At 60.0% G+C, this 55733-nt stretch carries 57 protein-coding genes and 1 tRNA gene (1 of these 58 running past the window's edge); 38 read left to right on the forward strand and 20 right to left on the reverse strand.

Features of this window, described 5'->3' with window-relative positions:
- The 9 genes from ACTIEN_RS12305 to ACTIEN_RS12345 form a co-directional block, all read left to right on the forward strand.
- Positions 1-556: SufD family Fe-S cluster assembly protein (locus ACTIEN_RS12305; protein ID WP_439523437.1), on the forward strand; the 556-nt coding region annotated here is incomplete at its 5' end.
- A gap of 97 nt (positions 557-653) precedes the next feature.
- Positions 654-974: a heavy metal-binding domain-containing protein gene (locus ACTIEN_RS12310; RefSeq protein ID WP_439523438.1), complete on the forward strand. Its 321-nt coding sequence runs from the start codon at positions 654-656 to the stop codon at positions 972-974.
- A 66-nt stretch (positions 975-1040) separates the two neighbouring features.
- Positions 1041-1796: a Fe-S cluster assembly ATPase SufC gene (sufC, locus tag ACTIEN_RS12315; RefSeq protein WP_439523514.1), complete on the forward strand. Its 756-nt coding sequence runs from the start codon at positions 1041-1043 to the stop codon at positions 1794-1796.
- The gene (locus tag ACTIEN_RS12320; RefSeq protein ID WP_439523439.1) at positions 1796-3073 is read left to right on the forward strand and encodes a SufB/SufD family protein; all 1278 of its coding nucleotides are present in this window, start codon (positions 1796-1798) and stop codon (positions 3071-3073) included. Before sufC ends, ACTIEN_RS12320 begins: the two co-directional genes overlap by 1 nt.
- A 7-nt stretch (positions 3074-3080) precedes the next feature.
- Positions 3081-3569, forward strand: coding sequence for a YIP1 family protein (locus ACTIEN_RS12325; protein WP_439523440.1), 489 nt, complete (start codon positions 3081-3083; stop codon positions 3567-3569).
- On the forward strand, positions 3566-4156 hold the full coding sequence (locus tag ACTIEN_RS12330; protein ID WP_439523441.1) for a YIP1 family protein: 591 nt from the start codon (positions 3566-3568) through the stop codon (positions 4154-4156). Before ACTIEN_RS12325 ends, ACTIEN_RS12330 begins: the two co-directional genes overlap by 4 nt.
- Positions 4149-5369, forward strand: a complete 1221-nt coding sequence (locus ACTIEN_RS12335) for a cysteine desulfurase (RefSeq protein ID WP_439523442.1) — start codon at positions 4149-4151, stop codon at positions 5367-5369. Before ACTIEN_RS12330 ends, ACTIEN_RS12335 begins: the two co-directional genes overlap by 8 nt.
- Before the next feature lie 13 nt (positions 5370-5382).
- Positions 5383-5811: a GlcG/HbpS family heme-binding protein gene (locus ACTIEN_RS12340; protein WP_439523443.1), complete on the forward strand. Its 429-nt coding sequence runs from the start codon at positions 5383-5385 to the stop codon at positions 5809-5811.
- A gap of 12 nt (positions 5812-5823) precedes the next feature.
- Positions 5824-6609, forward strand: a complete 786-nt coding sequence (locus ACTIEN_RS12345; protein WP_439523444.1) for a gamma-glutamyl-gamma-aminobutyrate hydrolase family protein — start codon at positions 5824-5826, stop codon at positions 6607-6609.
- A 27-nt stretch (positions 6610-6636) separates the two neighbouring features.
- On the opposite strand, the gene kynU is transcribed toward ACTIEN_RS12345, so the two are convergent.
- Genes kynU through ACTIEN_RS12360 form a run of 3 tightly spaced genes read right to left on the reverse strand, consistent with a single transcriptional unit; the run spans position 6637 to position 9435 of the window.
- Positions 6637-7830 carry a kynureninase gene (kynU, locus tag ACTIEN_RS12350; RefSeq protein WP_439523445.1) on the reverse strand — a complete coding sequence of 398 codons (1194 nt, stop codon included), beginning with the start codon at positions 7828-7830 and terminating at the stop codon, positions 6637-6639.
- Positions 7831-7849: 19 nt separating this feature from the next.
- Complete coding sequence (kynA, locus tag ACTIEN_RS12355) at positions 7850-8683, reverse strand: tryptophan 2,3-dioxygenase (protein ID WP_439523446.1); 834 nt, start codon at positions 8681-8683, stop codon at positions 7850-7852.
- Positions 8680-9435: an SDR family NAD(P)-dependent oxidoreductase gene (locus ACTIEN_RS12360; protein ID WP_439523447.1), complete on the reverse strand. Its 756-nt coding sequence runs from the start codon at positions 9433-9435 to the stop codon at positions 8680-8682. Before ACTIEN_RS12360 ends, kynA begins: the two co-directional genes overlap by 4 nt.
- A 125-nt stretch (positions 9436-9560) precedes the next feature.
- Here ACTIEN_RS12360 and ACTIEN_RS12365 point away from each other — a divergent pair, with 125 nt between their 5' ends.
- The 4 genes from ACTIEN_RS12365 (at position 9561) to ACTIEN_RS12380 (ending at position 13207) form a co-directional block, all read left to right on the forward strand.
- Positions 9561-10508: an MBL fold metallo-hydrolase gene (locus ACTIEN_RS12365; RefSeq protein WP_439523448.1), complete on the forward strand. Its 948-nt coding sequence runs from the start codon at positions 9561-9563 to the stop codon at positions 10506-10508.
- A 76-nt stretch (positions 10509-10584) separates the two neighbouring features.
- Positions 10585-12090 (forward strand): choline-sulfatase, encoded by a 1506-nt coding sequence (gene betC / locus ACTIEN_RS12370; protein WP_439523449.1) that lies wholly within the window; start codon positions 10585-10587, stop codon positions 12088-12090.
- A gap of 58 nt (positions 12091-12148) precedes the next feature.
- Entirely contained in the window at positions 12149-12889 is a 741-nt protein-coding gene (locus tag ACTIEN_RS12375; protein ID WP_439523450.1) for a thermonuclease family protein, read from the forward strand.
- Between the two features lie 81 nt (positions 12890-12970).
- Complete coding sequence (locus ACTIEN_RS12380; protein ID WP_439523451.1) at positions 12971-13207, forward strand: YdcH family protein; 237 nt, start codon at positions 12971-12973, stop codon at positions 13205-13207.
- Here ACTIEN_RS12380 and ACTIEN_RS12385 read toward each other — a convergent pair whose 3' ends face one another.
- Complete coding sequence (locus ACTIEN_RS12385) at positions 13208-13726, reverse strand: glutathione peroxidase (protein WP_439523452.1); 519 nt, start codon at positions 13724-13726, stop codon at positions 13208-13210.
- A gap of 51 nt (positions 13727-13777) precedes the next feature.
- Complete coding sequence (locus tag ACTIEN_RS12390; protein WP_439523453.1) at positions 13778-14398, reverse strand: class I SAM-dependent DNA methyltransferase; 621 nt, start codon at positions 14396-14398, stop codon at positions 13778-13780.
- A 121-nt stretch (positions 14399-14519) separates the two neighbouring features.
- On the opposite strand from ACTIEN_RS12390, the gene ACTIEN_RS12395 reads away from it, so the two are divergent.
- On the forward strand, positions 14520-14789 hold the full coding sequence (locus ACTIEN_RS12395; RefSeq protein ID WP_439523454.1) for a DksA/TraR family C4-type zinc finger protein: 270 nt from the start codon (positions 14520-14522) through the stop codon (positions 14787-14789).
- A gap of 213 nt (positions 14790-15002) precedes the next feature.
- Here the strand turns inward: ACTIEN_RS12395 and ACTIEN_RS12400 are convergent, their stop codons facing one another.
- From ACTIEN_RS12400 to ACTIEN_RS12410, 3 genes are all read right to left on the reverse strand, one after another.
- Positions 15003-16823 (reverse strand): M3 family oligoendopeptidase, encoded by a 1821-nt coding sequence (locus tag ACTIEN_RS12400; protein ID WP_439523455.1) that lies wholly within the window; start codon positions 16821-16823, stop codon positions 15003-15005.
- Positions 16824-16906: 83 nt separating this feature from the next.
- The gene (locus ACTIEN_RS12405; protein WP_439523456.1) at positions 16907-18502 is read right to left on the reverse strand and encodes an ATP-dependent DNA ligase; all 1596 of its coding nucleotides are present in this window, start codon (positions 18500-18502) and stop codon (positions 16907-16909) included.
- Entirely contained in the window at positions 18499-19506 is a 1008-nt protein-coding gene (locus ACTIEN_RS12410; protein WP_439523457.1) for a ligase-associated DNA damage response exonuclease, read from the reverse strand. Before ACTIEN_RS12410 ends, ACTIEN_RS12405 begins: the two co-directional genes overlap by 4 nt.
- Before the next feature lie 98 nt (positions 19507-19604).
- Here ACTIEN_RS12410 and ACTIEN_RS12415 point away from each other — a divergent pair, with 98 nt between their 5' ends.
- A complete protein-coding gene (locus ACTIEN_RS12415) occupies positions 19605-20375 on the forward strand; it encodes an HpcH/HpaI aldolase family protein (RefSeq protein WP_439523458.1) in 771 nt (256 codons plus the stop codon).
- Here ACTIEN_RS12415 and ACTIEN_RS12420 read toward each other — a convergent pair.
- Together ACTIEN_RS12420 and ACTIEN_RS12425 are read right to left on the reverse strand one after the other, a co-directional pair.
- Entirely contained in the window at positions 20372-21310 is a 939-nt protein-coding gene (locus ACTIEN_RS12420; RefSeq protein WP_439523459.1) for an alpha/beta fold hydrolase, read from the reverse strand. The two genes, ACTIEN_RS12415 and ACTIEN_RS12420, sit on opposite strands and share 4 nt — an antisense overlap.
- Positions 21310-21600 carry an SCP2 sterol-binding domain-containing protein gene (locus tag ACTIEN_RS12425; RefSeq protein WP_439523460.1) on the reverse strand — a complete coding sequence of 97 codons (291 nt, stop codon included), beginning with the start codon at positions 21598-21600 and terminating at the stop codon, positions 21310-21312. Before ACTIEN_RS12425 ends, ACTIEN_RS12420 begins: the two co-directional genes overlap by 1 nt.
- A gap of 90 nt (positions 21601-21690) precedes the next feature.
- Here ACTIEN_RS12425 and ACTIEN_RS12430 point away from each other — a divergent pair, with 90 nt between their 5' ends.
- The 5 genes from ACTIEN_RS12430 to ACTIEN_RS12450 all read left to right on the forward strand — a co-directional run bounded on the left by ACTIEN_RS12430 (position 21691) and on the right by ACTIEN_RS12450 (position 26802).
- Positions 21691-22245: a tetratricopeptide repeat protein gene (locus ACTIEN_RS12430; RefSeq protein WP_439523461.1), complete on the forward strand. Its 555-nt coding sequence runs from the start codon at positions 21691-21693 to the stop codon at positions 22243-22245.
- Between the two features lie 40 nt (positions 22246-22285).
- Complete coding sequence (locus ACTIEN_RS12435) at positions 22286-25240, forward strand: helicase-related protein (RefSeq protein WP_439523462.1); 2955 nt, start codon at positions 22286-22288, stop codon at positions 25238-25240.
- A gap of 1 nt (position 25241) precedes the next feature.
- The gene (locus tag ACTIEN_RS12440; protein WP_439523463.1) at positions 25242-25622 is read left to right on the forward strand and encodes an RNA-binding S4 domain-containing protein; all 381 of its coding nucleotides are present in this window, start codon (positions 25242-25244) and stop codon (positions 25620-25622) included.
- A gap of 49 nt (positions 25623-25671) precedes the next feature.
- On the forward strand, positions 25672-26010 hold the full coding sequence (gene fdxA / locus ACTIEN_RS12445) for a ferredoxin FdxA (protein WP_439523464.1): 339 nt from the start codon (positions 25672-25674) through the stop codon (positions 26008-26010).
- Between the two features lie 273 nt (positions 26011-26283).
- Entirely contained in the window at positions 26284-26802 is a 519-nt protein-coding gene (locus ACTIEN_RS12450) for a CarD family transcriptional regulator (RefSeq protein ID WP_439523465.1), read from the forward strand.
- A gap of 60 nt (positions 26803-26862) precedes the next feature.
- On the opposite strand, the gene ACTIEN_RS12455 is transcribed toward ACTIEN_RS12450, so the two are convergent.
- Positions 26863-28743 (reverse strand): monovalent cation:proton antiporter-2 (CPA2) family protein, encoded by a 1881-nt coding sequence (locus ACTIEN_RS12455; protein ID WP_439523466.1) that lies wholly within the window; start codon positions 28741-28743, stop codon positions 26863-26865.
- Positions 28744-28876: 133 nt separating this feature from the next.
- Complete coding sequence (locus ACTIEN_RS12460) at positions 28877-31387, reverse strand: hypothetical protein (protein WP_439523467.1); 2511 nt, start codon at positions 31385-31387, stop codon at positions 28877-28879.
- A 156-nt stretch (positions 31388-31543) separates the two neighbouring features.
- Between ACTIEN_RS12460 and ACTIEN_RS12465 the strand changes: the two genes are divergently transcribed.
- The 9 genes from ACTIEN_RS12465 (at position 31544) to ACTIEN_RS12505 (ending at position 42061) form a co-directional block, all read left to right on the forward strand.
- A complete protein-coding gene (locus ACTIEN_RS12465; protein ID WP_439523468.1) occupies positions 31544-32242 on the forward strand; it encodes an SIMPL domain-containing protein in 699 nt (232 codons plus the stop codon).
- Between the two features lie 74 nt (positions 32243-32316).
- A complete protein-coding gene (locus tag ACTIEN_RS12470) occupies positions 32317-33321 on the forward strand; it encodes a hypothetical protein (protein ID WP_439523469.1) in 1005 nt (334 codons plus the stop codon).
- Positions 33322-33480: 159 nt separating this feature from the next.
- Positions 33481-35352, forward strand: coding sequence for a DUF4214 domain-containing protein (locus ACTIEN_RS12475; RefSeq protein ID WP_439523470.1), 1872 nt, complete (start codon positions 33481-33483; stop codon positions 35350-35352).
- Between the two features lie 79 nt (positions 35353-35431).
- A complete protein-coding gene (locus tag ACTIEN_RS12480; RefSeq protein ID WP_439523471.1) occupies positions 35432-36097 on the forward strand; it encodes a Crp/Fnr family transcriptional regulator in 666 nt (221 codons plus the stop codon).
- 134 nt (positions 36098-36231) lie between these two features.
- Positions 36232-36444 carry a YgaP family membrane protein gene (locus ACTIEN_RS12485; RefSeq protein ID WP_439523472.1) on the forward strand — a complete coding sequence of 71 codons (213 nt, stop codon included), beginning with the start codon at positions 36232-36234 and terminating at the stop codon, positions 36442-36444.
- A 104-nt stretch (positions 36445-36548) separates the two neighbouring features.
- On the forward strand, positions 36549-37433 hold the full coding sequence (locus ACTIEN_RS12490) for an MBL fold metallo-hydrolase (protein ID WP_439523473.1): 885 nt from the start codon (positions 36549-36551) through the stop codon (positions 37431-37433).
- Positions 37434-37511: 78 nt separating this feature from the next.
- Positions 37512-39191 carry a TIGR01244 family sulfur transferase gene (locus ACTIEN_RS12495; RefSeq protein WP_439523474.1) on the forward strand — a complete coding sequence of 560 codons (1680 nt, stop codon included), beginning with the start codon at positions 37512-37514 and terminating at the stop codon, positions 39189-39191.
- A gap of 87 nt (positions 39192-39278) precedes the next feature.
- Positions 39279-41018, forward strand: a complete 1740-nt coding sequence (locus ACTIEN_RS12500) for a SulP family inorganic anion transporter (RefSeq protein WP_439523475.1) — start codon at positions 39279-39281, stop codon at positions 41016-41018.
- Between the two features lie 71 nt (positions 41019-41089).
- Positions 41090-42061, forward strand: coding sequence for an SLAC1 anion channel family protein (locus ACTIEN_RS12505; protein ID WP_439523476.1), 972 nt, complete (start codon positions 41090-41092; stop codon positions 42059-42061).
- 10 nt (positions 42062-42071) lie between these two features.
- On the opposite strand, the gene ACTIEN_RS12510 is transcribed toward ACTIEN_RS12505, so the two are convergent.
- Positions 42072-42392: a c-type cytochrome gene (locus ACTIEN_RS12510; protein WP_439523477.1), complete on the reverse strand. Its 321-nt coding sequence runs from the start codon at positions 42390-42392 to the stop codon at positions 42072-42074.
- Between the two features lie 316 nt (positions 42393-42708).
- Here ACTIEN_RS12510 and ACTIEN_RS12515 point away from each other — a divergent pair, with 316 nt between their 5' ends.
- Positions 42709-43230: a winged helix DNA-binding protein gene (locus tag ACTIEN_RS12515; protein WP_439523515.1), complete on the forward strand. Its 522-nt coding sequence runs from the start codon at positions 42709-42711 to the stop codon at positions 43228-43230.
- Here the strand turns inward: ACTIEN_RS12515 and ACTIEN_RS12520 are convergent.
- The 5 genes from ACTIEN_RS12520 to ACTIEN_RS12540 form a co-directional block, all read right to left on the reverse strand.
- Positions 43227-44528, reverse strand: coding sequence for a TRAP transporter large permease (locus ACTIEN_RS12520; protein ID WP_439523478.1), 1302 nt, complete (start codon positions 44526-44528; stop codon positions 43227-43229). The two genes, ACTIEN_RS12515 and ACTIEN_RS12520, sit on opposite strands and share 4 nt — an antisense overlap.
- A gap of 2 nt (positions 44529-44530) precedes the next feature.
- Complete coding sequence (locus ACTIEN_RS12525) at positions 44531-45055, reverse strand: TRAP transporter small permease (protein ID WP_439523479.1); 525 nt, start codon at positions 45053-45055, stop codon at positions 44531-44533.
- A gap of 66 nt (positions 45056-45121) precedes the next feature.
- Positions 45122-46084, reverse strand: coding sequence for a TRAP transporter substrate-binding protein (locus tag ACTIEN_RS12530; protein ID WP_439523480.1), 963 nt, complete (start codon positions 46082-46084; stop codon positions 45122-45124).
- Positions 46085-46313: 229 nt separating this feature from the next.
- Positions 46314-46496 (reverse strand): hypothetical protein, encoded by a 183-nt coding sequence (locus ACTIEN_RS12535; RefSeq protein ID WP_439523481.1) that lies wholly within the window; start codon positions 46494-46496, stop codon positions 46314-46316.
- 411 nt (positions 46497-46907) lie between these two features.
- Positions 46908-46997, reverse strand: a tRNA-Ser gene (locus tag ACTIEN_RS12540).
- Between the two features lie 148 nt (positions 46998-47145).
- On the opposite strand from ACTIEN_RS12540, the gene ACTIEN_RS12545 reads away from it, so the two are divergent.
- The 8 genes from ACTIEN_RS12545 to ACTIEN_RS12580 all read left to right on the forward strand — a co-directional run bounded on the left by ACTIEN_RS12545 (position 47146) and on the right by ACTIEN_RS12580 (position 54430).
- A complete protein-coding gene (locus ACTIEN_RS12545) occupies positions 47146-47967 on the forward strand; it encodes a DUF2059 domain-containing protein (RefSeq protein WP_439523482.1) in 822 nt (273 codons plus the stop codon).
- 189 nt (positions 47968-48156) lie between these two features.
- Entirely contained in the window at positions 48157-48807 is a 651-nt protein-coding gene (locus ACTIEN_RS12550) for a 50S ribosomal protein L21 (protein ID WP_439523483.1), read from the forward strand.
- A 13-nt stretch (positions 48808-48820) separates the two neighbouring features.
- On the forward strand, positions 48821-49090 hold the full coding sequence (rpmA, locus tag ACTIEN_RS12555) for a 50S ribosomal protein L27 (protein ID WP_439523484.1): 270 nt from the start codon (positions 48821-48823) through the stop codon (positions 49088-49090).
- A gap of 111 nt (positions 49091-49201) precedes the next feature.
- On the forward strand, positions 49202-49744 hold the full coding sequence (locus tag ACTIEN_RS12560) for a GNAT family N-acetyltransferase (protein ID WP_439523485.1): 543 nt from the start codon (positions 49202-49204) through the stop codon (positions 49742-49744).
- Positions 49745-49797: 53 nt separating this feature from the next.
- Positions 49798-50832: a GTPase ObgE gene (obgE, locus tag ACTIEN_RS12565; protein WP_439523486.1), complete on the forward strand. Its 1035-nt coding sequence runs from the start codon at positions 49798-49800 to the stop codon at positions 50830-50832.
- Positions 50820-51926, forward strand: coding sequence for a glutamate 5-kinase (proB, locus tag ACTIEN_RS12570; protein ID WP_439523487.1), 1107 nt, complete (start codon positions 50820-50822; stop codon positions 51924-51926). Before obgE ends, proB begins: the two co-directional genes overlap by 13 nt.
- A 54-nt stretch (positions 51927-51980) precedes the next feature.
- Positions 51981-53246, forward strand: coding sequence for a glutamate-5-semialdehyde dehydrogenase (locus tag ACTIEN_RS12575; protein ID WP_439523488.1), 1266 nt, complete (start codon positions 51981-51983; stop codon positions 53244-53246).
- Positions 53247-53326: 80 nt separating this feature from the next.
- Positions 53327-54430 (forward strand): ABC transporter ATP-binding protein, encoded by a 1104-nt coding sequence (locus ACTIEN_RS12580; protein ID WP_439523489.1) that lies wholly within the window; start codon positions 53327-53329, stop codon positions 54428-54430.
- On the opposite strand, the gene ACTIEN_RS12585 is transcribed toward ACTIEN_RS12580, so the two are convergent.
- On the reverse strand, positions 54427-55482 hold the full coding sequence (locus ACTIEN_RS12585; RefSeq protein ID WP_439523490.1) for a flagellar motor switch protein FliG: 1056 nt from the start codon (positions 55480-55482) through the stop codon (positions 54427-54429). The genes ACTIEN_RS12580 and ACTIEN_RS12585 overlap by 4 nt on opposite strands.
- 220 nt (positions 55483-55702) lie before the next feature.
- A protein-coding gene (locus tag ACTIEN_RS12590) for a chitin-binding domain-containing protein (protein WP_439523491.1) crosses the window boundary here: on the reverse strand, positions 55703-55733 show its final stretch. The gene runs 131 nt beyond the window's last position; the window shows 31 of its 162 coding nt (coding positions 132-162); its start codon lies off the right edge, out of view; it ends in the stop codon at positions 55703-55705.

The following is a 55733-nucleotide window of genomic DNA, read 5'->3' on the forward strand; positions in this document are numbered from 1 at the left end:
GGCCAAGGTGATGTGGACGCAGGTCGAGACCGGATCGGCGGTGACGTGGAAATACCCGTCCTGCATCCTGCGCGGCGATGACAGCCAGGGCGAGTTCTATTCCATCGCCATCGCCAACAACTACCAGCAGGCCGATACCGGCACCAAGATGGTGCATCTGGGCAAGAATACCAAGTCGCGCATCGTGTCCAAGGGCATCAGCGCGGGGCATGCGCAGAACACCTATCGCGGGCTGGTGTCGATGCATCCGAAGGCGAAGAATTCGCGCAACTATACCCAGTGCGACAGCCTTCTGATCGGCGGATTGTGCGGGGCGCACACGGTGCCCTATATCGAGGTCAAGAACAACTCGAGCCGCGTCGAACACGAGGCGACGACCTCCAAGGTGGATGACGATCAGCTGTTCTATTGCCGCCAGCGTGGCATGGACGAGGAAGAGGCCGTGGCGCTTGTCGTCAATGGATTCTGCCGCGACGTGCTTCAGGCGCTGCCGATGGAGTTCGCCATGGAGGCGCAGCAGTTGGTTGCAATCTCGCTTGAGGGCAGCGTCGGCTGATGTGACTGGGCGCCGTCAGAGCTTTTGTCGCGGCGCTGGACTTTGTCGCGATCCTGTCGGCTTGGCTCCTGCTTTACCTGATGAAGAAGAAACACAGATGATTATCACGACAACCAACTCGATCGAAGGCCACAAGATCCTTGAATACAAGGGGATTGTCGTGGGCGAAGCCATCATGGGGGCCAATGTGTTCCGCGATGTGTTTGCGTCGATCACCGATATCGTCGGGGGCCGGTCGGGCGCCTATGAGGCCAAGTTGCAGGACGCGCGCGATGTGGCGATGCGCGAACTGGAACAACGCGCGGTGGCCCTCGGGGGCAACGCGGTGGTCGGCGTTGATCTGGATTACGAGGTTGTGGGCAATTCGATGCTGATGGTGTCGGCCAGCGGCACAGCGGTGCTGACGGATCGCGGCTGACAGCCGGACTGACGAAACAGATTTGGCCCGCAGGGGCGGGCAATGCGAATGGAAAAGGGCAAGGAAATGTTGGAAATCAAGAACCTGCACGTCTCTCTTCAGGAAGAAGACAAGCAAATCCTCAAGGGTGTGGACCTGACCGTCGAGGCGGGCAAGGTGCATGCGATCATGGGGCCGAACGGATCCGGGAAATCGACGTTGTCCTATGTTCTGTCGGGCAAGGACGGTTACGACGTTACCGAAGGGTCGGCCACGCTGGAGGGGGTCGACATACTGGACATGGAGCCGGAAGATCGTGCTGCGGCGGGTATTTTCCTGGCGTTCCAGTATCCGGTGGAAATTCCCGGTGTCGGGAACATGACCTTCCTGCGCACCGCCGTAAACGCACAGCGCAAGGCGCGTGGACAGGATGAGATGTCGGCGACGGAATTTCTCAAGGTGATCCGGGCACGGGCCAAGGAATTGCAGATCGACGCGGAGATGCTCAAACGTCCGGTCAATGTCGGTTTCTCGGGTGGTGAGAAAAAGCGTAACGAAATCCTGCAGATGGCGATGCTCGAGCCGAAGATGTGCATTCTTGACGAGACCGATTCAGGTCTGGACGTGGATGCGATGAAGCTGGTGGCCGAGGGCGTGAACGCGCTGCGCGACGAAGGCCGGGGGTTCCTGGTGATCACGCACTACCAGCGCTTGTTGGATCACATCAAACCGGACGTGGTACACATCATGTCGGATGGTCGCATCATCAAGACCGGCGGGCCGGAACTGGCGCTTGAGGTCGAGCACAACGGCTACGCGGATATCATGGCGGAGGTGGCGTAATGGCCCTGCCGCAGATCAAACAGGATGCAACAGACGCGCGATTGGCGGCTTTGGACATGCCCAAGGGTGGCTGGTCGGAGACGGCCCGGCAGGACGCGTTGAACCGGTTGCGCGCGATGGGCATGCCCGGTGCGCGGGACGAATATTGGAAATATACCCGGCCTGATACGCTGGTGCAGCCCGAAGCGCCGAAAGCGGCCACGTTCGAGAGCGACGAGATGCCGGTCTTCGAAGACGTGGATCGACTGAAGATCGTGTTTGTAGACGGCGTCTTTGATGCCGATGCCTCGGATGATCTGGCGATGGAACATGTCACCATTGACCGTCTTGCCACCGGGCAGGACATTCATTGGGCCAAGGATCTCTATGGTGTTCTGGAAGCGCGGGGGCAGACGCCTGTGCACCGGCCTTTGGCGGCGTTGAACACTGCCTTTTCCACGGATGGCCTGCTGATCCATGTGACGGGTAAGGTGCCGAAGCCAATCAGCCTGATTTATCGTCATGAATCAGAGGTTTCCGATGCGATCCTGCACCATGTTGTGAAGATCGACAGCGGGGCCGAACTGACCCTGCTGGAGAACGGTCCGGCAGCGGCGCGGTTCAACAAGTGTCTGGAGGTCGAGATCGCGGATGGTGGGATCTTCCACCACGTTCGCGCGCAGGGGCGCGACCATGAACGCCGCGCGGCGACCGCGATCTTCACCCGGTTGGGTGAGGAATCGGTGTTCAAGTCGTTCACGCTGACCGCCAATGGCGTGCTGACGCGCAACGAATGTGTGATCGAACTGACCGGCGACAATGCGGTTGCGCATGTGGCCGGTGCCTGTGTCGGGGATGGTGATTTCCATCATGACGACACGGTGTTCATCACCCATGACGCGCTGAATTGCGAAAGCCGTCAGGTGTTCAAGAAAGTGCTGCGCAACGGCGCGACCGGCGTGTTCCAAGGCAAGATCCTTGTCAAGGCAGGCGCGCAGAAGACCGATGGCTATCAGATCAGCCAGTCGCTTCTGCTGGACGAGGACAGCCAGTTCCTTGCCAAGCCCGAGCTTGAGATCTACGCCGATGACGTGGCCTGTTCGCATGGCTCCACCTCTGGTGCGATCGACGAAGAGGGGCTGTTTTACCTGCGCTCGCGCGGGATCGACGAGGGGCCGGCGACGGATCTTCTGACCATCGCGTTTCTGGCCGAAGCGGTGATGGAGATCGAGGACGAAGCGTTGCAGGACGAGATCAACAGCCGCGTTGAGGCCTGGCTGACGCGTCGGCGCGGCTAGGGAACCCGTGCCGTTTTCGCAGGATATCGCGGCCACCTATCGAAGGCCGGGCAAGGTTGTGCGCCGATTGGCCGCCGCCGGGCCGCGCGAAGACCGTGCACTGGCCATCCTGATGGGCGCGTGCATCATGCTGTTTGTGGCGCGCTGGCCTGCGTTGGCGCGGCAAGCCCATCTTGAGGGTGTCGAGCTGAACATGCTGCTGAGCGGGACGCTCATGGCGACGATTTTTCTGGCGCCGTTGATGTTTTATGTGCTCGCCCTTGTTGCGCATCTTGTGGCGCGGGTGGTTGGCGGCATCGGCCCATCCTACAATGCGCGGCTGGCGCTGTTCTGGAGCCTTCTGGCGGCGTCTCCACTGGTCTTGCTGAACGGGTTGGTGGCAGGTTATATCGGGGCAGGCATTCAGTTGACGGTTGTTGGACTGATCTGGTTCTGCGTCTTCATGTGGTTCTGGATCGCAAGCATGTTGGCTTTGTATCGCAGGGCAGACGCGTGACGATCGCGGGTTTTCTCAGGCTCGCCCTTAACACGGTGACCGCCCCGCGCGACGTGGCGCGGCTGTTGTTGGCGATGAATTTGCCGTCACAGGTGTTGTGGCTGAGTTTTGCGCTGGTCATCGTGCTCAACACGCTGACGTTTTCGCTTTCGATGATGCTGCTGCCCGGAGACGACGTGATGGGGCCGGTCCTTGGCAGCCCAACGGTGTTTGGCGCGATGCTGGCCGTGTCGGTGGGGGCCTTGATCGTGGCGGTGACGCTTTGTGGTCGCCCGCTTGGAGGGCGCGCGACCTACGGGCAGATCGCCGTCCTCGTGATCTGGTTGCAGGCGTTGCGCGTGTTGATGCAGGCGGTGGTGGCCGTGATCGGACCGATCAGCCTGTTCCTGTCGGGGATGGTGATCAGTGCTGCGACAGTTCTGGGCATCTGGATCTTCGTGAACTTTATTGATGTGGCCCACGAGATGGGAAGCCTGCTGCGCGCAGGTTTGGTCTTGCTGTTGGCCTTTGTGGGCATGATGCTGGGGCTGAGTGTGATCTTCAGTCTTCTTGGCGTTCAGACCGGAGGAATTCCTGGATATGTATGACGTCACCGAAATCCGCCGCGATTTTCCGATCCTGTCGCGCGAGGTGAATGGCAAGCCGCTGGTCTATCTGGACAACGGGGCCAGTGCGCAGAAGCCGCAGGTTGTGATCGACGCGATCACGAGGGCGTATGCCGAGGAATACGCCAACGTGCATCGCGGGCTGCACTACCTGTCGAACCTCGCCACCGAAAAGTACGAGAGCACGCGCGGCGTGATCGCGAAATTCCTTGGTGTGAAAGACGAAGACGAAATCGTGATGAACACCGGCACCACCATGGGGATCAACACCGTGGCCTATGGCTGGGCGATGCCGAACCTCAAGGCCGGGGACGAGATCATCCTGTCGGTGATGGAGCATCATGCCAACATCGTGCCCTGGCATTTCCTGCGTGAACGGCAGGGGGTGGTGATCAAGTGGGTGGATGTGGACAGCACCGGCTATCTGGACCCGCAGGCGGTGATTGACGCAATGGGGCCGAAGACCAGGCTGGTCGCGGTTACGCATCTTTCCAACGTGTTGGGGACCGTTGTTGATGTGAAGACCATTTGCGATGCGGCGCGCGAACGGGGCATTGCCACGCTCATCGACGGGTCGCAGGCGGCGGTGCACATGCCGGTGAATGTCGAGGCGATCGGCTGCGATTTCTACGTCATCACCGGGCACAAGCTTTATGGACCCTCCGGGTCGGGTGCGATCCACATGAAGAAGGCGCGGATGGCAGAGATGCAGCCCTTCCTTGGCGGCGGCGACATGATCCGCGAGGTCCACAAGGACGAGATCACCTGGAACGACGCGCCGATGACCTTCGAGGCGGGCACTCCGGGTATCGTGCAGCAGATCGGCCTTGGTGTGGCGCTCGACTACATGATGGGTTTGGGGATGGAGAACATCGCCGCCCACGAGGCGCGGTTGCGCGACTATGTGCGGACGCGTCTGGATGGCCTGAATTGGGTGCAAGTGCAGGGAACAACGCCCGACAAGGCGGCAATCTTCAGTTTCACGCTGGATGGCGCGGCCCATGCGCATGACATCTCTACCATCCTTGATAAGAAGGGCGTCGCGGTTCGGGCGGGCCAGCATTGCACCGGGCCGCTGATGGACCATCTGGGGCTGACTGCAACGTGCCGTGCGTCTTTTGGCTTGTACAATACCGAAGAAGAAGTGGACACTTTGATCGACGCGCTTGAACTGGCGCATGATCTTTTTGCCTGAATTGGGGGACTGAATGGCTAACCTATCGCTGCGCCGTGCGCGCACCATCATCCGAAAGACGCTTGAAGCGGGGCGCGCGGCAGAGATGAAACCACTGTCCGTGATCGTTCTTGACGCGGGCGGCAATGTGCAGGCGTTCGAACGCGAGGACGGGGCCAGCCCCGGTCGTTTCCAGATTGCCCATGCCAAGGCCTATGGATCGGTGATGCTGGGCATGGCGGGGACGGCACAGAAAAAACGCGCCGAAGAACAGGGCTATTTCATCACTGCCGCCGGCGCGGCGCTTGGCGGGCAGATGGTGCCGGTGCCCGGTGGCGTGCTTGTGCGGGATGCCAAGGGCAACGTGCTGGGCGCGATAGGTGTGACCGGCGATACGTCGGACAACGATGCGGCGGCGGCCAAGGCCGGGATCGAAGCGGTTGGATTGACAGCCGAGATATAGGGAACACGGATTATGGCGCGGCCTGTCATCGGAATTATCGGAAATCATCACCTGATCAATGATCAGTACCCCGCGCATTCTGGCGGGTCGATGAACTCCGAAGCCGTGGCCAAGGTGGCGGACTGCATTCCGTTGGTGGTGCCCGCCGATCCGCGTTTTGTCTCGGTCGGGGAATTGCTGGAAGTGTGTGACGGGTTCCTGCTGACCGGCGGTCGCCCCAACGTACATCCAGAGGAATATGGCGAGTCCGAGACCGAGGCCCATGGCGCCTTCGACCGGGCGCGTGATGCGATCGCCCTGCCGTTGGTGCGCGCCTGTGTCGAGCGCGGCCAGCCGTTTCTGGGCATTTGCCGAGGCTTTCAGGAGGTGAACGTGGCGATGGGGGGCACGCTGTATCCCGAGATTCGCGACCTGCCGGGGAGAATGAACCACCGGATGCCGCCCGACGGCACGCTGGAGGAAAAGTTTGCCCTGCGTCATGTGGTGAGTTTGCAGGAAGGCGGCGTGTTTCATCGCCTGTTCGGGTCAAACGAGGTGATGACCAACACGTTGCACGGGCAGGGGATCAAGACCCCGGGCGCGCGCATCGTGATCGAGGGTCACGCGCCCGACGGTACACCCGAGGCGGCCTATGTCCGCGATGCGCCGGGGTTCACCCTGTCGGTGCAATGGCATCCGGAATGGGACGCGGCCAATGATCCGGTGTCCCGCCCGCTGTTTCAGGCGTTTGGCGATGCGGTGCGGGCCTGGGCGCAAGGCCAGCCCACGGGCGCGCCAAAACGCGTCAAAGCGTTTTAGGAAATCCTTCGAAGGATTTCCCCGCGCTTATGTCACCGCCTTGCGCTGTTTGAAGTCCGGCGTGTCCCAGAGTCGGTCGCGCATGATCCGTGCGAGGATCTCCACCGAAGCGTCGATGTCCTGTTCATTCAGGTATAGCGGAGTGAATCCGAAACGCATGATGTCTGGCGCGCGGAAATCCCCGATCACCTTATGCGCGATCAGTGCCTGAATGGCGGCGTAGCCTTCGTCGAATTTGAAACTGACCTGCGATCCGCGCTGTGTCGCGTCGCGGGGGCTGGCCAGTGTCAGATCGGGGCAGGTGGCCTCGACCCCGGCGATGAACCGTTCGGAAAGTTCGATGGACCGGGTGCGCAGGTCTTGCAGATCGACCTCGTCCCACACATCCAGCGCCGCCTCGAGCGCGGCCATCTGCACGATGGGTGGCGTGCCGACCCGCATCCGGGAAATGCCTGCGCCCGCCTTGTAGCCCAGATCAAACGCGAACGGGCTGTCATGGCCCAGCCAGCCCGAAAGCGCAGGCAATGCCATGTCGGCATGGCGCGGTGCCACATAGATGAAGGCAGGCGCGCCGGGGCCGCCATTGAGGTACTTGTAGGTACAACCGACGGCAATATCGGCCTGTGCGCCTGCCAGATCGACCGGTAGCGCGCCTGCGGAATGGGCCAGATCCCAGACCGTGACCACGCCGTTGGCATGGGCCTTGGCGGTTAGGGCTGCCATGTCGTGCTTGCGCCCGGTGCGGTAATCGACCTCGGTGATCAGCGTTACGGCTATCTCGTCGGTGATGGCGGCTTCGACCTCTTCAGGGGCGACGAGGCGCAGTTCATAGTCCGGCCCCAACAGAGAGATCAGCCCTTCGGCCATGTAAAGGTCAGACGGGAAGTTGCCGGTGTCCGACAGGATCACCCGCCGGTCCGGGTTCAGCTTGATCGCGGCGGCCAGCGCCTGAAACACCTTGACCGACAATGTGTCACCGACAACCACATGGCCACGTTCGGCTCCGATCAGCCGCCCGATCCGGTCGCCCAACCGCGCGGGCATGTCCATCCAGCCGCAGGCGTTCCAGCCTGTGATCAGGTGATCGCCCCATTCGGCGGTCATGGTCTGTGCGACGCGCCCAGCCGCCGCCTTGGGAAGCGGGCCAAGCGAATTCCCGTCGAGATAGATCATCCCCTCGGGCAGGTGAAACGCGGCGCGGGTGGCGGTGAAATCGGTCATGTCGTCCCTTTCCGGGGTCTTAGAGTTTGGTCCGCAGGTGCCAGAGATCGGGGAAAAGCTCAACCTCGAGCATGCGTTTGAGATAGGACACGCCGCCGGTGCCCCCGGTGCCGCGTTTCAGACCGATCACCCGTTCGACCGTGGTGACATGGTTGAAGCGCCAGCGCCGGAAGTAATCTTCGAGATCGACCAGCTTTTCCGCCAGTTCGTAGAGATCCCAGTACGTCGCCGGGTCGCGGTAGACCTTGGCCCATGCCGCCTGCACGGTCTCGTCGGGCTGGTGCGGTTTGGTCCGGTCGCGGGTCAGTGCGGCTTCGGGCAGGGGAACGGCCTGCGCGAGCCGCTGCAACGCACAATCGTAAAGCGATGGTTTCTCCATCTCGGCGGTCAGGCGGGCTGTCAGGTCGGCCCGGTGCGCATGGGGTTTGAGCATCGCCGGGTTGCGATTGCCCAACAGGAATTCGATCTCGCGGTACTGGGCCGACTGAAAGCCAGAGCTTTGTCCAAGGGTTTCGCGGAAGGTGGTGTAGTCGCTGGGCGTCATGGTGCGCAGCACGTCCCATCCGGAATTGAGTTGTTCGAAGATGCGTGACACGCGGGATAGCAGCTTGAAGGCGGGGCGGATGTCCTGCGCTTGCAGCGTGTCGCGTGCGGCGTGCAATTCGTGCAGGGCAAGCCGCATCCAGAGTTCCGAGGTCTGGTGCTGGACGATGAACAGCAACTCGTCATGCGCGGTACTCAGCGGGTGCTGGGCATCGAGCACGGCATCAAGGCCAAGGTAATCGGTATAGGACATGCGCCCGTCGAACGACATCTGCGCGCCATCGCGGGCTGGATTGTAGGGATCGCTCAAAACTCACCCCCGGCGATCTGAATGGCCTGACCGTTGACGCTGCCGGATTGCGGCGAACAGAGCCAGAGCGCGGCTTCGGCCACTTCCTCGGGGGTGATCAACCGACCGTGCGGGTTGGCGCCGACCATGACGGCGCGGGCGTCGTCTTCGCTCATGCCGGTGCGGGCCATGATCCGGTCGATGTTCTGCGGCACGATCTCGGTGTCCACATAGGCGGGGCAAATGGCGTTGAACGTGTAGGGCTTGCCCAGATAGTCAGCGGCCAACCCGCGGATCAGCCCGATCACCGCGTGTTTCGACGCGCTGTAACAGGGCGCGCCCTTGAGGCCCCGCAGCCCAGCGATAGAGCTGATGGCAATGACCCGGCCCCAATCGGTCTGGTGCATGGATTTGAGGCTTTCGCGGATCGTCAGGAACGTGCCGTCGATATTAGTCGCCATCATGTTGCGCCAGAATGCCATGTCCGTCTTGTGCAGCGCGCGTCCTTCGGCAAGGCCCGCGTTGGGCACGCAGATCTGGACTGGGCCATGTGCTGTGACTGCGCTTGCGATGCCATCCACAACCGACGTTTCGTCTTGCACATCCATCACTTGCGGGTTCAGGTCATGTGCCTTGGCGGCGGTCTCAAGAACCTCTGCGCGACGCCCCGTGATGGTCACGGTTGCGCCCGCCCCGCGCAGCGCAACTGCGATGGCAAGACCGATCCCGGTGCCGCCCCCGGTGATCAGCGCGTGTTTGCCTGCCAGTGTCATGTCGTCCTCCCGGTCCTTTTGGCGTGACCGTACCCGAGTGGCGGCCAGTGGCAAGATGGCTCACCGGAAAGGGATTGCTTTTCTTATTCGCATTCATGAATGTGTGCCCAACAGGAGGAGACCCCATGCGACTGACCACCCTTATCGCCGCCGTCTTGACCGCCGGTTCCGCCAGCGCAAGCGAAGACATTGCCGACAAATATCCGCAATCCGAACTTTACGACAAGCCGGTCGAGGTGATCCCGCATGTCTTCTCGGCCATCGGGGCGACCGCGCCGCCGACCTACGAAAACGCAGGGCACAACAACAACCTCAGTTTTGTTGTCACCGGGGACGGCGTTGTGGTGATCAATGGCGGCGCATCCGCCCGCCTTGCCGCGGCGTTGCATGAAGAGATCAAGGCGGTGACGGATCAGCCGGTGAAGCTGGTCATCAACGAGAACGGGCAGGGGCATGCGATGCTTGGCAACTCGTACTGGGCAGGGCTTGGCGTCGATATTCTGGCGCATGAGGATGCGATTGCGGTGGTCGAAGCGGATGGCGATTTTATCCTCCAAGGGATGCAACGCTACAATCGGGACAAGGCCGAAGGCACCACCGTTGCGGGCGCCAACCTGAGCTTTTCCGACCGATATGTCGTAGAGATGGGCGATGTGACCCTTGAAGTCCTGCATCTTGGCCCGGCGCATGATCCGGGCGACGCACAGGTCTGGATTCCGCAATGGGGAATCGTGATTGCGGGCGATATCGCGTTTCACGAACGTATGCCGCCGATCTTTGCCGAAACCGACACCGATGCCTGGATCGAGACCTTCGATGGGCCGTTCACTGATCTGGGGGCCACTTATGTCATTCCGGGGCATGGCCACCCGACCAACATGGCGCAGGTGACGCGGTATACCAGCGATTACATCAAGGATCTGCGCGCCAAGATCGGGGCGCATATCGACGAGGGTGGAGACCTTGCCGGTGCCTATTATGTCGATCAGTCGAACTGGGCGCATCTTGACACGTTCGAGGAACTGGCGACCAAGAACGCGGGCCGCGTCTATGAAGAGATGGAATGGGAGTGATCCCACGAACACTGATTATTGACTGGTGAGTCAATAACCTCCAGTGTCGCGCAAATTGCACGGCACTGGGGGTTTTATGCAGCCGAATATCCTGATTCTGATGGTGGACCAGCTGAACGGGACGCTGTTTCCCGATGGCCCCGCCGATTGGCTGCACGCGCCCAACCTCAAGAAACTCGCGGCCCGTTCGACCCGGTTCCGCAACGCCTATACCGCCAGCCCGCTTTGCGCGCCGGGGCGGGCGGCGTTCATGTCGGGCCAGTTGCCCTCGGCCAACGGGGTCTATGACAATGCCGCCGAATTCCCGTCCTCGATCCCCACTTATGCGCATCACCTGCGCCGGGCGGGGTATTACACCGCGCTGTCGGGCAAGATGCATTTTGTCGGCCCTGACCAGATGCACGGGTTCGAGGCGCGGCTGACCACCGACATCTACCCGGCCGATTTCGGCTGGACGCCGGATTACCGCAAACCAGGCGAACGGATCGACTGGTGGTATCACAATATGGGGTCGGTGACGGGGGCGGGGGTGGCGGAGATCACCAACCAGCTCGAATATGACGACGAGGTCGCCTATCAGGCGAAGCTGGCGTTGTATGAACTTGCGCGCGGCAAGGATGACCGCCCGTGGTGCCTCACAGCGAGCTTTACCCATCCGCATGACCCCTATGTGGCGCGGCGTAAGTATTGGGACTTGTACGAGGATTGCGAGCATCTTCTGCCCGAAATCCCGGCGATGGACTATGACGACCACGACCCCCATGCCAAACGGATCTTCGATGCCAATGACTGGCGGAACTTCGACATCACCGAAGACGACATCCGCACATCCCGCCGCGCCTATTTTGCCAACATTTCTTATCTCGACGACAAGATCGGAGAGATCCTGCAAGTGCTCGAAGACACGCGGCAGGAGGCGATCATCCTCTTCGTGTCGGATCACGGCGACATGCTGGGTGAGCGTGGTTTGTGGTTCAAGATGTGCTTTTACGATGGCTCGGCGCGGGTGCCGTTGATGATCGCCGCCCCCGACATGGAACCTGGGTTGGTGAGCGATCCCGTCTCGACCATCGATGTCTGCCCGACGCTCTGCGCCTTGGCGGGGGTGAGCATGGAGGAGGTGATGCCCTGGACAACAGGCGAATCGCTGGTGCCGCTAGGGCAGGGTGGCGCGCGCACCAGCCCGGTGGCGATGGAATACGCGGCCGAGGCATCTTATGCGCCGCTGGTGTCGCTGCGCTATGGCAAGTGGAAGTACAACCGTTGTGCGCTCGATCCGGATCAACTGTTCGACCTTGAGGCCGACCCGCATGAATTGACCAATCTTGCCGATCGCCCGGACCATCAGGGCACGCTGCAATCGCTGCGGGCCAAGTCCGAGGCCCGCTGGGATCTGGCGCGGTTCGACGCGGATGTGCGCGCGTCACAGGCCAAACGCTGGGTGGTCTACGAGGCACTGCGGCAGGGTGGGTATTACCCGTGGGATTATCAGCCGCTGCGCGATGCGTCCGAGCGGTTCATGCGCAACCACATGGATTTGAACGTTCTGGAAGAGAGCAAACGCTATCCGCGCGGAGAATGATTAACCTTTCTTAACGCTTTCCATTGTTTTGCCCATTTTGCAGGGCAATATTCATGGAATGTTAAGGATTTTATTTTTCGTTGCCGCCGTGGCGTCGGGCTCGATGGCCCATGCCGCCCCGAATGGACCCATCCACGTTGTCGATGGTGACACATTCAAGGTGAACGGCACCACCGTGCGCCTGCACGCCATAGACGCGCCCGAGATCGAGCAGATGTGCGGCGACGCCAACAGTCCGGTCTGGGCCTGTGGCGCGTGGGTGCGCGACAAGACCCGCGAAATGTTCGAGGGGCGGCACGCCCGCTGTACCGCGACGGACACCGACAGGTATGGCCGCACCGTCGCCAAATGTACGGTGGACGGTCAGGATGTCGGCGAACGGCTTGTCAGCGGCGGGCTGGCCTTTGCCTACCGTCAATACGGGATGGATTACGATCTGGCGGAAAAAGGCGCCGCCGTGACGTCGCGTGGTCTGCACGGCACCGGCATCATGTCGCCCGCCGCGTTCCGGTCGGCGCAACGGGCCAAGACCCAATCAAACAGCTCGCGCAGCTCCACCGGGGCCAAGACAGTGACTGTCAATCGCTCTACGCCGCAAGAGCGCAGCTGGCTGCCCAACGCGATCAACCCCGCCTGCAAGATCAAGGGCAATATCAGCATGAACAACGGGCAACGAATCTACCATGTGCCTGGTCAGCCCTATTACACCAAGACACGCATCTCGCTGACAAAGGGTGAACGCTGGTTCTGTTCGGAATCCGAGGCGCGGGCGGCGGGGTGGAGAAAGGCACGAAACTGATCGGCACTTGATCCCGGTCAAGGTGCACCATGTACTGCTCTGACATCTTGGGTCCGAACATATCAGGAGAGGAGCGCATACATGTCGCACACACCACATGAACTGGCCGAAGAATTCCCCGAATACGTCGAAAAGATGAGCGCTCTCAAGCAGTCAGACGCGCATTTTGCCAAGCTGTTTGAGACCTATCACGACCTCAACCGCACGGTTCACCGCGCAGAAACCAATGTCGAGCCGATGGGCTCGTTGGCCGAGACCGATCTGCGCAAACGGCGCGGTGCTCTCAAGGATGAAATCTGGAGCTACCTTCAGAAGTGATCAACGCAGCAGGCCGGTGATCGCAGAGGTCACCGGCCGGGACATCGGCCGCGCGTTCGATCCGAATGTCGCGGCCACGCTGCCGTCCGGGGCGATCAGGACCTTGTTGAAGTTCCAGCCCGGCGTAAAGCCCGCCTCGGCCTCAAGCCATTTGTAAAACGGATGCGCCGCGTCGCCGCGGATCGAGGTGATTGTGGTCATCGGAAAAGTCAGACCGAAATTCACCTCGCAGAAATCCTGGACGTCTGCGTTTGACGCCAGTTCCTGCCGGAAATCGTTGGACGGAATGGCCAGCACAACCAGCCCCTGATCGCGATAGGTGTCGTAAAGCGCCTGAAGCCCGTCATATTGCGGCGTATACCCGCATCGGGACGCCGTGTTGACCAACAGAACCGGCTGCCCGCGCCAGTCCGCCAAGTCGATCTCGCCGCCGTCCATGGACGCAAAGGAAAAGTCCGCCGGGGCCGCGTGGGCCAATGTGGCCATCCAGACAAACAGGGATGCAAGCAACAGACGCATATCAAGGCTCCTCACATGGCAAGTTAGCTGGAGGTGGTCCAAAGGAAAGGATCAGAGTTTGCGAAACACCATGACAAGCCCGCGATCCCTGGCGTGATCATGATCGGCATTTTCGTAGATCGCGAAGTCGTGGAAATCGACCGGGCTGATCATCTTGTGCGCGACGAGCAGGGCAAGGCGTGACCCAAATCCGGTGCCATCGAAAACCGGCGGAATCACACCGCACACAAACAGCGCGCCGGGTTTGGCGACACGCAACAGTTCGGGAAACACGTCCGGGCCGACATGACCATGGGTGAACGTCCCGCTCGAGACGAAGCCGCCATAGGTCGCATCCGCCATCGGCAGGGTTTGCGTCAGGTCTGCACAAATCCGGGCGCGGTACAGCCCTTTGGCAGCCGCCTGATCCAGCATGCCCTGCGAGATGTCGATACCATCGACGACGCGGTCGGGCAGGTGTTCCGCCAGAAGCCCGGTTCCCGCGCCAATGTCGAGCACGGGTGTGGAGTCATCGCCGTATGACAGGAAGATCCGGGCAACTTCGCGTGGTGCGACATAGCCATGCGCCGCGCCAAAGCCACTGTCATATGTCGTGGCCCAAGTGTCATAAAGCGCCCTGGCGTCGGCCGCGCCGTCGATCTTGTAGGCATTTTCTAGGGTATGGTCAGACATCCGCGTCTCCCGGTGTGGCTTTGCATCAGGATGCCTGCGTGACGGTTCCGCGACAAGTGCCTTGCACGGCTTTGCGTGCAGGCCCATATTTCCAGGGATCGAACAGCAAGAGGTTTGGGACATGGCAGGCGGATGGGCCCGCGACGGCGCGGTGCAGGAACAGATCGACGCGTCGATCAACGATGAACTGGCCCGACTCAAGGCGCGGCGGTCTCCGGTTGGGGAAAGCCTGAGCCATTGTGCCGATTGCGAAGACCCCATCCCGGAAAAACGCCGTCAGGCCATACCGGGTGTCAAACTGTGTATCGAGTGCCAGCAAGAGCGCGACGGCAGTTACAAGGCGCGTGGCGGGATCAACCGACGTGGATCGAAGGATTCCCAGTTGAAGTAAAGTGTGCGGGCTAGCGCCCGCGCAGGTTTTCTCGCCTGCGGCTCGGATTGGCGCTTGTTGAGACCGCGGCGATTTAATCTGTCGTTAAGGTTAATCCGCCGCCAGTCGCAGGCATATTTTTCAAAAAGAAGAAGCAGGGGACCATACACGCCCCTGCTTCTTCTTTTTCCAAATATGCAAACGCGACGCCGACATATGCGGCACGTCCGAGGATCAGCCCTCCATCGCCTCCAATTCGTCGATGAAGCCAGAGATCATGCTGAGACCCTTGTCCCAGAATTTGGGATCACTGGCATCAAGGCCAAATGGGGCCAGCAATTCCTTGTGGTGCTTCGATCCACCCGCCTTGAGCATGTCGAAATACTTGTCCTGAAACCCCTCGGGGTTTTCCTCGTAGACGGCATAGAGCGCATTCACCAGCCCGTCGCCGAAGGCATAGGCGTAGACGTAGAAGGGTGAATGCACGAAATGCGGAATGTAGGCCCAGAAGGTCTCGTAGCCGTCCATGAATTCAAACGCGGGTCCAAGGGATTCCGCCTGCACCGACATCCAGAGAGCGTTGATGTCGTCGGGGGTGAGTTCGCCGCCGCGCCGCGCGTCGTGCAGTTTGCATTCGAAATCGTAGAAGGCGATCTGGCGCACAACCGTGTTGATCATGTCCTCGACCTTGCCGGCCAGCAGCACCTTCTTCTCGGCATCGTCCTTGGCGTTGTCGAGCATGCGGCGGAAAGTGAGCATCTCGCCGAACACGGACGCTGTTTCGGCCAGGGTCAGCGGTGTCGACGAGAGCATTTCCCCCTGATCGGCGGCAAGCACCTGATGTACGCCGTGACCCAGTTCATGCGCCAGCGTCATCACGTCGCGCGGTTTGCCAAGGTAGTTGAGCATGACGTAAGGATGCACATCCGTCACTGTGGGATGCGCAAATGCGCCTGGTGCCTTGCCCGGCTTCACGGCGGCGTCGATCCAGCCCTTGGTGAAGAACGGCTTGGCGATCTCACCCATGCGAGGGTCGAATTCGGTATAGGCGTTCATCACGGTCTCTTCGGCCTCGGTCCAGCCGACAGTGCGGGTCGCTTCCATCGGCAGCGGCGCGTTGCGATCCCAGACCTGCATTGTGTCCAGACCCAGCCATTTGCGCTTGAGTTCGTAATAGCGGTGGCTGAGCTTGGGATAGGCGGCGACCACGGCATTGCGCAGTGCCTCGACCACTTCGGCTTCGACATCGTTGCTGAGGTGCCTCCCGGTCTGCGGTGTCGACATGCCGCGCCAGCGGTCCATCACCTCTTTTTCCTTGGCCTGCGTGTTGTGGACGCGGGCGAAGATCTTGATGTTGTCGGCAAAGACGGCGGCCAGTTCGCGCGCAGCGGCTTCGCGGGTGCTGCGGTCCTGTTCGGTGAGCAGGTTCAGCGTGCCTTCGATATTGAGCGGTTCGCCATCCACTTCGAATTCCAGCCCGGCGATGGTTTCATCGAACAGCCGTTCCCAAGCATCGCCGACGACACCGAGATCGTGCAGGAACTTCTCCATCTCGTCCGACAGTTGGTAGGGCTTCATCGCACGGATGCGGCGGATTGCGGGTTTGTAGCGGGCCAGATCGGCATTGGCGTCGAACAGCGCGTCCACCGTCGCGTCGTCGATCCGGTTCAGTTCCAGCGTGAAGAAGACCAGCGGCGTGGTGTAGATGGTGATCTTTTCCTGGTGGTCGGACAGGAACTTGGCGCGCTGGGCGTCGGTGGTCAGCTGGTAATACCGCAGCCCGGCGTAGGACATGATGCGTCCTGCGATGTTCTCGATCTTTTCGTGGCGGTGGATCGCGGTCAGGAAGTCTTCGGCGCTGAGGTCGGCCAGTTTGTCCTGGTAGTCGGCGGCAAAGCTGCGGCAGGAGTCTTCCAGCCAGTCGAGATCGCGCTTGAGTTCGGCGGCGTCATCCGATGGATAGAGATCGGTCAGATCCCACTCAGGCAGATCCCCGAATTCCTTGGCCCCGCGCGGGGCATTGGCGTCAAAGGTGGGTTCGGGATGGCACGGCATGGATCGACTCCTGTTCTTCGGTCACTGGGAACCTGTGCCGGGCGCGTCCGAGGTTCAAGGGGCAACATGCCGCCATGCGTCGTTCACGCCCCATACATCTTGAGCATGTCCTTCAGATCGTCCAGCGTGTTGGCCTCTTGCAGCGGTTTGTCCTTCCGCCAGCGGGACATCCGCGGAAAGCGCAGCGCGATACCAGATTTGTGGCGGGGCGAGGCGTGGATGCCTTCGAAGGCGATCTCGAACACATGGTGCGGTGTGACTTGCCGCACCGGGCCGAAGCGTTGCTGTGTATTCTTGCGCACCCAGGCGGTGATTTTGCGGAACTCGTCATCGGTCAGGCCGGAATACGCCTTGGTGAAGGGGACCAGATCGTTGCCGTCCCAGACCGCGAAGGTGAAATCGGTGAACAGGTTGGCGCGGCGACCGTGGCCCTGCTGGGCATAGATCATCACCGCATCGACCGTCAGCGGATCAAGCTTCCATTTCCACCAATCGCCCTTCTTGCGACCCGCCAGGTAGGGGCTTTCCTTGCGTTTGAGCATCAGCCCCTCGGCGCGGTGGTCGCGGGCGGTGGCGCGGATTTGAGCCAGCGCGTCCCATGTGTCGAAAGGCAGGGGCGGTGCGGCTTTGACGGGTGCGTCATGCGGCAGGTTATGCAACATCCCTTCCATGCGGGTGCGGCGGTCGTTCAGGGGTTTGTCGCGCAGGTCCTGGCCGTTTTCTTCGAGAAGGTCATACGCCAGCAGGATCACCGGCGCGTCTTTGAGCAGTTTCTTCGGCACGGTCTTGCGCCCGATCCGCGCCTGAAGCGTGTTGAAGGGAAAAGGCTGGTTTCCGTCCCACGCGACAATCTCGCCGTCCAGAACGATGCCATCGGGAAGGAAATCAACCAGACGGGCGAATTCGGGGAAGCGGTCGGTCATCAACTCCTCGCCGCGCGACCAGACGTGGTGGGTGCCGTTTCGCAGGATGACCTGACCGCGGATGCCGTCCCATTTCCATTCGGCCTGCCAGTCTTTCGGCGCGCCGAGGATTTCGGGTGCGCCATCAAGTTGATAGGCGAGGTAGAAGGGATAGGGACGACTTTCATCCGCTTCGGTGTCCTCGGCTTCGATCAGGTCGTGATAACTCGTAGTCTCGGGCGTCCAGCCGCCCATGAGCCGGTGCGCAAGGCTTGGCTCGTCCTGCCCGGTGGCTTGCGCCAAGGCGCGGGTCATGAGTTTCTGACTGACGCCGATGCGAAAACCGCCTGTGATCAGCTTGTTGAAGAGAAACCGTTCTATCGGGTCGAGTTGGTCCCAAGCGTCGAGGATTTGCGCCTTGCGCTGGTCGATGTCGAGCGCCGCCAGCGATTTCAACTCGGTGATCCAATGGGTCAGCGGCAGATCGCTTTCCCGATTGGGTGGGGGCAGGGTCAGTGCGATGGTCTCGGCCAGATCCCCGACGATGGGATAGCTTTCTTCGAGCAGCCAAAGCGGGATACCGCCCACTTCGGCTGCCCATTCACGCAACTGGGTGGTGGTCACGGCGCGTTTCGGACGGCGTCCGGAAAAAAGCGCGATGGTCCAGAGTTTGTCGTCGTCTCTGGCGGTCATGAAGAACTCGGCCAGCGCCTTGGTCTTGAGGCTGGTTTTGGTGGTCTGGTCGACGGTGGTGAACAGATTGGCGAAGTCTTTCATGCAGCGTCGGCCTCGTCATCCTCACCGCCGAATTCGGTTGGAACGACCTGCGCGTTATAGCCTTGCGTGTTCAGCCATCGCGCGAATATATCCGTGTAACCATGTGTTGTATATATGTTTTCAGATTGTGTTTCCTTGATGGCGAACATCAGCCCGTCCCAGTCTGCATGGTCGGAAATCACGAAACCCCGGTCGGCGGCGCGGCGGCGGCGGACCCCGCGCAGGCGCATCCAGCCTGACGCAAACGCGGTGGAGGACGGACCGAACCGGCGCGCCCATTGCGACCCCAGGGCAGATGGCGGAGCAATGACCAATGCGCCGGGATAGTCCTTGGCGTTCAGGTCGGGTGTGACGTGGACCGTGTCGGGCAAGCGATAGCCCTGATTTCGCAGCACATCGTTGGTGTTCTCAACCGCGCCGTGGGTGAGGATCGGGGCGATTTCGGGGTCGACCATCGCCAGCAACCGCTGTGCCTTTCCCAGCGAATAGGCTCCGAGGATGGACGCTTTTCCGTCAGTCGCGTTGCGGGCCCACCAGGCGTTGAGGTCCTTGGCGACTTCGGTCTGGTTGTCCCATTTGAACACGGGTAGGCCAAATGTGCACTCGGTGATGAAGCTGTGGCATGTAACCGGTTCGAAAGGTTCCGAAATCCCGTCCGGAATGACCTTGTAATCGCCCGAGGCGACCCAGACTTCTCCAGCCACGTCGACTCTGATCTGGGCTGATCCCGGCAGGTGACCTGCGGGGTGGAACGATACCGCAGCGTCGCCAATTTGACGGACCTCGCCGAATTTAACGGTTTCTATAGAAATGTCCCCCAACCTGTGCCGCATGACCGGGGCGCAGGCGTCGGTACAGAGGTAGCGTTGGTGCCCCGGTCGTGCGTGGTCGGCATGGCCATGGGTGATCAACGCGCGATCCACGGGGCGCCATGGGTCGATGTAGAAATCACCGGCGGGGCAATAGATTCCACGGTCGGTAAAGGTGAGAACTGGGTTGGCCATGATGTTGAGTATAGGAGAGGAGCGGGACATCGCCAGAGGGTTGCCAAGCAGCGCATGCCGCGTAGGGTGTGCGGCAACAGATTATCGGGAGGCCTTCCATGCAAATCGCCGGATTTCGACAACGCCTTTTGTCGCGTGTTCCCTTGGCGGGAACGTTTCTGAAAACCCCGGCCTACCAGATGATCGAAGTGCTGTCGCAATCCGAACTTGATTTTGTCTGTCTGGATGCAGAACACGCGCCGTTCGATCGCGGCGCCATAGATGCCTGCTGTGCCATGGGGCGTGCGTTGGATTTCCCGGTCCTGGTTCGGGTTGGAGACAGTTCCGCTCGCGAAATCCTTCAGGCTCTGGATTGCGGCGCCGTCGGCATTGTGGTGCCGCATGTGGACAGTGCTGCCAAAGCCGCCGATGTCGCGCGTTCGGCCAGGTTTGGAAGGGGTGGCCGGGGCTATGCGGGATCAACCCGCTGGGCCGGCTTTGCGAGCCAATCCATGCCGGATTTGTTGAAGAAATCGCAGGAGGAGACGGTGGTCATGGTCCAGATCGAGGAACCCGATGGCGTTGCCGACTGCGAGGCAATTGCGGCAACCAACGGGATTGATGCGGTTTTTCTTGGGCCTGCGGATTTGTCCGTCGGGTATGGTCACGACCATCAGACTTCGGAAGACCTTTTCGCTGCAATCGAACGAGTGGGAAACGCGGCCGCGGCGTCAGGCAAAGCCTATGTGTCCTGGGTCGCCAATGCGCAAAAGGCGCAGGAATGGTCGGCCTATGGAATGAGCTGTTTTTTCATCTCATCCGAACATTCGTGGATGCGCGCCGGGGCAACAGCCGAAGCGCGCGGCGTGCATGAGATCGGAAAACCCTAGGTGGTGAAGCTGGAAAACAGGGAAATCCCGGCACCTGTGACCTGACGGCGGGTGTTGGCCTTTTCCATCAGCACTTCGTGTTCCGCCCCATCCACCAAGAGCAGTTTGCCCCCGGGCCAGTTGGTCATGCGTTCGCGGATGCGGGTGGTGTCCACGATCCGTTCGTTTGATCCGATGAAACAAAGCGCCGGAATCGCCGGGGACGGCAATCTGGCAAGCGCTGCGCATTCCTGCAAGGCCGATTTTAGCCAGGTGTAGGACGGGCCTCCCAGGCCGAAATGCGGTTCTTCGGCAACATGGCGGCGCATGTAGTCGAACATCTCCGGGTCCGAGGTCAGCATGTTTTGCTCGAACGGCTCTGACGCCGGATAGCTTTTGATGGACGTGCCGGGCGCAAGCCGGTGCCCCTGACCAAGCGCAATCGCCAGCTGCGGCAGGATCCACGCAAGCGGGCGCAGATACCCCGACATGCGGATACCCCACATCGGGCCGGTGAACATGACCGATTTCATCTCCGTCCCCGAGATCAGGGCCCGCAACCCGATACAGCCACCCATGGAGTGGGCGACCATGTGCCACGGGCGCGGCAGATCGCGTTTGCGCGCAAAGGCGCAGACGGCATCCCAGTCTTTCTGAAAGTCGAGGAATGCGCCGACATGACCAACCATCGGGTTCGCCCCAAGTCTGTCGGCCATGCCTTGACCGCGCCAATCGACCGCGACAACGCCGAACCCGGCACGGACAAAATCCTTGGCGCTGCGGCCGTATTTTTCGATGTATTCCGTGCGTCCCGGAAGGATAAAGACCGTGCCTTTGGAACCTTCGGCTGCGGCGTGACTGACGCGAAGGCGTACCCCGTCAGAGGCCCGCAGCCAAAAAGCATGGGTCTTTGGCCCGTCGGCCAGATCTTCGCGATAGGGAGCGGGGTCTGACATCAAGCCAGAGTGGAGGCCAGTTTCATCGCCATGCCCATATCGCCGTCAATCGTCAGGCGACCGGTCATAAAGGCGGATGTGGGGTTGAGCGATCCGTCAAAGATTTCGCGCAGCGTTTCGGCATCTGCGGTGAAAGTGACGTCGGCATCCGCGTCGCCTTCGCGTGCGCCGGCGCTGTCGACGACCATGCTGCCTTCGCCTTCGATGTTGAACTGTGCTGTCCCGTCAATTCCGTTGCCGCCCAGCTTTTCGTTCATGGCGGTGACCGCCTGTGCCACTACATCGCTCATCTGCTCGTCTCCTTGTGATCGCGATTTGGTCTGCAAGGCTGGCATTTGCCGAACCTCACGCTAAACTCAATGGTGGTTATGAGGTTCACAATGCGCAAATACAAATCTGCCGTTGCGGCATTTATTTTCACCCTGAGTATGGCCACCGGCCCGCTGTCGGCGCAGGACGATCCTGTCGAGAGCCTGATGGATCAGTTGGCGCAGGCGGAGGACGAGCAGGCCGCCGGCCGGCTCGAACGGCAATTGCGGCAGGAATGGTCGAAATCCGGGTCGGCGACAATCGACCTGCTTCTCAAGCGGGGGCAGGACGCGTTGGATGTGGATGATGTCGAGGTGGCGCTTGAGCATCTGACGGCGCTGACCGATCATGCGCCCGATTTTGCCGAAGGTTGGCACACGCTGGCGTTGGCCTATTACCGTGAAGAAAAGTTCGGCCCGGCAGCGGATGCGCTTGAGCGAACGCTGGCATTGAACCCGAACCATTTCGGGGCCATGCGTGGACTTGGGGCCATCCTCGAACAGGTCGACAAACCCCACCTTGCGTATGACGCCTATTCGCGGGTACTCACCCTGCGGCCGCACGATTCCGACGTGATCGACGCGTTGGAGCGGCTGGAGCTACGGGTGAACGGGCAAACGATCTGATTCCCTGACGGTCCCGAGCAGGACGGCAAAGGACGCCAACATGGCCGGACATGCGCGGGTTGCGGCCATTCTTGGCCCGACCAACACAGGCAAGACCCATTACGCGATTGATCGGATGCTGGGCTACCGCACTGGCATGATCGGTCTGCCGCTTCGCCTTTTGGCGCGCGAGGTCTACGACAAGATCGTCAATGTGCGCGGGCCGTCGGTGGTGGCTCTGGTCACCGGCGAGGAACGGATCGTGCCGCCGCGGGCGCAGTACTGGGTCTGCACGGTCGAGGCGATGCCCGAAGGCATGGGTTGCGATTTTGTCGGCATCGACGAGATTCAGCTGTGCGCCGATCCCGAGCGCGGGCATGTGTTCACCGACCGTCTGCTGCGGATGCGTGGGTTGCACGAAACGCTGTTCATGGGGTCCGACACGATGCGCGGACCGATTTCCGAACTGGTCGAGGGATGTGAATTTGTCCGTCGCGAACGGATGAGCCAGTTGAGCTATACCGGATCGAAAAAGATCAGCCGGTTGCAGCCGCGCACCGCGATTGTCGGGTTCTCGGTCGAAAACGTCTATGCAATTGCGGAGTTGTTGCGGCGCCAGAAGGGGGGCGCGGCTGTGGTGATGGGCGCGCTGAGCCCGCGCACGCGCAACGCGCAGGTCGATCTCTATCAGAACGGAGAGGTCGATTATCTTGTCGCGACGGACGCCATCGGGATGGGTCTGAACCTTGACATCAACCACGTCGCGTTTTCATCGCTGACCAAGTTTGATGGTCGTCGCATGCGCCAACTCATGCCCAACGAATTGGCGCAGATCGCCGGACGGGCCGGGCGCGGCATGTCGAATGGGACATTCGGGGTCACGGGCGAGGCCGGTCCGATTGCCGAAGAGGTGGCCGAAGCGATCACCAATCACCGCTTCACGCCGCTGAAAAAGCTCAACTGGCGCAGCGCCGATCTGCGTTTCGGCACCATTGACACGTTGATTGCTTCGCTTGAGACCGCACCGAATGATGACCGCCTGGTCAAGGCACGCGAGGCGGACGACTTGCAGGCGCTCAAGGCACTGAGCGCCATCGCAGACGTGCAGGCGCGCGCGTCCGATCCGAAATCGGTTCAGCTTTTGTGGGACGTGTGTCGGATTCCGGATTTTCGCGGTATAAGTCATGCGGAACATGCGGGGCTTTTGGAAGTTATCTATGGACACCTTCATCAACGCGGAGCCATTCCGGATGATTTTCTGGCAAGACAGGTCAATCGGATCGACAGGACAGATGGCGACATTGACACGTTGTCGAAACGATTGGCGTATATCCGCACATGGACTTATGTCGCGCAGCGCAAAGCATGGGTGCGTGACGAAAGCCATTGGCGCGAGCAGACGCGCGCTGTAGAAGACCGACTGTCGGATGCGCTGCACGAGCGCCTGACCCAAAGATTTGTTGACCGGCGCACATCCGTGCTGTTGCGGCGGTTGAAACAGAAGGAGGCCCTTTTGGCCGAAGTGAATGACAAGGGTGAAGTCACCGTCGAAGGCGAATTCGTCGGCAGGCTTGAAGGGTTCCGGTTCCGCCAGGACAAGGATGCAACCGGGCAGGAAGCCAAGACGCTGAAGACCGCGTCGTTGCAGGCGCTTGCGCCGCATTTCCATCTGCGGGCGGATCGGTTCTACAACGCCCCCGATACAGAGATGGATTTCACCGAGCAGGGTGGTCTCATGTGGGGCGATCAGGCGGTGGGCAAGCTGACAGCGGGTGATGATCCGCTGAAGCCGCGGGTGGTGACCTTTGTCGACGAAGAGGCTGGGGCCGATGTGTCTGCGAAGGTGCAGCGCCGGTTGCAACATTTTATCGACCGCAAGATTTCCGCGCTGTTCGAGCCTCTGGTCAATCTGCAAAAGGATGAAACGCTGAATGGTCTGGCGCGCGGTTTCGCGTTCCGCATGGTCGAGGCGATGGGCATTCTGCCGCGCGCCGATATTGCGGATGACGTCAAGGCGCTGGATCAGGATGCGCGCGGGATGCTGCGCAAACACGGCATCCGCTTTGGTCAGTTCACGATCTTCATGCCGCTCTTGCTCAAACCGGCACCAACCCGGATGCGGCTGGTGCTGTGGAGTCTTGCGAAGAACCTGGATGTCTTTCCCGAAGCACCACCTCCGGGCCTTGTGACGGTGCCGAACACGCAAGGGACACCTGCCGAACACCACACCGTGTCCGGTTATCGCGCCGCGGGTGACCGGGCGATCCGCATCGACATGCTGGAACGTCTGGCCGATCTGCTGCGCGGGCAGGACAGCCGGGGAGGGTTCGAGGCGAATCCCGACATGCTGTCGATCACCGGTCTGACCCTGGAACAGTTTGCCGACCTGATGTCAGGCTTGGGTTACAAGGCCGAAAAGAGCGAGCGTGAGAAAGTGCGCGCGGTCGATGCGGTTGTGCCAGACGCCGATGCAGCCACGGCCAGCGAACAGGATGCAGCCACCGATGGCGCTGTTCCGGTTGAAGACACTCCGGTGATGGATGCCGGGCAGGAGGGTGTTGCAGGGACCGATGCGGCTCCGGCAGAGGCACCCGAGGCCGCCGATATTCCGGACGTTGCCGCCGAGATGCCCGCCGATGGTGTGGCCCCGGTTGCGGACACACCGACGGATACGCCCAAAGAGGTGCCGGTTCCGGTCAATTCGGAAACCGAGATCGATCCGGGTGCTGCCCCGGACGCCGCGTTGGCAGGTCCGGAAACCGAGGTGTTTTATGTCTTCACATGGCGTGGCAACCGGCCTGACCGTCAGCCCCGCCGGGATGGCGGCAAGGGACGTCGGGACGGGGCCAAGTCACCCGGCGAACGGCCGCGCGGCAAAGGCAAACCCAAAGGCAAAGGCCAACCGCGCGAGGCTGCGGGCAAGTCTTTCCAGGCACGGCCACCCAAGAAGGAAAAGCCGATCGACCCGGACAATCCGTTTGCAGCCGCCCTCATGGGGCTGAAGAACAAGGACTGACTTGACCGAACCGGCCCAGAAGCTTCGGATCGACAAATGGCTTTGGCATGCGCGTTTCTTCAAGACGCGCAGCCTTGCCGCCAAGGTCGTGTCCGGCGGAAAGCTGCGGGTGAATGGTCAGCCGATCGCGAAACCGGCCTACGCCGTTTCGATCGAGGATGTTCTGACCTTTCCGCAATCGGATCACGTTCGGGTGATCAAGGTTCTTGCGATGGGCGAGCGCCGTGGCCCGGCCCCGGAAGCGCAATTGCTTTACAGCGATCTTGATCCCCCCAAGCCGCGTGAAGCGGCGGCGCAAGTGCCTCGATTCGAAGGCAAAGGCCGCCCGACAAAGAAAGATCGTCGCGCTTTGCAACAAACCCGTTCTGACCTTCTTGAATGATATTTCCCATTGGCTTAGCTAGCTACGGACTGATCGATGGACGAACTTCATGACCTATATTGTCAACGACGCCTGCATTGCCTGCAAATACACCGATTGTGTGGAAGTCTGCCCTGTGGACTGCTTCTACGAGGGTGAAAACATGCTGGTCATTCACCCGGATGAATGCATTGACTGTGGTGTGTGTGAACCGGAATGCCCGGCAGACGCGATCCGCCCGGACACCGAACCGGACACGGACAAATGGGTCGAGTTCAATCGCAAGTACTCTGAAATGTGGCCTGTGATCATCACCAAGAAAGACCCGCTGCCGGACGCCGATGAACGGGATGGCGAAGAAGGCAAGCTTGAGAAGTACTTTTCCGAAGCGCCGGGTGAAGGCGGCTGATGATTCGCGCCATTGGCGAGGAAAATCACGGAACTGAAACGTAAGCATCTGAATTTAAATGGTTTATCACCTCTTGACGGTCCACTACCGCGAGGCCGTTTTTTGTGGTATACATATCGGGTAAATGAGACCTGTGGGACACGCGCCCTTCGGCGCATGGGGTTTAAGCTGAGATAGCTTGTTCTGATACTCTGAATGATAGCGACCGGAAGCGCTGCCTCCGTTCGTTATTTTTGTCTGTGCCGCATGGGTGTACGCCAAGGAAGGTTCTGAATGACCAAATCGAAAAAATCCGAATTCCGCCCGAACGACTATGTTGTTTATCCAGCGCATGGCGTTGGCCAGATCGTGTCGATCGAAGAGCAGGAGATTGCCGGTATCACGCTTGAATTGTTTGTCATCTCTTTCGAGAAGGACAAGATGACCTTGCGGGTGCCGACACATAAAGCCACGGAAATCGGAATGCGGTCGCTGAGTTCACCAGACGTTGTGAGCCAGGCGATGAAGACACTCAAAGGCAAGGCCAAGGTCAAGCGGGCGATGTGGTCGCGTCGTGCGCAGGAATACGAACAGAAGATCAACTCTGGTGATCTGATCGCCATTGCCGAAGTGGTCCGTGACCTTCACCGCGCCGATGATCAGCGCGAACAGAGCTATTCCGAGCGTCAACTGTATGAAGCAGCGCTTGAGCGTCTGACCCGCGAAGTGGCCGCCACATCGGGTGGGGATGAACTTGTCGCTGCGAAACAGGTGGGTGACGTTCTGACGTCGCGCGCGCCTGCGGCTGCCTGATAGATTAGCACAGACGCATCTGACAGACGAAAAAAGCGGTCCCAAACGGGGCCGCTTTTTTTATGCCGCGTCAGAATTGTTGTTTTCGAGCGCGGTCAGAAGAGACGCTTCGAGTTCTTTTTCCAGTTCTTTCGCGCGGGCAATATACGCATCGTTCTGCGCGGATGGGATGTTCGGATCCCACAGATCAGCCAGTTCGCGGACCGTGTAGCGGTCATGGTGATAGAACAGCTTTTCCGCTTCGTTGGCTTCGAATTCGGTCAGGCCGATGTTCTCGAGCACATAGCGACCCGCCCGCAAAGAGCTGTCGAACAGTTCGCGCACGATGTCGTTCGCGCCCGCTTGGTACAGGCGGTAGGTGTGGGTTCGGTCGCGTGACCGGGCGACGATGTGCAAGTCGGGCCGTAGGCGACGCGCATAGGTGACCAGCCGTTCCGCCGCAATCGGATCATCCAGCGCCACCATGAGCACCCGCGCCGTGTCGATTCCGGCAGCATGCAGAAGATCGGGGCGCAGGGGATCGCCGAAGAAGCCCTGATACCCAAACCGGCGCATCAACTGGATGGTTTGCAGGTTGTTGTCGATCACAACGGTCTTTGCGCCGACAGATTGCACCAGACGGTTCACGATCTGACCAAAACGCCCAATCCCGGCGATGATCACCGTGCCCTGTTCGTCGATCTGGTCGTGTTCCGGAAGGTTTGATCCGTCCTTCATCCGCTTGGACAGCACTTCGTACAGGATAAAGGCCAGCGGCGTGATCAGCATGGACAATGCGACAATCAGGAGAAGCCGGTCGGCCAGAAACACAGGCAGGATGGATTGCTGGATCGAGAAAGAAATGAGCACAAACCCGAATTCACCAGCCTGCGCGAGGCCCAGTGTGAAAAGCCATTGATCGCGGCCCCGCAGTTTGAAGGCGCGTCCAAGACCATACAGGATCACCCACTTGAGCAGCATGATGCCGAGGGCCAGTCCAAGGAGCGTGATCGGTTCCGAGAAGAGCAGGTCAAAGTCGATCCCGGCCCCGACGGTGATGAAGAACAACCCGAGCAGCAAGCCTTTGAACGGTTCGATATCGGATTCAAGTTCGTGCCGGAATTCGCTGTTGGCCAGAACCACTCCGGCAAGGAACGTGCCAAGGGCGGGGGACAGGCCCACCGCCGTCATCAGAAAGGCAATGCCGATCACGATCAGCAGGGCAAGCGCGGTATACATCTCGCGCAGATGTGCGGCGTGGATGAACCGAAAAAGCGGGCGCGCCCCGTAGACACCGCCCACGATGATCAGGGCCACGGCACCCAACGTGACAAGCGTAACACCCCAACCGGGCAGACCTTCGACCAGCGACATGGTGTGGCCGTGGCCGCCGTTCCCTTGTTCCAGAACGCTACGGGTGATCGACCCATCCGTGCTGAGAGACGGAATGGAGGGCACTGCCAACAGCGGAAGGATGATCAGCATGGGGATCACCGCAATGTCCTGTGTCAGCAGAACAGAGAAGGTCGACCGCCCGCCGCTGGTTTGCATCAAGCCCTTTTCGCTGAGTGTTTGCAGAACAATCGCGGTAGATGACAGTGCAAAGATCATCCCGATGGCCAGCGCGGTTTGCCAGACAAACCCCAGATAGATCGCGCCGGTCATGACAGCCAGCATGGTGATCAGCACCTGCAACCCCCCGAGACCAATCAAGCGGTGGCGCATGTCCCAAAGGGCGCGGGGCTCAAGCTCGAGTCCGATCAGGAAAAGCATCATGACCACGCCGAATTCGGCAAAGTGCTGCAAATCGGTGGTGTCGGCGACCAACCCAAGACCCGGCCCGATCGCGACACCTGCCAGAAGATATCCCAGTACCGATCCAAGCCCCAAACGCGCGGCGATGGGAACGGCAATCACCGCAGCCAGCAAAAAGACCGACGCCAGGAAAAGAAACTCACCCATAATATCTTACGCCCTTTGAACAATTTCAGAATGGCGGCTTTGGCGTGGAATGAAAACCAATTGGTACGGACAACGCCAAATTATTTGGCACCGATCAGAAACGTGCTGAAACCGCTGGCAGATGGATCTTCGGTCAGCCGTCGGGCATGTCCAAGACAACGTTTCGCCCGTTCTTGGAGTAGCGCAACTCGCTGTCCCCGATGGCCGCCACACGCCCACCATCCAGACGATCCCCAACCTGGACCTTCTGATAGCGACCGTTTGACAGCCGCACCAGGGCGCGGCGGCTGGAGGGTTTGCCATAGACGCCGATCAGGTTGATCTGGCGCAGGTTGATTGCATTGGCCACGGTAGCCTGACGCGCGACGTTTGCGGTTGATGGAATGCGCGGTTGAACCGTGCGGGGGGCGACAGCGGCGACCTGTGTCACGTCCGGCTGTTGCGCTTGTTCGACCTCACGCGCGCGTTCGACAATCTGAGAGAAATTGCGCGGTCGCGTCACGGGCGCTGCGGATTGCGCCACGGCAAATTCCGTCGCGTCGGGTTGCGCCTGTTCTTCCTGTGCCTTGAGCGTCTCAGGACGGGCGGCAGGGCGCAGCGCAGCCAGTTCGGCCAATGTCCGCCCCCCCAACTGCGCGCGTTCGTTGCCTTCGATCAGGCCACCGGGACGCAGGCGCGGGCGGAAGGCCTGCAGGGCCGAGGCGACTTCCGTGGTCTCGGGTGCAACTGTGGTGGGGTCGGGTGCAATGGCTGGCGGTGTCGGTCGCGCCGGTGGGACGACCGGAGGCAGGCCCGTGAAAATGCGGACGCCATCGGGGTTCAAGGTGCCTTCGGGCGTGGCAATCACCAATCCGCGATCATCCAGCGTAAAGCGCGTTCCCGGCGCTGCCGGGTTCGGTTGGGACAGATAGGTCCGGTCGTTGCGCAGCGCGTCTTCATCGGGCAGGGCGACCGCATCGAACTGCTGCACGCTGCCATCAATTGAGGCGACATAGAGGTCATCAAGCGTCGTTTGCGTCGGCGTGTTGGGGACTTCGGGCGACCGTTGCCAGATACCCGTGGCTGCATAACGCGCATCCGCCTCTTCCGGGGTCAAGGCAGCGGGGGGCGGCAAGACAACCGATAGTCCGCCATCGGAGTCCGTGGGCCGTTCAATCACGTCGAGCGCGGCAATCTGAAGGTCTCCGTCGTCTTCGGATGGCGACGTGACCGATCCATCAAGCGGCAGGAATTCTACATCTGGCATCCGTGCAATGGACGGCGTGTCGTTCTCGCCATCGAAGAAGCGCGAAAACCCTTCATCCAGGAACACGCTCGCCCAGGCGGCGACCGCCAACAGGAAGACCAGCAGCGCGCTGGTCAACATCAGTCCAAGAAAGCGCGGTTTGCCGCCGATCTGTGGCTCTGTCCGCGCGCCGAAAACCGTCATGCGCGCGCGTTCATCCTGTACGGGGGGCGCGATGGCGTCCGGATCGGTCGCGCGACCGGCCCGCATCGCTGCAATCCGCGCAACGGCGGCGCGTGCAGGTTCCGGGTCGTGTCTTGGCTTGGTGGTCGTGGTGTCCGGTTCTGCATCTGTCACCTGAGAGGTGACCGGCGGGACAGGTTTGGCAGCGACGGGGGTTTCGGTCGAAGCCTTGGTCTTGCGGCGGCTGAAAAAGCCAAAGCCTTTGCGTTCGGCTGTGTCCTCGACCTGGTCAAACTGCAGGCCTGGTGCGGTGATTTCGGTATCGCGCGTCGACTTGCGCGCGCCACCCAGTTTGAACCGCGCGGACGGCGCTGTGTCGGATGCCGGACTGTCGATCTTGGGGGGAACAGGAGGTTCTGTCGGCGTGTGACCGGTCCGTGATGCGCGGATTGACGCAAAGGCCGGGGCAGCAGGGACATCCGCCGTATCCACCCTCAGCGTTGGCTTTGGCGTGTCGGTCGGCACTGGCGATGGGGCTGGGTCTGCCGCACCGGGTGCCAGTGCCTCAATCGTGTCGTCCTGATCTTCGGCATTCTCCGGGGGTGGCGGTGCGACGTCCTGTGCCGTGTCGTCCGCTGCCTCTGGTTCGGCCTGAAAGTTGGAAAGGTTCGGTTCTTCGGGTTCGGTGGGCCTTGCGACGGATTCCGCCGGGACGATCACAATTGCATGGGCATCTTTTTGCGGCGCGCTGCCTGTCCAGCTGGCTGCCGGACCAAAGAAGACTTCGGAGTCAAACTGTCCATCCGGTGCCATGGCCACAAAGGAGACCGGATCGAAATGATGGCTCTTCGCAAACGCCTCGGCCTCGTTCAGCGTTTCATTGGCCACGGCGGCGACATGTACCTTGCCGTCATGACGCGACCAGTCGAAACTCAGGTCATCGACGGGGTAGGGCGTGGCCCCATCAAGCGCGGCGCGAATGTCATCCTGAAGCGCGCCGCCCGCCTGGTCCGTGTCCGGGAATGCCAGGTATTTGATCTGCTCGTTCGGAATGACCAATTTCACCTGTCCGCCAGTGGAGGACAGGGCATCCGCTTCGGTTCGCAGGTCCGCCAGAGCGCCGCGCAGGTCAGCGGCGTCAAGGGCCACATCCCCCACTGGCGCCCAGCCGTCAGGGACACGGCGCAGCAACGAGATACCGTCAAAGGAGAGAGTCAGGGCAAAGTCTGGCTTCATGGAGATATTTTAGCAGTCCTTTTCGCAGGATGGGAGTCACTTACACGTCTTTTAGACGCGACAAAGCGATCTTTCGCGCGGGGAAATTTAGGCGCTTGTCACCAACGCCCGGTGCCGCGATTGTCGGCGTGTTCATAGCGAGAGATAGAGGTCACCATGTCCAAAGTCACAAGTTTCTTTGCCGCAATTGTCATCATGCTCGGGATTTCGCCGGTCTGGGCCGAAACAACCGGTCAGATCACGGTGAACGGAGAGGGCAGCGTGTTCGCGGTTCCTGACATGGCCGTGATCACCATGGGCGCATCATCCGAGTCGGAAACCGCCAAGGAGGCGATGGATCAAACCTCGGACATCACGGCAGCGATTCTCGACCAGCTTGCGCAGGCGGGGGTCGCGGCGCGTGATATCCAGACCTCGGATTTGTCATTGAACCCGCTTTGGTTGAACCGGTCTTCTTCGGACAGCCGTCCGCGGATTGACGGGTATCAGGCATCGAACCGTGTGACGGTGCGGGTGCGGGAACTGGCAAACCTTGGGATCATTCTCGATGCGGTTCTGAGCGATGGCGCGAACCAGTTGGGCGGGTTGCAGTTTACCCTGTCCGAACCGGAACCGCTGATGAACGAGGCGCGTGTGAAGGCGGTGGCTGATGCCCGTGCGCGCGCGGAACTTTTTGCAAACGCAGCCGGGGTCGAACTTGGGCCGCTTCTAAGCCTGAGCGAGAGTGGCGCACGCGCGCCGCGCCCGGAAATGTTCGGCATGGCGCGGTCTGCGGATTCAGAGGTGCCCGTGGCGCAGGGCGAGACCGAATTGCGCGCAAGTGTGACACTTGTCTATGAGATTGTTTCTCCTTGATCTCTGCTCTAGGCGGGTAACGGGACTCCGCCTATAGTAGCAAAAACGCAAGAGCAGTTCGCCAAAGGATCGCCATGGCCCGACGTCCGGCACAACCGAAATCAGTCAACGTCCTGATCGTTGGCCAGATGGGGCGTCTTGCGTATGAAGCGCTTCTGTTTGCGCTGTCCCTTAAGGCAAACACCTCGTCCCCCCGGTTCAGGCTTTTTGTTGCGGAACCGCAGCCGGGTGCGAAATGGCAAACCGATCCAACCATCCGCCCAGAGCCGTTGCGCGACATGATCGAAGCGCAGGGCGCGACCATTGTGCCGTTCGAGAGCCGGTTTTTCGGCAGCGATTATCCATATGGAAACAAGATCGAGGCGCTTTTCGCCCTGCCCAAGGGCGAACCGTTCGTCTTTTTCGACACCGACACGCTGATCACGGGCGATCTGGATGCGGTGCCGTTCGATTTCTCCAGACCAAGCGCCTCCCTGCGTGTCGAAGGAACGTGGCCGCAGATCGAACTCTACGGTCCGGGGTACGCGGAAACGTGGAAATCACTGTATGATCGGTTTGATCTGGATTTCGAAAGCTCGCTCGATCTGACACAGCCAGAGGAATACTGGCGGCGTCATCTTTATTTCAACGCCGGGTTCTTCTTTTACAAATGCCCGCACGTCTTTGGTCAGACGTTTCTGGACATGGCGCTGTCGATCCAGAATGATCCACCCGCAGCGCTGGTGTGCCAACAGCTTAAACCGTGGCTGGATCAGGTTGCGCTGCCTTTGGTCATTCACAAGCTGGGGGGCGGGCGCGATGCCTTGCCAGCGGGATTTATCGACGGAAAGACCAGCGTGCATTACCGCAACATGCCGCTTCTGTATGCGCGCGAAGACGACAGAGTCATTGATCTGCTGGAAACGATTTCAGCGCCTAACCCGGTCAAGAGGCTTTTGAAGGAATACGAACCGTTCAAACGGATGATCTATCAAAACCGGGGCCACAAGGTACGCGACCTGTTCGACAGGGCGCATCTGCCCAGCCGGGAACAGCCTATCCGCCAAAGGATCAAGAAAAACGGGTTCTGGATGGTCTGAGCGACCAGGTACGCGGGGCAGGACGGTCGTCCCAAGATTGGCGTTTACATAATTTTGCCGTACCGTAATCTTACGTTGGATCCGTTTTCTTGCGCACATCCCACGAGGCACTTTCCATGAGGGCCGCCGTCACATTCGAACGTCTGGCCGGAGGCCTCAATGGCATTTCTCTTTGCGTATAGGGCTGACCCCACGAATGATCCGTTCATCGATGTGATGTCCGATGGCTTTGCCTGGGACCTTTCCAAATCGAACACGATCACCTGGGCAATCGCGGATGGCGAAAACGGCGATGTCTGGGCGAACCGTGAACAGGCGATCAATGTATTCGCTGCTGCAATCGAGTCAATTCAGCAATACGTCGGCGTAAAATTTGCCTATCTGGATGATTTCACCAGCCCGAGCGCGGCGGGTGAGGCCGGGGCGGACATTGTCTATACGCTGGACAACACGATCGTTGCAGATGGCACCCTGGCTTATGCCTATTACCCCGGTCCCGGCCCGTTCAGTGACTTCGAGCAATATCCAACCGAAGGCGGCGACGTCTTCATGAATTTCTCGGCCGAGATCATTGCATCATCGAGTTTCGAACCGGGCTCGGACGGTTTTCTGACGGTGATCCACGAACTGGGTCACGCCTTGGGTCTCAAACATCCTTTCGAAGGAAGCTTGTCGCGCCCGTCCTTGGATCAACTGGACCAGTCGATTGTTCGGGACCTCGATTGGTTCACGATCATGTCCTATACCGATCCGTATGAATATCAGCTTGAGCGCTGGGATCCCGCGACGCCGATGATGCTGGATGTGCTGGCGTTGCAGTATCTTTACGGCGTGAACACCGCGACAAACGCGGGGGATACCGTCCTGAGACTGGACAGTGAACAGTACTATTACACCCTGTGGGATGCGAGCGGTGTGGACCGTGCAGACGCGTCCGGCCAATCCGAAGGCTGGACCATCTTCCTGCCTGACTTCAACGCGACACCGTTGGTCGACACGCTCTCGGGCTTTGCGCTTCCTTCAAGGCAGTTTGATCAATCCCTGGTCGAGTCGGCCCCGACAGAACTGATCTGGCTGATGGGCGACATCGAGAACGCAACCGGATCGCGGTTTGCCGACTCGATCAACGGTAACCGGTTTGACAACGATCTGCGGGGCGGTGGCGGGGATGATGAACTGGAAGGGTACGCAGGCAACGACATTCTGGACGGAAACGGCGGACGCGACATTGCCCAATTCGCCGGAGATCAGTCTTCATTCACCCTGACCATCAGCGCTGATGCCATCACGGTGCAAGACCGGCGCCTGGGTGGGTCCGGGACCGACACGTTGCGCAATATCGAATTGGTCCAATTTTACACTGACACAGACCAACAAAGCATTGATCTTGAAGTCCATGGTGGCCAGGCGGGTTTGTCCGGTGCGGATCTTGAAAGCTTCATCGAACTCTATATCGCCTATTTCAACCGGGCACCGGACGCGATTGGCCTGAACTTTTGGGGAACCGCCTTTGCAGATGGCGTTTCACTTACCAAGATCGCCACACTTTTCATTGATCAGGATGAAACCCGCGCGACCTATCCCGAGAACCTCTCCAACGAGGTCTTCGCGACGGCGGTCTATGACAACGTGCTGGGCCGAATTCCGGATCAGGCCGGTTTCGATTTCTGGGTTGATGTGCTGGACTCCGGAACGGTCGGACGTGGTCAGTTCATTCTGGAGGTGCTTGCCGGAACCAAGGCAGCGCCGGCCGCGGACGCGACGCAGGATTTTATCGAACAACAGCTTGCCGACCGCGATTACCTTGCCACAAAGACCGATATCGGGGCGCTTTATGCAGTGCATCGGGGCATGTCCGACGTCACCAACGCCACCCTGGTCATGACCTTCTTCGATGGATCAGACGAAGGCGTGTCGGCGGCGCGGGATGCGATCGATCAGTATTATTCGGCGGCTCTTGATCCTGAAAGTGGCGCCTTCCTGATGCCGCTTGTCGGGGTTCTGGACAATCCGTTTGACGCGATTGCATGATGGGCTTCCGGACATCGGTTCGGGTGGACACCGGGCGCAACAACGTCGGTCATCACACGGAATACCCAAGGGGACGGGAATGACGTACACCGTCTGGATAGAACAGTTTCAGGGGCTGAGCACTTTGCCGGAGAACGTAAAGCAGTACCTCGTTGATGAAAGCAAGGTCATGCATGTTCCCGCAGGCAAGGCGGTGTTTGGTCCGGGGGCGGTGCCCGACAGTTTGTTGTTCCTTCTCAATGGCCGGGTGCGCGTGCAGCAGACGTCGGAAAGCGGGCGCGATATCGTTCTCTACCGGGTCGAGGCCGGGGAAAGCTGTGTCCTGACCACGGCCTGCCTGCTGGCGCATGAACCTTATTCGGCAGAAGGCATTACCGAAACCGAGGTGACGGCGATTGCGATTCCGCGCAGGGCATTTGACCGGTTGATGGCGTCGTCTCGCGAATTCCGCGAGATTGTCCTGACAGCCTATGCACGGCGGATCACCGATCTGTTTCGTGTCATCGACGAGGTGGCTTTCGGGAGGATTGATGTCCGTCTGGCCAGCCGGTTGCTGACCCTTGCGATCACGGGGGACGAGCTTGCCACAACCCACCAACAGCTTGCGACCGAACTGGGAACCGCACGAGAGGTGATTTCCCGTGTGTTGCATGATTTCCAGAAACGCGGATTGATCGCCCAGTCGCGGGGCAAGATTACCCTGCTTGAACGCGGCAAGATCGAACGGCTGGCCGAAAGCGCCTGACGCGCTTTCGCAAGGGTCACCTGCGACCGAACGTATCATTTGTGACGTTTCTGGTCGGTTGGGTGACTATGTCACTGAAGAGCTCCGCACAAAGGTTTACCAAACTCACAGATTTAACTCTGGAGGGTTTAAACATGTCTACCAATGTTGGCACAGTTGATCGGATCGTGCGCGCGGTTCTTGGCGTTGTCCTGCTGTATCTCGCGTTTGCAAGCGGCCTGCCGTTGTTTGACGGGGCGCTGTTCAAATACGGCGCGGCATTGATCGGTGTTGTCATGCTTGTCGTGGCGGCAGTGCGCGTCTGCCCGATCTATTCGATCTTCGGCATCAAGACCTGCCGCACCTGACCTTCACGGTCTGACCAGACCCTAGGGCGTCGCGGTTTCGCGTCGCCCTGCCTGTTCCTCAGGCAACCATCTGACACAACTGAACTTTGTATGAGGCAATCCCCATGACGCACTATCCCGTGGACATGTCGGTGACACCAGACGTTTCGGCCTTTTTCGACGAGGCCACAAATACCATCAGCTATATCGTCAAGGATCCCACATCCGATGCCTGTGCGATTGTCGACAGCGTGATGGACATCGATTACGCCGCCGGGCGGATCACCTATGATCACGCCGATCAGCTGATCGAAGCGATCACGTCGCGTGGACTCAGGCTTGAGTGGATCATCGAGACCCATGTGCATGCCGACCATCTGTCGGCGGCACCTTATATTCAGGAAAAACTGGGCGGCAAGATCGGCGTCGGGTCCAAGATCATGGTTGTGCAGGACACGTTCGGCAAGGTGTTCAACGAAGGCACCGAATTCCAGCGCGATGGCAGCCAGTTCGACAAGCTGTTCGAGGATGGCGACACCTACAAGATCGGCAACATGGACGCGTTTGCGATCTACACGCCCGGCCACACCCCGGCCTGTATGGTGCATGTGATGGGCAACGCCGCGTTTGTCGGTGACACGCTGTTCATGCCCGATGGTGGCTCTGCCCGCGCCGATTTCCCCGGTGGGGATGCGGGCACGCTTTATGACAGCATCCAGAAGGTGCTGACGCTCCCCGACGACATGCGTCTGTTCATGTGCCACGATTACGGCCCCAATGGCCGCGACATCCAGTGGGAAACCACCGTGGGCGAAGAAAAGGCGCACAACATTCATGTGGGTGGTGGCAAGACCAAGGAAGAGTTCGTCACCTTCCGGACCGAGCGGGATGCAACGCTGGACATGCCAAGGCTCATCATACCGTCTTTGCAGGTGAACATGCGCGCGGGTGAGGTCCCCAAGGACAAGGACGGCAACCCGATGCTCAAGGTGCCGGTCAACGCACTTTGACGCGGACGCGACGAACTACAGCGTGACGGCACCTTGCCGTCATGTCACCTCAACAGGCACAGAAGTGAGCCCATCCAAATGACACTCAACAAGATCAATGATGCTCTCACGGTCAGTCCGCAGATCACTGCGGCTGATGTGCCAGCGATCAAGGAAGCCGGGTTCCGGTCCATCATCTGCAACCGGCCCGATGGCGAAGGGTCGGACCAGCCCACGCATGAAGAAATCGAACTTGCGGCCAAGGCGGCTGGTCTGGAGGTGCGGTATTTGCCGGTGCAGACCGGTCTGGTGGGCGATGAAGATGCCGCGGCCTTTGGTGTTGCGCTGCGTGAAATGCCTGGTCCCGTCCTTGCCTATTGTCGGTCCGGAACGCGATCCGCCACGCTCTGGTCGCTCAGTCAGGCGAAATCCCTTCCGATGGCAGAGATCCTCGGGGCCACCAAGGCGGCGGGGTACGACATGAACGGTGTTGCCCGCCGGATCGCCAATGGCGGCAAGACGCCAACGGACACCGGCGATGCGAAATTCGACGTGGTGATCGTCGGCGCCGGAGCAGGCGGTGTTTCGGTTGCGGCCAGTCTGAAGGCGCGCAAGCCGGGCCTGTCGGTGGCAATTATCGACCCGGCGGATATCCATTATTATCAACCCGGTTGGACCATGGTCGGTGGCGGTATTTTTGATCCGCAGGAAACAGCCAAGACGATGGGGTCGCTGATCCCGACCGGGGTCCACTGGATCAAGGCTGCCGTGGCTGCGTTCGAGCCTGCCAATGACGCGGTGATCCTCGATGGATGCCGGGTGGTCAAATATGACCGGCTGGTTGTGTGTCCGGGTCTCAAGCTGGACTGGGGCAAGGTCGAAGGTCTAGAGGAAACGCTGGGCCGGAATGGTGTCACCTCGAATTATCGTTACGATCTGGCACCTTATACATGGGAGCTGGTCCAGAACCTGAAGGAAGGCCGTGCACTTTTCACTCAACCGCCCATGCCGATCAAATGTGCAGGTGCGCCGCAAAAGGCGATGTACCTGTCAGGTGATGCGTGGTTCCGCAATGGCACGCTCAGGAACATCGACATCCAGTTCATGAACGCGGGTGGCGTGCTGTTTGGGGTCAAGGATTACGTTCCGGCGTTGATGGAGTATGTCAGGAAATACGATGCTGACCTGAATTTCTTTCACAACCTGATCGCGGTCGATGGTCCGGCGAAAAAGGCCACCTTTGCGGTCAACGCACCGGACACCGACCCGACAACGGTCGAGGTGGAATTTGACATGATGCATGTCTGCCCACCGCAGACCGCACCGGATTTCATCCGCGTCTCACCGTTGGCGGATGCAGCGGGATGGGTCGACGTGGATCAGGCCACACTGCGCCACAAGAGTTATGACAACATCTGGTCCTTGGGTGACGTGATGAACGCGCCGAATGCAAAGACTGCTGCGGCGGCCCGGAAACAGGCCCCGACAGTGGCCGATAATATCGTGGCTGACATCCGGGGCCAGTCGGCTGTGGCGCAATATGACGGATACGGATCCTGCCCGCTGACCGTGGAACGCGGAAAGATCGTGCTGGCAGAGTTTGGCTATGGCGGCACGCTCTTGCCGAGTTTTCCAAGCTACCTGATCGACGGAACAAAACCGTCCCGCGCGGCGTGGTTCCTCAAGGAAAGGCTACTGCCGCCGATCTATTGGAAAGCGATGCTCAAGGGCAAGGAGTGGATGGCGAAGCCTGAAAAGGTCAGGGTCGCCGCCGAATGAAACACCAGACGCGCGCCAGGTAACGGCGTGCATCACCTTCGCGGGCAAAGCCGTAATGCTTTGTCCGCATTCAATTTGAGAAGACCCATGATCGAACATCTGCGCGGCTACTTTCCGATCCTCGACTGGGGGCGGACATATGACCGAAACGCCTTTTCCAATGACATGATCGCGGCGGTGATCGTGACGATCATGCTGATTCCGCAATCGCTTGCCTATGCGTTGCTGGCTGGCCTGCCGCCCGAGGCCGGGATCTATGCTTCCATTGCGCCGATCATCCTGTATGCGATCTTCGGCACCAGTCGCGCCTTGGCTGTGGGGCCGGTTGCTGTGGTCTCGTTGCTGACGGCGTCGGCCGTGGGGCAGGTGGCCGATCAGGGGACCGCAGGCTATGCAATCGCCGCGTTGACGCTGGCCTTTCTATCGGGCGCGTTCCTCATGCTTCTGGGGCTGTTCCGGCTTGGGTTTCTTGCCAACTTCCTGAGCCATCCGGTGATCGCCGGGTTCATCACCGCGTCCGGCATTCTGATTGCGTTCAGCCAGTTGAAGCACTTGCTGGGGATCGCGGCGTCAGGTCATACTTTGCCGCAATTGCTGGCGTCGTTGTGGTCGCACTTCGGCGATATCAATCTGATCACGGTTGTCATCGGTGGGCTTGCCACGTCCTTTTTGTTCTGGGTCCGCAAGGGATTGAAACCGTTCTTGCGCAAACTGGGGGCATCGCCAAGACTGGCGGATGTCCTGACCAAGGCGGGGCCGGTTGCCGCCGTGGCCGTGACAACGATTTCGGTCTGGCTTTTTGGTCTCGATGGGCAGGGTGTCAAGATTGTCGGCGAGGTGCCGCAAAGCCTGCCGCCGCTGACATTGCCCGGACTGTCGCCGGACCTTGTGCGCCAGTTGCTGGTGCCCGCAATCCTGATTTCGATTATCGGATTTGTGGAATCGGTGTCCGTGGCGCAAACGCTGGCCGCCAAGAAACGCCAGAAGATCGACCCGGATCAGGAATTGATCGGACTGGGTGCCGCAAATATCGGTGCCGCCTTTACCGGCGGTTATCCGGTCACGGGTGGGTTCTCGCGCTCTGTCGTGAACTATGACGCCGGGGCCGAAACACCCGCGGCCGGTGCGTTCACTGCCGTGGGTCTGGCCATTGCCGCGGTCGCGCTGACGCCTTTGGTCTATTATCTTCCGAATGCAACGCTGGCGGCCACAATCGTTGTGGCAGTGCTAAGCCTTGTCGATTTCTCGATCCTGAAGAAGACATGGGACTATTCCAAGGCTGATTTTGCGGCGGTGTCGGCCACGATTGTTCTGACGTTGACCATGGGGGTTGAGGTTGGTGTGGCATCTGGCGTCGGCATTTCCATCCTCCTGCATCTGTACTCGACATCGCGTCCGCATGTTGCGGAAATCGGATTGGTGCCCGGCACCCAGCATTTCCGCAACATTCACCGGCACAAGGTGGACACCGATCCCGCCGTGCTTAGCCTGCGCGTCGATGAGAGCCTTTATTTCGTCAACGCGCGCTTCCTTGAGGACATGGTGCAGGCGCGTGTTTCCGAGGGCTGCGAGATCAGGAATGTGATCCTCATGTTCTCGGCGGTGAATGAGGTTGATTTTTCGGCGCTGGAAAGCCTCGAGGCCATCAATCACCGTCTGACTGATCTTGGCATCGGGCTTCATCTGTCCGAAGTGAAAGGCCCGGTGATGGATCGGTTGCAACAGACCCATTTCATTCACGAGTTGAATGGCCGCGTGTTCATGTCGCAATATGATGCTTGGAAACATCTGGCAAAACATGCCGAGACCAATAACGCGGCAGAGTAGGGTGACGGCGGCAAGACCGCGATTGCCCGAACGCGACGCGTGTCAGCAGAACATTCGAAAGGGACCGTGAGATGACACAAACCTCGACCGATCAGGCCGCTACGACGCATAGCCGGTTAGAGCACTTCCCGGTTGCCTTTTTCAGCGCCGTGATGGGGTTGATGGGCACCTCCCTGGCGTTGGAGGTGGCAGGATTCCTGCGCGTCGGTCAGATCGTCGCCGGGTTTGCCGTACTCGTGTTTGTCACCCAGTTGGGATTTTATGCCGTCAAGGCGATTCGCCATCCTGCGGCTGTCGCTGCCGAGTGGAACCACCCGATCAAGTTGGCGTTCTTTCCGGCGATCAGCATTTCGCTTTTGCTGGGTGCGGTTGCGCTTCGGGGTGTTGCGCCCGGTCTTGCGGAAGGCATCTGGGTCATTGGCGCAGTGTTGCAGGCTGTTCTGACGTTGGCCATCGTGACCAGCTGGATCAGCCATCGTGGCTTTGGCGTGGGGCAGATGTCGCCCGCGTGGTTCATTCCGGCAGTCGGCAACGTGATCGCTCCGATCGCCGGAGTGTCCCTGGGGCATGTCGATGCAAGCTGGTATTTCTTTTCGCTGGGTGTTCTGTTCTGGATCGTACTGTTGACGTTGGTCTTCAACAGGCTGGTCTTTCACGAACCGTTGCCGGGCAAGCTGCGCCCGACGCTCACGATCCTGATTGCACCCCCAGCAGTGGCGTTTGTGGCGTGGCTGCAATTGAATGGCGGGGTCCTCGATGCACCGGCCCGCATGTTCTACAATCTGGGTCTGTTCTTCACGGCGCTTGTCCTGCTGCAGACGCCGGGGTTGTTCCGTTTGCCCTTTGCCCTGTCGTTCTGGGCTTTGTCGTTTCCGATTGCTGCGATGACGATTGCGTCTTTCCGCTATGCCGCCCTGTCCGGTGCGCCGATATTCGTCGCCATCGGGTGGGCGCTGTTAGCGCTGCTCTGCGTGATTATTGCCGGTCTGTTGTGGCGTACGTCGCTTGCGGTTCTGCGCGGCGAGATTTGTCAGCCAGAGTAAAGGCGCGGCGTCACTTCTCCAGAGACTGGATATACGCCACCATGTCGTCGATATTCCCACCGATCATGTAGTCGGTGTAGCGCGGCATCGCGTCGTGGATCGGTGTGACGATCCGCTGCCGGATCTGATCTTTCGACCGGTATTTGGCAATCGCGGCAAAGCTGGGTGGGTCCTGTTTGAAGGGGCCATCCAAGCCGACATCGTGGCAGGCCGCGCAGTATTCCTCGGCAATATCCCGGCCCATTGACACGCTTGCCTCTTGCGCCATGGCTGGCAAAGCGGGTGTCGCAAGGGTAAGGATGGTCAGTGAAATCAGCTGTCGCAGTGTCATGGCGCTCTCCGTTTCGGCCAACACCAGCCATGTTAGGCTCCCAAACGCGATTTCTGCAAGGAAATGGTGTTCGACCCGCAACCGGCCTTCGGACAGATGGTGCTGTCATCCTCGCACGGCATGGACGCCTGGTCGACGAACGGTCAGGGAACCTCGTGTGTCTGCGACGGGCACCTGCAAGTCCCAGCACCGTGTCTTGACCGTCAAATTTGGTGCGCGTCCGGCAAAAAAACTTTGGGTCAAGCATTTAAACTGGATCAAATCGCGGATATTTTACAAACTAAACGTCGATGATTTATCAAGGTGTGATCCGAGTATGACCAATCAACCAGACCCCAAGCGCCGCATTGTTTCCTCTCGCCATCTGGCCGAAGGAGCAGGCTGGGAGGCATCTGAAATCGAATACGGCATGATTATTGCCTACAACGCGTTTTCACGATGGATGACACGCTGCATGTCTGCGGCCGGAAACACGAATTTGACACCTCTGGAAATCCTCGTGCTGCACAACACAAACCACCGTGAGCGGGACAAAAGACTGAATGATATTTGTTTTGTCCTGAACATCGAAGACACGCACACCGTAAACTATGCGCTGCGCAAGCTGTTGAAGATGGAGCTGCTCTCGACCGAGAAACGGGGCAAGGAGGTGTTCTACAGCACGTCTGAAGCAGGTGCGAAACTGTGCGAGGCGTACAGGAAAGTTCGTGAAAGGTGTTTTCTGGACGGACTGTCTCGGCTTGACATGACCGGCGAAGAAATGCGCGAAATGGCGGCCAGCCTGCGCGCCCTTTCGGGGCAATACGATCAGGCCAGCCGCGCTGCAGCGTCGCTTTAATTTGCCATCATGTTTGGCAGGACCGTGACCATCTGCGGGAAGACGCAGATCAGGACCACGCCCAAGAGCAACAGCATGAAGAAGGGGAAGGCCGCCTTGGCTATCCGTAGAATGTCGATGCCGGTCAACCCTTGAATGACAAAGAGGTTGAACCCGACAGGTGGGGTGATCTGGCTCATCTCGACAACGATCACGAGGTAAATACCGAACCAGAGCGGGTCTATTCCCACAGTGGTGACCATCGGCATGATGATGGATGTCGTCAGCACGATAACCGAGATCCCATCAAGAAAGCATCCCAGCACGATGAAGAAGATGGTCAGCGCCACCAAAAGCGCGGTGACGGACAGGTTCATGTCCGAAATCCATGCGGCAAGGTTGCGCGGCAACCCTGTGAACCCCATCGACACCGACAGGAACGCCGCGCCAAGCAGGATCAGGGCGATCATGCAGGACGTGCGCGTTGCCGACATCACCGCCGCGCCAAACTTGGCCCAGCTGAACGAACCCGAACTCCACGCAAGGATCGTGGCCAGCACGACACCCAGGGCCGCCGCATCTGTGGGCGACGCCAGCCCGCCATAGATCGAACCGATCACGCCAATGATCAGCAATGCCACAGGCACCAGCCGCCGCGACGCACGCAGCTTTTGCTTGAAGGAATAGGTTTGATCCATCGGCGGGATCAGGTCGGGGTTCATCCACGCCCGAACGGCGACATAACCCGCAAACAGCGTAATCAGCATGATTGCGGGAAGAATCCCGGCGATAAACAGGCGCGCAATGGATTGCTCGGTCGCGACGCCATAAACGATCAGAATGATCGACGGCGGAATAAGCAGGCCAAGGGTTGCAGAGCCCGCAAGCGTGCCAAGGATCAGGCTTTCGGGATATCCCCGTTTGGTCAGTTCCGGGATCGACATTCGCCCGATGGTCGCAGCTGTCGCAGCAGAAGACCCGGAAACAGCCGCGAAAATCGAGCAGCCAAATATGTTGACGTGCAGCAACCGACCCGGAGCGCGGCTGAGCCAAGGGGCAAGTCCGGTGAACATGTCATCGCTCATCCGCGACCTCAGCAGGATTTCACCCATCAAGATGAAAAGCGGCAACGCTGTCAGCGGCCAGCTGTGAGAATGCCCCCAGAAGGTTGAGGCAAGAACCAGCCCGGAAGGTGCATTCGAGAAAAAGACTAGCCCCGCGAGACCCACAAGCGTCAGTGAGACGGCAACCCAGACGCCCGCCGCCAGCAGTGCAATGAGCAGCCCAAGCAGGATGACGGCAATCAAAGGATCGGACATGGTTAAACCTCATCCGGAGTGGACAGGACAGGTTTGCCCACCCGAACCAGATCGAAAAAGGTATGAACAATCGAAACGAACAAAAGGCCAAGCCCAAAGGTGGCCACGCTTTGCGGAATCCAAAGCTGTATCGGAATGATCCCTGTAGAGACATCGCCGTAGTGCAGGCTTTCCAGGACAAGCCCACCCATGAACCAGGCGGCATAACCGACCAGCATCGTCGCCAGGATCAGCACCACACCTTCGGTCAAGACTTGTGCGCGTTCGCGCAGTCGCCCGGTTACAAGATTGACGCGGATGTGCCCGCCGGCCCGCAGGGTATGGGCCAGTGCAAGAAAGGTTGCCCCGGCCAGCATGTAGCCCGAGAAATCCGCATAAGACGGGATTGTGGACGGCAGCGTTCCGGGGCTGAACCGCCCAAACGCGTTGAGAATGATCTGGGCACTGATCAAAAGGCAGATGCACAAGATCAATCCACCTGCAATCGCCCCGCATACATCATACAGTTTTTGCAGCAATCTGCCCATATCGTCAGCCCCCGGACAAGACATGGCCGACACCGGAACAGGTGTCGACCAGCGTAAAGCAGATGCTCAGTTGTTATAGCTTTCAAGGATCGCCAATGCAGAGTCAGAGGCGCTCGCTTTCCAGTTTTCCAGCATGGTGGCGCCGATCTCTTGCAGACCGGCAATAAGTTCCGGGCTTGGTTCGTAAACGGTGATCCCGTTTTCCGCGAGCGCTGCCGTCATGCTTTCGGCCTCGGCTGCGGACATTTCCCAACCGCGGGTCTGGGCTGTTTCGGCAGCTGCGAGAACGGCTGCCTGCGTGTCGGCATCAAGCCCGTCGAACATACGTTTGTTGACGACAACGATGTTCTTTGGCACCCACGCATTGATCGGTGTGTAATGGGTGACAAAATCCCACGCGGTGGAATTCACGCCGGTGGATGGCGATGTGATCATCGCAGCAACCTGACCCGTGGCAAAGGCCTGGGGAATGTCCGACGCTTCGATCTGGACAGGGGCCGCACCGGCCAGCGTTGCAAATTCTTCAAGAGCGGCGTTGTAGGCGCGAAAACGAAGTCCATTCAGATCTTCCACCGTTGCGATCTCACCGTTGGTGTAAAGGCCTTGCGCGGGCCAAGCGACCGAATACAGCGGCATCAATCCCTGTTCGGCCAGCAGTTCGGTGATGACCGGTTTCTGCGCGTCCCAAAGCTTGGCCGCTTCGTCATAGCTGGTGGCCACGAAGGGCTGGCTGTCAATGCCAAACGCAAGGTCTTCGTTCGACAATGTCGACAGGAAGAACTCGCCAATCGGAACCGAGCGATTGCGCACGGCACCCTTGATTTCGGAATGTGGAAACAGCGATCCCGCCGAATGAACGGTGATATCAAGCGCACCGTCCGTGGCCGCACGCACTTCATCGGTGAATTGAACGATGTTCTGTGTGTGGAATGTCGCATCGCCATATGGCGTGGGCATGTCCCAGTCTTGTGCGGTTGCACTTGTCGCAAGTGCCATGGCGGCTGCTGCGCAGAGGATGGTATGTTTCATGTGTCGTCTCCCGTGTTGGTTCGGTTCGTCCGAATCCGTTTGCTTCAATACGTTGACAATTTGTCAGCGTTATATTCACAAAGCAACATTAATCAGATTCTGGTAAGTCTACATGGTTACGACCCGTTGACATAATCGTCAGTTTCGACCGGATTGCGGTGGCATCGCTTCGGACAGTGTCACGCGACGTCTTGAGGGTCGGTTTGAACATCCCGCTGCCGGGAATTCTTTATTCGGGGGAACCCGATGCCAGCGCGATCCGCCGTCCCAGATCAGCGGGATCAAGCGGCTTGGACAGGAAACGCACGCGGTCACCGTATTGTGGATCAACCGCTTCGGTGCTGTTTTGACGACCTGAGACAATGATGCCTTGATTGACCGGGTCTTTTGACAGGATCATATCAACCAGCATCCAGCCATCCACCCCATCCCCAGATCCAGATCCAGACCGGTGACAAGTGCGTCGAACGCGTGGCGGGTCAATTCTGCCGCTGCGGCCGACCGTTTTCGCCGGCCGTCACCTTGAAGCGAAGCGCCACCAGAGCAGTTTGGGCATTGTGGCGCGCCTGGTCCTCATCTTCGACACGCAAGGCACGTTTGCCGTGATGGAACCTTATCGTCGGTTTCGCACGTCACGAAGACGAACCGCTTCAGCATGGCTACGGGTGTTGAGGCCCAGCCCAAGGGGATTTGTGGGGTCCTGCATGTCAGCCTCTTATATGCCTGAGGCGCTGGACCGATGAGTGATGTGGTCCATCATGTCCCACGCAGCAGGGTGTACCACACCCGATTCTGCCCTTATAAATCAACGACTTATATTTGTTGGCGGAGAGACAGGGATTCGAACCCTGGGACCCCGTGAAGGGTCAACGGTTTTCGAGACCGCCCCGTTCGACCACTCCGGCACCTCTCCGCGGGGATCTGGAGGCGCGTTTAGCTTTTGCGTGAAAGCTGTGCAACCTCTATTTCACGTCTTGTTATGAACAGACCTCACAGGGGTTTGGGTTGGAATTGCCCGGCCCTCGGCATAGGTATGGGACAGGCAGGCAGGGAGATCCGCAATGATCCGCACTATGATGGCAACGGCAGCGACAGGTTTGGTTGTGCTTTCGTGGTCATTGCCTGCATGGGCGTCTCCTGCTGAAGACCTTCTTGATGCGCTGGGAGTGCCGCAGATCGTCGAGATCATGCGCGCCGAAGGCATGGAATACGGGGACACGATTGCCGAAGACATGATCCCTGGCGGCGCAACGGCGACGTGGGATGCCACGGTGGATCGCATTTATGACGAAGACAGGATGCTTGCCACGGTGCGGGAGGCCTTTGCCAACGACTTTGGCGATGCGGACGCCGGGTCGTTGCTGGAATTCTTCACCTCGCAAACCGGACAGCAGATCGTCAGTCTTGAACTGAGCGCCCGCGACGCGATGCGTGAACAGGAGATCGAGGATGCGGCACGGGCGGCGTTCCGCGATCTGGAAGGAACCGATTCCGAACCTCTCGAATCCATCTCGGACTTCGTCGATACAAATGATCTTGTCGAAGCGAATCTGGTTGGGGCGCTCAACGCGAATTACATGTTCTATCTCGGGTTGGTCGACGGCGGCGCGCTTCAGATGAGCGAGGCGGACATCCTGACGGAAGTCTGGTCCTCGGAAGAGGAAACACGCAGCGACACGCGCGAATGGGTCTACGCCTTCCTGCTCATGGCGTATCGCCCCCTCGAAGACGGGGTGGTCGACGATTACACAGAACTGTCCCGAACGGATGCGGGGCGGGCGTTGAACCGGGCGCTGTTTGCGGGGTTCAACAAGATGTATGACGACATCTCATACGCGCTTGGCATGGCGGTGGCCCGGCAAATGCAGGTGCAGGAGCTTTAGGCCCCAAAGCCCGTTGACAAACGTGGCCCGGCGCAGCATAAGCCGCCCACACAAAGTCGGGGCTTCGGTCCCGCCTTTTGTTTTTGATGATAATGATGCCCCTGACGGGGCACGCTGTTCGAGGCGGGTCAGGGACCCAAAATACCGCACTGGCGGGGCCACAGAACGCGGTGACAAAGGAAAAGACACATGTTCGCGGTCATGAAAACCGGCGGCAAGCAGTACAGGGTCCAATCGGGCGATACACTGCGCGTCGAAAAGCTGGCAGCCGATGCAGGCGAGAAAGTCCAGTTCAATGAAATTCTGATGCTTGGTGGCGACAAGGTTGTTGTTGGCGCCCCTCTGATCGACGGCGCTGCCGTTCAGGCCGAGGTTGTGGACCAGATCAAGGGCGAGAAAGTCATCAACTTCGTCAAGCGTCGTCGTAAGCACAGCTCCAAGCGGACCAAGGGCCATCGCCAGAAGCTGACGCTGGTGCGCGTGACAGAAATCCTGGAATCCGGTGCGGACAAGTCCGGCATCAAGGCCGCCATCGGCGCGGGCTCTGTTGCAGGCGTGGCTGTTGCCGCTGCCGCCCCCAAGAAAGCCGCGACACCGAAAGCGGAAATGAAAGCCGAAGCGCCCAAGGCAGCTGCTGCTGGCGCGGACGATCTCAAGCTGCTGTCCGGCGTCGGCCCGGCACTTGAAAAGAAACTGATCGAAGCCGGCGTGACCAGCTTTGCACAAATCGCAGCCTGGACAGACGCGGACGTCGAAGAATTCGGCGAGAAGCTGTCTTTCAAAGGCCGGATCGAGCGTGAAGGCTGGATCGAACAAGCCAAAGAACTGGCATCGAAGTAAGGAGACCTGACCAATGGCACATAAAAAAGCAGGCGGCTCATCCCGCAACGGTCGCGACTCTGCCGGACGCCGTCTTGGCGTCAAACTCTACGGTGGCCAGTCCGCGATTCCCGGCAACATCATCGTACGTCAGCGCGGCACAAAGTTCTGGCCGGGCGAGGGCGTTGGCCTTGGCAAGGATCACACGATCTTTGCAACCGTCGAAGGCAACGTGACGTTCCACAAGGGCCTCAAGGGCCGCACCTTTATTTCCGTGCTTCCGATGGCGGAGGCCGCTGAGTAAGCCGACCTTAAGGTTTTGAAAAAACAAAGGGGGATCGGCGCAACCGCCGGTCCCTTTTCCCGTTTCGGGATGGGGTTCGCCCATTCGGTATCTGCGATGAGGAGAGAGTAGATGGTCCAGGAGATACCAATCGCAGAGCAACCGGTCGTCACGTCCGACCGTTTCATTCTGCGCCCCCTGCGCACGTCCGATGCGGGCCTGATCACGCATTACGCCAGCGAAAAGCGCGTGGCGACGATGACCTCGAACCTGCCGCACCCCTATCCTCCGGGGGCCGCCCAGGGATACATTGACAGGATGTGCGCACCCGAACGGATCGAAGACGCCTGGGCCATGGACGGAACCTCGGCGGAAAGCCCGGAACTGATGGGGGTCATCAGCCTGAAACGGATGGATCGCAACCAGTCCGAAGTCGGGTATTGGGTGGCACCGCCGTTCTGGAATACAGGGCTTGCCTCCGAGGCGGTTCACGCCCTTGTCCTGGCCAACCCGCTGCGCAACAAGACGATGTTTGCCAGCGTGTTTCAGGACAATCCGGCGTCTGGCCGGGTGCTGACGCATTGTGGCTTTGAATATATCGGCGACGCGGAATCCTTCTCGATCGCCAGAAACACAACGGTCCCGACATGGACCTACCTCAAACGTATGGGCTGACGCGCGGTTGCAAACCGGATAAACCGCGCTTGGGCTCGATCAAAGGCTGACACATGAAGTTCCTCGATCTCTGCAAGGTCTATATCCGCTCCGGTTCGGGCGGCAATGGGTGCATCAGTTTCCGACGCGAGAAGTATATCGAATTCGGCGGGCCCGATGGTGGCGATGGCGGCGATGGCGGCGATGTCTGGGCCGAAGCGGTCGACGGGTTGAACACGCTGATCGACTTTCGCTACCAGCAGCATTTCTTTGCCGACAACGGTGTTCCCGGTGCCGGTCGCCAACGCACGGGCGCCGATGGGGACGACATCGTTCTGAAAGTTCCGGTCGGGACCGAGATCCTGGACGAAGACGAGGAAACCGTGATCGCCGACATGACCGAACTGGGCCAGCGCGTGTTGCTGGCCAAGGGCGGCAACGGTGGCTGGGGCAACCTTCGGTTCAAGACCTCGACAAACCAGGCACCGCGCCGGTCCAACCCTGGACAGGAAGGGGTCGAGCGCACGATCTGGCTGCGGCTTAAACTGATTGCCGATGTCGGGCTACTCGGCCTGCCGAATGCGGGCAAATCCACCTTTCTTGCCGCGACATCGAACGCGCGTCCCAAGGTGGCGGATTACCCGTTTACCACGCTGCATCCCAATCTTGGCGTTGTCGGGGTGGACGATGCCGAATTTGTGGTGGCCGACATTCCCGGCCTGATCGAAGGCGCACACGAGGGCAGGGGCCTCGGGGATCTGTTTCTTGGTCATGTCGAACGGTGTGCCTGTTTGCTGCACCTCGTGGACGGCACCTCCGGCACGTTGCTTGAGGACTACCAGACCATCATCGACGAGATTGAAGCTTATGGCGAAGGTCTGACCGACAAGCCGCGAATCACCGCGCTCAACAAGATCGACGCGCTGGATGACGAGGAACGTGCCTTCCTGAAGGAAGAACTCGAATCAAAGACCGGACACGAGGTCATGCTCATGTCGGGTGTGTCCAAAGAAGGTCTGACCGATGTGCTGCGCGCCTTGCGACAGCACGTCAAGACCACGCGCAAACGCGAAGCCGCTGTCGAGGAGGCGGAAACGTGGCAACCCTAGGCGATGCGCGCCGACTGGTTGTCAAAATCGGGTCGGCGCTTCTGGTCGACAAAACCCAAGGTACATTGCGGCGCGACTGGCTCTTGTCGCTGGCGCAGGACGTGGCGCGGATCAAGGCGCGGGGCACAGATGTGATCCTCGTGTCTTCCGGCTCCATCGCGCTTGGGCGTGGCGTGCTTGGTCTTCCGCCCACGGTTTTGCCGTTGGAACAATCGCAGGCCGCCGCCGCCGTTGGACAAATCCGTCTTGCCCGAGCTTATGAAGAAGCACTTGATCCCCACGGTTTGACCACCGCGCAGGTTCTGGTCACACTTGAAGACAGCGCCGACCGCCGCCGCTACCTCAACAGCCGCGCCACGCTGGAAACGCTGATCGGTTTCGGGGTGATCCCCATCGTCAATGAAAACGACACCGTCGCCACGGATGAAATCCGCTACGGCGACAACGACCGCCTCGCGGCGCAGGTTGCGGCCACTGTTGGTGCCGATCAATTGGTCCTCTTGTCAGACGTGGACGGTTTTTACAGCGCCAACCCGACGCAAGACCCAACCGCACAGCATTTTCCGATCATCGACGCCATCACTCCCGAGATCGAGGCAATGGCGGGGGACGCAGGCTCTGGCCTGTCCAAGGGCGGCATGAAAACCAAGGTGATGGCAGCGCGCACCGCCACCGCATCGGGCTGCGCCATGGCGATCACCGAAGGATCACGCCTGCACCCGCTCAGGGCGCTGGAGGACGGGGCGCGTGCCACCTGGTTCACACCACAGCTTGACCCACGCGCCGCGCGCAAACGCTGGATACTCGCGATGAAACCGCAGGGAACGCTCACCATCGACGACGGTGCAACGCGCGCGCTTCAGCGTGGCACATCGCTGCTGCCGCCCGGCATCGTTGCGGTGTCGGGTCGCTTCGGGCGCGGCGATCCGGTCACGATAAAGGACGCGGCGGGCCGCGAGTTGGGCATGGGGCTCAGCCGCTACACTGCTGTCGAGGCGCAGGCGATCAAGGGGCACAATTCAGCCGAGATCGAGGAAATTCTGGGCTATCCGGGCCGCGCCGTGGTAATACATCGCGACGACATGGCGATCTGATCGGCTTCTTCTTTTTACAAATATGCACGTCCGACCACTGCAAGGGTGACACCGATGAAAGACCTCACAGACATCCCCACACTCATGCACGACATCGGCGTCCGCGCCAAAGCGGCGGCACGGGAACTGGCTTTCGCGTCGGCAGAACGCAAACACGCGGCCCTGATCGGCGCGGCAGAGGCGGTCTGGAGAACCCGCGATGCGATCATCGAGGCGAATGCCAAGGATCTTGACTACGGCCGCGACAAGGGCCTGTCGGACGCGATGATGGATCGGCTCTTGCTGAACGAGGATCGCATTCGCGGTATCGTCGACGGACTGCGCGCGGTGGCCGAACAGACCGACCCGGTGGGCGCCGTCATCACCGAATGGGATCGTCCCTCGGGCCTGCACATCAAGCGCGTGCGCACACCCCTTGGTGTGATCGGCGTCATCTACGAATCCCGCCCCAACGTGACGGCAGATGCTGGTGCGCTCTGCCTCAAGGCGGGCAACGCGGTGATCCTGCGGGGCGGGTCGGAAAGTTTCCACTCCTCCAGCGCGATCCATGCCTGCCTTGTGGACGGCGTGCGCAAGGCGGGACTGCCAGAAGACTCGATCCAGCTTGTGCCCACCCGCGACCGCGCGGCGGTGAGCGAGATGCTGACCATGACCGATTTCATCGACGTGATCGTGCCCCGTGGCGGCAAAGGCCTTGTTGGCCTTGTCCAGCGCGAGGCCCGTGTGCCGGTTTTTGCCCATCTCGAAGGCATCGTACACATCTATCTCGATGCCGATGCGGACCCGGTCAAGGCGTTGAACGTGATCCTGAACGCCAAGACGCGCCGAACGGGAATCTGCGGCGCTGCCGAATGCCTGCTGATCCACAAGGATGTGGTGGACACGATTGGGCAAGGCGTCATCAAGGCGCTGCTCAAGGCGGGCGTCGAAGTACGCGCCGACGAAACGCTGCGTGCCATAGACGGAACCGTGGCGGCCAGTGACGACGACTGGGGGTGCGAATACCTCGACAGCATCATCGCGGCCAAGGTTGTCGAAGACGTGGATGCAGCCATCGCGCACATCAACACCTACAGTTCGAACCACACTGATTGCATCCTGACCGAGAACGACAAGACAGCAGACAAGTTTTTCGAACGGATCGATAGCGCCATCCTGATGCGCAACGCCTCGACCCAGTTCGCAGATGGTGGCGAGTTTGGCATGGGCGCCGAGATCGGCATTGCCACCGGCAAGATGCACGCGCGCGGGCCCGTCGGGGCAGAGCAGTTGACAAGCTTCAAATACATCGTTGTCGGCGACGGCACGACGCGGGCCTGAGGGGTTGCCGTCACGCAATCTGGCTGCTACCTGACCTGAGCTAATCCGATATTTTTACTCGGGAAACTCATGAGGCAGCAGTGACCGGCACACATCCTCGGCTGGAAATCCGCAACATTGTGCGCGACTACGATGGCAAGCGCGTGGTTGATGACGTGTCGCTTGCGATTGAGCCGGGCAATGTGACCTGCCTTCTTGGGCCGTCGGGCTGTGGCAAATCGACGACCCTGCGGATCATTGCGGGCGTCGACATGCAGACCAGCGGCACGATCCATGTGGACGGGCATCTGGTCTGTGACACAGTGTTTCGCGTGCCGCCCGAACGACGCTCTATCGGTCTGATCTTTCAGGATTTTGCGCTGTTTCCGCACCTTACTGTTGGGGACAATGTGGGTTTTGGCCTGACGGGGTCGCGCAAGGACAAGCTGCCTCGCGTGGGTGAACTGCTCGAGCGGGTGGGGCTGTCGCATTACATCAACGAATATCCGCACTTATTGTCAGGTGGTGAGCAACAACGCGTGGCCTTGGCCCGTGCGATTGCACCGCGCCCGTCGATCATGCTTATGGACGAGCCGTTCTCTGGCCTCGACAATCGCCTGCGCGATGGTATCCGCGACGAAACGCTGGCGCTGTTGAAGGACGAAGGCACATCGGTCCTGTTGGTCACGCATGAACCCGAAGAAGCGATGCGCATGGCCGATGAGATCGCGTTGATGCGCGACGGCAAGATCGTGCAGCGCGGCGCGCCCTACAACATCTACAATGCACCCGCCGACAAGGCAGCGGTGGCGTTCTTTTCCGATATCAACCTGCTGAGCGGCACGGTGCGCGGCGCGCTGACCGACACGCCATTTGGCCAATTCCTGGCCCCTGGTGTGCCGGATGGCGGAGAGGTCGAGATTGTCTTTCGTCCTCAACACGTCGGCATCGATTTTGACCGCCAGGGACGTGGCCCGAACCCGACACCCTTGGCCGGTGCTCCGGCGCGCGCGGTGGTCGAGAGAGCGCGGTTCATGGGGTCCGAAAGCCTTGTCGAGTTCAGGATGGACCATGACCAAAGCATGATCCGCGCCACGGTGCCAAACGTCTTTCTGCCCAAGCCCGGAACGGTGATGTGGTTGACGGTGCGGCGCGACCGCTGTTTCGTGTTTCGCAAGGAAAGCGGGTCGGTGATTTCGGCCTAATCCTCTTCTTCTGTGGGGGTGATCAAGGTGATTTCACCGCTATCGGCAAGATTGCGGATCACACGCACCACAGCGTTCATGGCCGTTTCCGCGTCTTTCGGTTTGACCGCCCCAAGATCCTGAGCCGCTTCGCGAAGAGAGTCCGCCATGCGTTTGGAAATATTGGACAAGATGAATTCGACGGTCTGCGTATCGGTCTCTGACGCGGCACCGGCAATCACCAGCGCCAACGTGTCCTGATCCACGTCACGGGTCAGTTTCGGCACATCAATGGCGTTCATTCGGTCGGGTATGTGCGAGAAGGTGAAGATGGACTTGCGCACCTGTTCCGCAAAACCCTTGTCCTCTTCATCAAGCGCAGTCAGCAGTTCGTCTCGAGTCGCCGCACGCGAAGAGTTCAGGATGGCCCCAACCCGTTCCGAAGGCTGCGCGCGGAACGCCTTGAGAGGCTCCGCATCCAACTGGCTGGCAAGGCTGAGACCGATGCGATCAACCGCATCGGGGGTTACAGCATCGGTCATGGACATGGCGTAAGTGATGCGCCGGGCGATGTCGCCGGGCAGGCTGCTTAGAAGGTCGGCGGCTTTGGAAACCTCGAGCTTGGACACCATGACGGCCGTCACCTGTACGGATTCGGAATTGACGAAGGCCTGCAACCGGGCGTTCGGCAGGTCCGCAATCCGCTTCCAGGGATCGCCGATCTGGCGCACCCCGGCTTCCTTTCGCAGCCTCGACGCGGTTTGGTCGCTGATCTTGCCGTCCAGCGCAGAAAGCGCGCCCGCGATATCGCCGGGGAATGAAAGACCAATGGATTCAAGTTCTTCCGAGAATTCCGTGATCACCGAATTCATCGTCTGGCGGTCAATGTAGCGCATTTCGCCCAGCAATTGGGTGAGTTGCATCTGTAAATCTTCGGGCAAGGCCGTCAGCGGCACATCCGCGCCTTCCTTGAGGATACATTGCACAACGATGGCCGCTTTCGCCCGCCGGGACAGACGTGCCGCGGTAGGGGTTCCGATGCCCGCCCCGGAACGTGTTGTCAGTTGTGTCATCACCCGTCCTCCGTCCTGTCCGGTCCGGGATAGGCGGGTAAGGTTAAGAAAGCGTCAGGAGAGATCGCTGAATCCAGCGAACCTGCGCGCCGACGTGCGGTTCGCACGCGTGATGCCTACGGTTCCGTCTTACGAAACCCATTGGCGGCGCAGGTTGTCGGCCCGACAAAAAAAAGACGGCCGAAATGGCCGTCCTCAGAACCGTGAATGGGGTGGCGGATCAGCCGCTCACCACCTTGCAGCTGTTGGAG

Origin of the sequence: Marivita sp., assembly GCF_051859345.1 — a bacterium.
GTDB lineage: Bacteria > Pseudomonadota > Alphaproteobacteria > Rhodobacterales > Rhodobacteraceae > Marivita.

What these genes read in the sequence shown, in the direction of transcription:
- ACTIEN_RS12310 (WP_439523438.1), top strand. Translation starts at nt 654, where the DNA reads ATGATTATCACGACAACCAACTCGATCGAAGGCCACAAGATCCTTGAA.
- sufC (WP_439523514.1), top strand. Translation starts at nt 1,041, where the DNA reads ATGTTGGAAATCAAGAACCTGCACGTCTCTCTTCAGGAAGAAGACAAG.
- ACTIEN_RS12320 (WP_439523439.1), top strand. Translation starts at nt 1,796, where the DNA reads ATGGCCCTGCCGCAGATCAAACAGGATGCAACAGACGCGCGATTGGCG.
- ACTIEN_RS12335 (WP_439523442.1), top strand. Translation starts at nt 4,149, where the DNA reads ATGTATGACGTCACCGAAATCCGCCGCGATTTTCCGATCCTGTCGCGC.
- ACTIEN_RS12340 (WP_439523443.1), top strand. Translation starts at nt 5,383, where the DNA reads ATGGCTAACCTATCGCTGCGCCGTGCGCGCACCATCATCCGAAAGACG.
- ACTIEN_RS12345 (WP_439523444.1), top strand. Translation starts at nt 5,824, where the DNA reads ATGGCGCGGCCTGTCATCGGAATTATCGGAAATCATCACCTGATCAAT.
- kynU (WP_439523445.1), bottom strand. Translation starts at nt 7,830, where the DNA reads ATGACCGATTTCACCGCCACCCGCGCCGCGTTTCACCTGCCCGAGGGG.
- ACTIEN_RS12360 (WP_439523447.1), bottom strand. Translation starts at nt 9,435, where the DNA reads ATGACACTGGCAGGCAAACACGCGCTGATCACCGGGGGCGGCACCGGG.
- ACTIEN_RS12365 (WP_439523448.1), top strand. Translation starts at nt 9,561, where the DNA reads ATGCGACTGACCACCCTTATCGCCGCCGTCTTGACCGCCGGTTCCGCC.
- betC (WP_439523449.1), top strand. Translation starts at nt 10,585, where the DNA reads ATGCAGCCGAATATCCTGATTCTGATGGTGGACCAGCTGAACGGGACG.
- ACTIEN_RS12375 (WP_439523450.1), top strand. Translation starts at nt 12,149, where the DNA reads ATGTTAAGGATTTTATTTTTCGTTGCCGCCGTGGCGTCGGGCTCGATG.
- ACTIEN_RS12380 (WP_439523451.1), top strand. Translation starts at nt 12,971, where the DNA reads ATGTCGCACACACCACATGAACTGGCCGAAGAATTCCCCGAATACGTC.
- ACTIEN_RS12385 (WP_439523452.1), bottom strand. Translation starts at nt 13,726, where the DNA reads ATGCGTCTGTTGCTTGCATCCCTGTTTGTCTGGATGGCCACATTGGCC.
- ACTIEN_RS12390 (WP_439523453.1), bottom strand. Translation starts at nt 14,398, where the DNA reads ATGTCTGACCATACCCTAGAAAATGCCTACAAGATCGACGGCGCGGCC.
- ACTIEN_RS12395 (WP_439523454.1), top strand. Translation starts at nt 14,520, where the DNA reads ATGGCAGGCGGATGGGCCCGCGACGGCGCGGTGCAGGAACAGATCGAC.
- ACTIEN_RS12400 (WP_439523455.1), bottom strand. Translation starts at nt 16,823, where the DNA reads ATGCCGTGCCATCCCGAACCCACCTTTGACGCCAATGCCCCGCGCGGG.
- ACTIEN_RS12405 (WP_439523456.1), bottom strand. Translation starts at nt 18,502, where the DNA reads ATGAAAGACTTCGCCAATCTGTTCACCACCGTCGACCAGACCACCAAA.
- ACTIEN_RS12410 (WP_439523457.1), bottom strand. Translation starts at nt 19,506, where the DNA reads ATGGCCAACCCAGTTCTCACCTTTACCGACCGTGGAATCTATTGCCCC.
- ACTIEN_RS12415 (WP_439523458.1), top strand. Translation starts at nt 19,605, where the DNA reads ATGCAAATCGCCGGATTTCGACAACGCCTTTTGTCGCGTGTTCCCTTG.
- ACTIEN_RS12420 (WP_439523459.1), bottom strand. Translation starts at nt 21,310, where the DNA reads ATGTCAGACCCCGCTCCCTATCGCGAAGATCTGGCCGACGGGCCAAAG.
- ACTIEN_RS12425 (WP_439523460.1), bottom strand. Translation starts at nt 21,600, where the DNA reads ATGAGCGATGTAGTGGCACAGGCGGTCACCGCCATGAACGAAAAGCTG.
- ACTIEN_RS12430 (WP_439523461.1), top strand. Translation starts at nt 21,691, where the DNA reads ATGCGCAAATACAAATCTGCCGTTGCGGCATTTATTTTCACCCTGAGT.
- ACTIEN_RS12435 (WP_439523462.1), top strand. Translation starts at nt 22,286, where the DNA reads ATGGCCGGACATGCGCGGGTTGCGGCCATTCTTGGCCCGACCAACACA.
- fdxA (WP_439523464.1), top strand. Translation starts at nt 25,672, where the DNA reads ATGACCTATATTGTCAACGACGCCTGCATTGCCTGCAAATACACCGAT.
- ACTIEN_RS12450 (WP_439523465.1), top strand. Translation starts at nt 26,284, where the DNA reads ATGACCAAATCGAAAAAATCCGAATTCCGCCCGAACGACTATGTTGTT.
- ACTIEN_RS12455 (WP_439523466.1), bottom strand. Translation starts at nt 28,743, where the DNA reads ATGGGTGAGTTTCTTTTCCTGGCGTCGGTCTTTTTGCTGGCTGCGGTG.
- ACTIEN_RS12460 (WP_439523467.1), bottom strand. Translation starts at nt 31,387, where the DNA reads ATGAAGCCAGACTTTGCCCTGACTCTCTCCTTTGACGGTATCTCGTTG.
- ACTIEN_RS12465 (WP_439523468.1), top strand. Translation starts at nt 31,544, where the DNA reads ATGTCCAAAGTCACAAGTTTCTTTGCCGCAATTGTCATCATGCTCGGG.
- ACTIEN_RS12470 (WP_439523469.1), top strand. Translation starts at nt 32,317, where the DNA reads ATGGCCCGACGTCCGGCACAACCGAAATCAGTCAACGTCCTGATCGTT.
- ACTIEN_RS12475 (WP_439523470.1), top strand. Translation starts at nt 33,481, where the DNA reads ATGGCATTTCTCTTTGCGTATAGGGCTGACCCCACGAATGATCCGTTC.
- ACTIEN_RS12480 (WP_439523471.1), top strand. Translation starts at nt 35,432, where the DNA reads ATGACGTACACCGTCTGGATAGAACAGTTTCAGGGGCTGAGCACTTTG.
- ACTIEN_RS12485 (WP_439523472.1), top strand. Translation starts at nt 36,232, where the DNA reads ATGTCTACCAATGTTGGCACAGTTGATCGGATCGTGCGCGCGGTTCTT.
- ACTIEN_RS12490 (WP_439523473.1), top strand. Translation starts at nt 36,549, where the DNA reads ATGACGCACTATCCCGTGGACATGTCGGTGACACCAGACGTTTCGGCC.
- ACTIEN_RS12495 (WP_439523474.1), top strand. Translation starts at nt 37,512, where the DNA reads ATGACACTCAACAAGATCAATGATGCTCTCACGGTCAGTCCGCAGATC.
- ACTIEN_RS12500 (WP_439523475.1), top strand. Translation starts at nt 39,279, where the DNA reads ATGATCGAACATCTGCGCGGCTACTTTCCGATCCTCGACTGGGGGCGG.
- ACTIEN_RS12505 (WP_439523476.1), top strand. Translation starts at nt 41,090, where the DNA reads ATGACACAAACCTCGACCGATCAGGCCGCTACGACGCATAGCCGGTTA.
- ACTIEN_RS12510 (WP_439523477.1), bottom strand. Translation starts at nt 42,392, where the DNA reads ATGACACTGCGACAGCTGATTTCACTGACCATCCTTACCCTTGCGACA.
- ACTIEN_RS12515 (WP_439523515.1), top strand. Translation starts at nt 42,709, where the DNA reads ATGACCAATCAACCAGACCCCAAGCGCCGCATTGTTTCCTCTCGCCAT.
- ACTIEN_RS12520 (WP_439523478.1), bottom strand. Translation starts at nt 44,528, where the DNA reads ATGTCCGATCCTTTGATTGCCGTCATCCTGCTTGGGCTGCTCATTGCA.
- ACTIEN_RS12525 (WP_439523479.1), bottom strand. Translation starts at nt 45,055, where the DNA reads ATGGGCAGATTGCTGCAAAAACTGTATGATGTATGCGGGGCGATTGCA.
- ACTIEN_RS12530 (WP_439523480.1), bottom strand. Translation starts at nt 46,084, where the DNA reads ATGAAACATACCATCCTCTGCGCAGCAGCCGCCATGGCACTTGCGACA.
- ACTIEN_RS12535 (WP_439523481.1), bottom strand. Translation starts at nt 46,496, where the DNA reads ATGCTGGTTGATATGATCCTGTCAAAAGACCCGGTCAATCAAGGCATC.
- ACTIEN_RS12545 (WP_439523482.1), top strand. Translation starts at nt 47,146, where the DNA reads ATGATCCGCACTATGATGGCAACGGCAGCGACAGGTTTGGTTGTGCTT.
- ACTIEN_RS12550 (WP_439523483.1), top strand. Translation starts at nt 48,157, where the DNA reads ATGTTCGCGGTCATGAAAACCGGCGGCAAGCAGTACAGGGTCCAATCG.
- rpmA (WP_439523484.1), top strand. Translation starts at nt 48,821, where the DNA reads ATGGCACATAAAAAAGCAGGCGGCTCATCCCGCAACGGTCGCGACTCT.
- ACTIEN_RS12560 (WP_439523485.1), top strand. Translation starts at nt 49,202, where the DNA reads ATGGTCCAGGAGATACCAATCGCAGAGCAACCGGTCGTCACGTCCGAC.
- obgE (WP_439523486.1), top strand. Translation starts at nt 49,798, where the DNA reads ATGAAGTTCCTCGATCTCTGCAAGGTCTATATCCGCTCCGGTTCGGGC.
- ACTIEN_RS12575 (WP_439523488.1), top strand. Translation starts at nt 51,981, where the DNA reads ATGAAAGACCTCACAGACATCCCCACACTCATGCACGACATCGGCGTC.
- ACTIEN_RS12585 (WP_439523490.1), bottom strand. Translation starts at nt 55,482, where the DNA reads ATGACACAACTGACAACACGTTCCGGGGCGGGCATCGGAACCCCTACC.